The sequence below is a fragment of the Sneathiella sp. genome, assembly GCF_047631475.1.
In the GTDB taxonomy this organism is placed as follows: Bacteria; Pseudomonadota; Alphaproteobacteria; order Sneathiellales; family Sneathiellaceae; genus Sneathiella.
Genome location: NZ_JBLHZT010000002.1, coordinates 57672 through 114914 on the forward strand (window position 1 = coordinate 57672; position 57243 = coordinate 114914).

Consider the following 57243-nt stretch of genomic DNA (forward strand, 5'->3'; position numbering starts at 1 on the left):
CAACCCGCCCAGATCAAAAAGCGGCGAATTAAATCCCGCATAGTCCCAATCGATAAGCCATAAACGGGCACCATCATCCAGAAAATTGAACGCAAGAAGATCATTGTGCCCAAATACAATAAACCCGGGTTGCGAGGCGGCCTCAAGGCTTTCGGTGATATCAAGCAGCTCCTTTAACAAGGGGCGATACGCACTCTGACCCTCCTCAAGGGTCGCTGCATAATCTTTGATCACATGGAAAACCCAAAACATCAGGACAGGCCCTCTTAGATATTTGGGAACATCCAGATGGCAGCGTTTCAACAATGTCAGCAGACGCGCCAAAATATCCGGATCTTGAACATCCTGGACCGTCAAAGTTTGGCTTTCGATATAATCAAGCACCAGAATGCCGGGTTCCGTAAACACAACTTTCGGTGATAGACCGGCTTGATAGGCGGCCTTGCTTGCCGCAAGCTCATTAAAGCGCAGAACATGATGAACGGGGATATCCTCGCCCACTCTGATGACATATTTGCCCTTTTGGTCTTCCGCCAGATAGTTGAGATTGGTAAGACCGCCCTGCATTTTTTGTAACGAAACATCTCCAGACCAAATTGGCAGTGATTTTAATTTGGAAATATCGTGCGTCATGCGTCCCTTGTCCCCCGCCCCGTGACCATCCCAGATGTCTTTTTCTTATCAATGAAACCGTCACATCCACAGATTTTACCTTCTTGCTGAACACTTGACGGGCTCATTTAAACAAAGGGATCTGGCTCACTTTAAATAAGATAGTAAGCGTTCCATTATCTATTTTGCAAGTAACCTGTTGGACAGACCAAGTGGACCGACTTTTTCCAGACGGGCTGAGGATTTTATTCCTGTGTTGGCGAGTGGCCAAACGCACTGAGCATTGGGTAAGCCCCGGTTCCCTTGATGCTGGCAACGAGATTAATTTTGCAGAGAGGAATCTGACCCTCAAAATCTTCATCCTTTCGGACGTTATGGCCCCCAAGCACCGTCTCATTGAGGATCCTCTGATCGGCGTTGACGGACTGGTTTCCCGTTCCCAGTCTGTGTAGGCGATACGAAGGCCAATATCTTTGAGTATTTTATTCACCGTTTTATACGAGATAGCATTAGCACACGCCCCCTCGAACCCATTAACGACCGTTACAGTTGTCGCTTTATGATTAAAAGAGGCGTTCTATTAACACCTTAAAAAAAATAACGACAAAATCCAGACGATACTCTCAAAGATTGTTCCAGTTTACGAAATACAAAACCGCACGATAATTTATTTGCAAAATCATATTTATTTGCATATAAAAAGTAGATAATTCAGATAAAACTGGAATATTGCAATTGCATTGCCGAGCTTTAAAACCGGAAGGGCGAGAATGGCGGAACGCAGCTTTAGTGTAGAAATAGACAATCTTCGCTTGGGGGAAGGCAAAGAATTTCGCGGTGAGGGAATTCTGGCGGTTGCCAAGGCACTGCTCCAGTCCGGCGTGTCATATGTTGGCGGTTATCAAGGCGCGCCGGTCTCCCATTTAATGGACGTGTTTGCCGATGCTGAAGATGTTCTTGAAGAACTCGGTGTGCATTTCGAGAATTGCGCAAGTGAAGCAGGGGCCGCAGCAATGCTTGGCGCATCCATAAACTATCCATTGCGCGGCGCTGTCACATGGAAATCCACTGTTGGAACAAATGTTGCCTCTGACGCCCTATCCAATCTTGCTTCTGCGGGGGTCAAGGGTGGCGCACTCATTATTCTTGGCGAAGATTATGGGGAAGGGGCAAGTATTATTCAGGAACGCAGCCATTCGTTCGCCACTAAATCTCAGATGTGGTTATTGGATCCGCGCCCTAATCTGCCATCGATAGTTGAAATGGTGGAAAAAGGGTTTGAATTATCCGAAGCCAGCTCGACGCCCGTAATGCTGGAAATGAGAATTAGAGCCTGTCACGTATATGGCCGTTTTAAAACGAAAGAGAATAAAGCAGGAGAGATTTCACGGCTTGCCCCTCTAGAAGAAGCTGAGTTCGATTATGGGCGTATTTGCTTACCTCCGTCGACCTATGTGCAAGAGCAGGACAAGGTCAACCGCCGGATGCCCGCCGCTCTGGAGTATATCGCCAAAAATAAACTTAATGAACACATGGGTGAAGCCGGTGACGTCGGAATTATTATGCAAGGTGGTTTGTTTAATGGTGTTAATCGAGCCCTGCAGCAGTTAGGGCTCAGTGATGCTCACGGCAATTCAAAGCTACCCCTTTTTGTGCTGAACGTTACCTATCCGCTGGTGCCAGAAGAAATTTCTGAATTCTGCAAAGACAAAAAATCTGTTCTCGTTATTGAAGAAGGACAGCCTGATTATCTGGCCCAGAATATAAAGGCCATATTGCGAGACGCCGGTGAAGAAACGTTGATCCACGGTAAAAACTACCTGCCATTGGCTGGAGAATATACTGGACAGGTCCTGTTTGACGGACTTGCTAAATTTCTGCTTGACGCGCCCTCGGCACGCCTGGATTTCAGTACACTCAAAAGCCTGCACTCGAACACCAAAGATCAAATCGCCAAAGCAATTGGTGCGTTTCAGGATCCTTTACCCATTCGCCCGCCTGGTTTCTGCATAGGATGCCCTGAACGACCGGTCTTCACAGCGATGAAGCTTGTGGAAAGGCAAGTCGGGAAATTCCATGTATCTGCTGATATTGGGTGCCATACTTTTGCAACTCTACCGCCGTTCAATATAGGCAACACGGTAATGGGGTATGGTCTCGGCCTTTCAGGATCGTCCGGGATTGCCCCGCTTATCAAAAAACGGACAGCCAGCATAATGGGCGATGGCGGCTTTTGGCATAATGGTCTTACATCAGGGGTCGCAAATGCTGTCTTTAATAAAGATGACAGTGTCCTCGTAATCTTGAAAAACGGCTATACGGCAGCAACAGGCCATCAAGATATTCCAACATCGAAATCAGATAGGATCGATCGCGAAGCCAATCTCGATATGACACTTGCTCTTAAAGCAATGGGTGTCAAATGGATCAAAACAATCAACTCCTACAGTGTGGCTGAAATGGCCCATACCTTCAGAGATGCAATGACTACTGACAAGGATGGGTTAAAAGTGATCATTGCTGATGGTGAATGTATGCTGGCTGTCCAGCGACGCAAAAAGCCGGAGATTGCGAAAAAGTTAAAATCAGGAGATCGCGTGGTAAAAAGCGTATTTGCGGTTGACGATACACTGTGTACCGGGGACCATTCCTGTATTCGACTGTCTGCATGCCCAACTTTAACGATCAAGGAAAATCCAGATCCTCTGCGCAAAGATCCGGTCGCCCATGTTGAACAAGGGTGCGTAGGGTGCGGCAATTGCGGCGAGACGGCACATGCAGCGTCCCTTTGTCCTTCCTTTTACGAAATTCGTACGATCAGTAACCCTAGTCAATGGGAACGGTTAATGGACACTATCCGTCGAACTTTCATCAGACCGCGGCGCGGCAAAACCTACGAGGCTGCGGTCAATGGATAACGATTTTCGCCCCATCAATCTTTTAATTGCGGCTCTGGGCGGCGAAGGCGGCAGTGTCCTGGCCAACTGGATTGTCGCCGCGGCTGAGCGAGTTGGGTATATTGCTCAATATACTTCAATTCCCGGAGTGGCACAGCGAACAGGTGCAACAACCTACTATGTTGAGCTGTTTCCTGCTGATATGACACCGGAACCAGTTATGGCCTTAACGCCCGCGCCAGGTGATGTGGATATCGTCATTGCCTCTGAATTACTCGAAGTCGGGCGCGCTATCGAAAAGGGGTATGTGACACCCCAAAAAACCCTTCTGATCGGTTCAACCCATAGAATGTTTGCTGTTTCTGAAAAATCGGCAATGACTGACAATCGGTATAATTCTGAAAATATCCAAACGGTAGCAACAGAATTTGCGGCGGAACTAATCCTTTGTGACTTCAAGAAACTTTCCGACAATACGGGTAGCATGATCAATGCCTGTTTGTTGGGTGCCCTTGCGGCCACTGGAAAACTGCCCATCGGACGGGAAATATTTGAACAGATAATCCGCGATGGCGGCAAAGCCGTCGAAAGTAACCTGCAAGGATTGTCTGCAGGCATTGATCTAGTAAAGACGCCGAATTCTGAAGCAACAGAAGACAAGACGGACGTAACACCCGTCAAGCAAACCGTCCCGCCTATTCTGGCAAACGTTCCTGAACAATTACATGACACGCTCCGGCATGGGTTAATGCGAACGGCTGATTACCAGTCCCAAAAATATGCCCGCCTATATAGGGAACGCCTGCAAGCCATTTTAGACGTCGATAAGGCCACTTCAGGAAACGACCGTGATTTCATCCTGACACAAGAGGTTGCGAGATACCTGGCGCTGCGGATGACATATGAAGATGTGATCCGGGTTGCAGATCTAAAAACCCGAGAAGATCGATTTTTGGAAATTATGGAAAAAGCCGGGGGTCAGGGGAAGGTCATCGAAGTTCTGGATTATTTTAAGCCTGGAATTGCCGAAATTCGTGACGTTTTACCACCTTTTTTGTCCAAACTTCTCGCCCCGCTTGAAGCAAAGTCCTTTCACCGGGCCTTTTCTGGTGGTCTCAAAATCCGTACCACAACCGTTGCTGGATTTTATACCATGAGATTGCTGGCCTGCCTGAAGGTCTGGCGGCCCTTGAGCGACCGTTATAAGAAAGAACAGAGAAACGTTGAGGATTGGTTAGAAACCGTCATTTCATTGGCCCGCGAAAACTATGACTTGGCGCTGGAATATACAGAATGTGCAAATTTGCTAAAGGGCTATGGGGATACCTATCATAGAGGCTTAGCGAACTTTGAACGTATATCCGTTCAACTACCAGTATTGCGGACCCGCAAGAAAGCCGCCACGGATCTTAAACTCCTTCGTGAAGCCGCACTGAATGATCCAGATGGTGACTCGCTGGACTTCACTTTCACCGCAATTTTCGGCAGTGCATCATGAAAAAATCCACATCCCACGCATCCCAGTTTTCCGATTTAGTTGGCGAGATAGCGCCAGTCGAACAGGACTTTGTTCTTGAGCGATTTCCCCCGTACCTCATGAACCGCATCATGAAAAGGATGAACAGTAACCTCAAAGCGACCTTAAAAGCGCAGGAAATTGGCGTTGCTGAATGGCGGGTGATTGCAGTCCTGAAGGTACGGAACGCACTTAGAATGTCAGAGCTGTCTGTCTATACAATGGCAGAGCAATCGACGCTAAGTCGGACGGTGGATCGGATGGAAGCTAAACTTCTACTTCGGCGGTATGAAGATGAAACCGATGCCCGTGTACAGCGAATTGAACTGTCTGACCTTGGTCAAGAAAAATTCGACAAGATCTGGCCGATTGCACGGTACCAATCAGCTCGGGCTTTCAGAAAAATTGATCCCGAAGAGATTGTCGCATTTACCCAAACGTTAAAGAAGATTCTCGAGAATGTCAGGGAGAACGACATAATCTGAACTAAAGAAGGCGTGTCAAACAAACAAGGAGGAAAGACGATGAAGTCCAGGGAACAACTAAAAAAATCGTTAAAAATCAGTGCGATAGGATTTGCCATATTTGGAGGCCTGATGAATGTCACCAGTGCGGAGGAAGTGACATTGAAAGCTGTCAGTGCCTTTGCAAATGGAACGACCTTCACCAAGAACTTTCAGCGTTTTGTCGATAAAGTAAACGAGATCGGGCCGGGCGTTCTTAAAATCAATTATTTAGGGGGGGGAAAGGCTGTCCTCAACCCGTTTGAACTTGGGAATGCAATCAAAACGGGCGTTGTTGATATCGGTAACTTGCCCGGCGCATTTTACACCAACATCGTCCCAGAAGCAGACGCAATCAAACTTACCCAATTCACCATTCAGGAAGAACGTAAAAACGGTGCATGGGCCTATATGAATGACCTGCACGTCAAGAAGATGAATGCCTATCATCTCGCACGGCAGAAAGATTGTGTCCCGTTTCACCTGTATCTTACAAAAAAGATCGAGACCCCAGATCTATCAGGCATGAATATCCGCACCACACCCATCTATAGTGCCTTTTTCTCCTCTCTCGGAGGATCCATGATCCGCACACCACCAGGGGACGTCTATACAGCTCTCGAACGTGGCGCTGTTGACGGTTATGGTTGGCCTACTCAAGGTGTATTGGATCTTGGCTGGCACGAAGTCACCAAATATCGCGTCGATCCTGGCTTCTACAGAGCATCTGTTGAAGTCCTGATCAATAACAACAAGTGGGATAAACTTGGTAAGCAGCAAAAGGCTATTCTTAAACAGGCAAGTATGTGGATGGAAGGTCTTTGCACAGAAGACAAAGAAATCAATGCGACAGAGATCAAGCGTCAAGCCGAAGCCGGCATAGAAGTGATCAGCTTCGATGGCGACTATGTTCAAAAAGCCTATGATGCAGGTTGGGATGCCTTTCTAAAAGCCAACCCTGAGCACGGGCCAAAGCTCAAAGAATTGCTAACCAAATAAAAAGTAAAGCCAGGGCCCTTCGATGAATTGGGGCCCTGGCACTCAAGCGCGAGGAATAAACGAGTGAGATTGAGCAAGTTCTATGACGGCCTGTTAGTCGGATGCGGTGTCGCTTCGGCGGTGGCCATCTTCACCATTGTGGTTCTCGTTTCAATCAATGTGATGTTACGTAAATTTTTCCACTTTAGCATTCCGTGGACCATTGAGGTCAGCGAGTATGCCCTTTATTTCTCAACCTTTATCGCCGCCCCGTGGGCGTTGGCTAAAAATGCGCATATCCGGGTTGATCTGCTGGCCAATGCCCTGACAGGGCGGGCAAGCCTTCTACTGGAAAGCGCAACCAATGTTGTTGGCTTTCTGGTTTCAATTGTTTTTTTAGTCTATGGCATCGTCTCTTCATATGACTCTTGGTCAAACAACGCCATGATTTTCAAAGAACTCATTATCGCAGAATGGCTTCTTCTCGCCATTATTCCAATTTCAGCATTTCTACTTTCTGTAGAATTTATCCGGCGCCTTTTAAGAGCGGTCTCCGAAAATGGAGGGAAGATTTGATGGAATGGTCACTTGCTCTATTATTGTTACTCGGATTAATGCTGGTCCTTATGCTGTCAAGCGTTCCCGTGGCTTTTGCCTTTCTTGGTGTCAATATCGTCGGTGCCTGGATATTCCTGGGCGGGGAAGTCGGGCTTGTACAGCTTGTCCGGAATTCCATGACCTCGATTACAACATTTACACTCGCCCCAATTCCGTTATTTCTGTTGATGGGCGAAATTCTGTTTCATAGCGGCATCGCATATAAAAGTGTTGATGCTATCGATCGTTTGATATCCCGTGTTCCTGGCCGATTATCTGTTGTTGCCGTCGCAGGGGGAACTGTATTCTCATCCCTGTCAGGCTCCACCATTGCTAATACAGCCGTCCTCGGCTCGACTTTACTTCCCGACATGTTAAAACGCGGCTACTCACCCTCTATTGCCATGGGGCCCATTATGGCGACAGGCAGTATCGCAATGCTTATCCCGCCATCCGCCCTTGCTGTATTGCTGGGCAGTCTGTCAGGAATTTCAATTGCACAGTTACTGCTCGCCGGGATTATCCCGGGAATAATGATGAGTATTCTGTTCATCACTTACATTATTGGGCGCTGTTATTTGCAGCCCCATCTCGCCCCTGCAGATGAGGAACAGGAAAAACTCAGCTGGAAAGATCGGATTGTTCCAATCTTTATCTATGTGGTGCCTTTGTTTGCCATTTTTCTCGTGGTCGTTGGCAGTATCTTTAGTGGATGGGCGACGCCGACAGAATCTGCGGCACTCGGTTCCATGGCCTCCTTATTGGCAGCCCTTGGGTATCGCAGCCTCACGTTGAAAATTCTCATCACCTCTTTGATGGAAACCGCCAAGGTCTCTGCAATGATCCTTTTCATTATTGTAGCGTCAATGTCCTTCTCTCAAATTTTGACCTTTTCAGGCGGTACCACTGGCCTGCTCTCTGTTTTTGGTCAATTTGAGATGACCCCCGTAATATTGGTCATTGGCATGATCTGTATCTTACTGGTTTTGGGTGCCTTTATGGATCAAGTGAGTATGATGCTTGTATCTCTTCCATTTTTTATGCCATTAGCGTTGGCAAATGATATCAATACGCTTTGGCTGGGCGTCTTAATGCTCATCGTTATGGAAATGAGCTTCACGACACCGCCTTTCGGCTTACTGCTTTATGTGATGCGAGGCGTCGCCCCTCCTCATATCTCAATGCGACAAATATATTCTGCCGCGCTCCCCTTTATTGGCTTGTCCACAATTGTTCTTGTGGTGCTGATGGTCTTTCCCGAAATAATTACCTGGCTACCGGCCGCCCTTAGAAACTGATCAAGACCGTTACCGTTGAACGGAGTTGTTCCTGAGCGTTCGCTGCCCATTAATAAAGGCATTCGGTAAATTAGCTGACTGCAAGTGCAAAACATGGCCATGCCCTGTAAATAGGGCGCGTTGCAATTCGTGAGCATTTACCGTCACAACAGTGCGGCCCTCATACCCGTCCGATCACTATAATCTGTGAAGGCTGGACGCTTTTTCTTTGAGGATGGTTTGTCGGCTCCCTGCAACATAAAAATAAAGCAAGGGGTCCTAGATCAAGTCAGCCTGTTTACCGGTTGTAATTGGTAAAATCTTCTGGACGCTCGAATTTTGAACGCTAGTTTGACCGCTTGGAGGAATGGTGGTGACAATGCCGTTACCGAGAGTTTATTTCAAGTGCTGAAGCGAAAGCGGATCAGTCGAATTCGAAAGACAGCAAAAACTGAAACTGCAAGGTGTCTAGCAAAATAGGGGCATCTCAACTTGAATAGCCCCAAGTTTCCTAGACACTTTCTTGTTTTACGTTTCGTTGTTTTACGAATTCTACGGGTGACAACATTCCGTTTCTAGCGTGTTTACGTTTTGGAATATAGAACATTTCAATGTAGCCGATGACCTTCTCAGGTTTTCTATACGCTCCGCCGAATACGCTCTCGTTTTAGCAGGTTGAAAAAACTCTCAGCAACAGCATTGTCATGGCAGTTTTCTCGGCGGTTCATGCTGTGTTCCAGATTGTGTTGTTTTAGAAAAAATTGCCCTTCAATGCTGGTGAATTGTGAACCCTGATCAGAGTGAATCAAAACCTTATCCGTCGGCTTGCGTCGCCAGACACCTGATCGCAAGGTCAATGCGACGATCGCGCATGACATCAATTTTTTGCTCTCCGGTTAGAATGGCAACATCGATGCCAGGATTTGCTTCATAAAACTTACCCAGGTTTGGCACTAGCCACATGGAGGCAAAAGAAGATGTTGTACTAATCGTCAGCAAATCTTTTGAGCCGACGATATCATTGACGGTGTCGCAGAGCCGCCGGATGACATTGAATGTGGTACAGGACATTAATCCCCCATCTCTGGTTAGCTTAACGGCGCGGGTCTGGCGTTCAAACAAACGCACTCCAAGCGCTTCCTCCAATACCTTGATGTGGTGAGAGACTGCCGTCGGCGTCCCATGTAACTCACCCGCTGCCTTTTTTGAAGCGTTTCAGCCTGGCGGCAGCGTCAAAAGCCCTAAAAACATTGAGGGATGGTAACTTCGCGTACGTTCCGCACCTCAGTATAGATAAGATATTCTCATCTATAGATACAAATTCATCATTCGTCAAACACCCTTATAAATGCAATATTTCTTTCTAAGGACAACAGAACCGACGAAAGGATAGCAAATGAAAACGCTGCTACATATAGACGCAAGCGCTCGAAAAACAAACAACTTGAACCCAGAATACAACTCAATCTCAAAATCAATCGCTGCCACTTTTATAGAGAAATGGCGAGCATTAAATGATGAAGATAAAATCATCTATAGGGATGTAGGAGGCAACCCACCAGACTTTATTAGCCAAGACTGGATTGCCGCTGTTTTTACGCCAGATGATGCAAAAACAGGCGAGCAAGAGGCCTTGCTTTCCCTATCGGATACCTTGATCAGTGAGTTGGAGCAGGCTGACATCATTGTTATGTCATCATCCATGTACAACTACGGCATGCCTGCCGCTTTGAAGGCCTGGTTTGATCAAGTGATCCGCATCCACAAAACATTCTCCTTTGACCTGGCTCGGGGGGACTTTCCGCTAGAGCCCATTATGTCGGGCAAAATACTGGTGTTGATAACGTCCAGCGGTGAGTTTGGCTTCGAAATCGGGGGCATCCGCGAGAAAATGAACCATCTGGGCCCTCATATTCAGACATTGAGCCATTATTTGGGCGTTGAAACATTCCACGAGATCAACGCAGAGTATCAAGAATTCAACGATGTCCGGCACAGAGAGTCTGTCGCAAGCGCCCACAAGGCAGCAGAAGAGCTAGCCCTGAATCTCGCCAATTTCTAGGAGCGTACCGATGAAGGAAATTATCATATATACCGATTTTGTGTGCCCTTACTGCTTGCTACTTGAGCGAAGGCTTCACAAAATTTTCTCCAACGAAGAGGTAAAGGTTACATGGCGGGCTCATGAGTTGCGGCCTTTTCCGGTGCCCACCTTAAAAATAGACGATGAATATCTTCCGCTCGTGTGGTCTAACTCTGTGTATCATTTGGCAGAACAGATTGGTATAGATATTAGGTTGCCTCGTATTTCGCCGCAACCGCGCACAGACAAGGCCTTCGAAGCACACCTCTTTGCGACAGACAACGGTGTAGGTGAGATATTTCCAATTGCTGTGATGGTTGCGTTTTTTCAACAAGAGCGGAACATCGGTGACATTGATGTCTTGGTCGATATTGGCGGGGAAGTCGGCTTAGACCGTGAGGCCTTGCGCCGAGCATTGGAGCAGGGAGCATATGGTCAAAAGCATCAACAGGCATTACAGCATGCCAAGGAAGTTGAGCAGATCAGAGTGGTTCCAACAATAATAATTGGAGACAATCGGTATGAGGGCCTCCCTAGCGAGCATTGGCTGACCCAGTCATTCGAAAATCAGTTGGTAGATGCATCATGACTATCGTAAACCAAGAAAAAAAAGGCATAGCCATGTGGCAGGATGACAGCAACACTCATTTGATGAAAGAAACAGTCCAACTGTCGCTTGACCATGTAAAAAAAGGTGGAATTCCATTCTCATCGCTGATTGTTAACAAGGAAGGACGTGTCCTCGGGAAAGGTGTCAATGAAGTTAGCGCATGTTGCGACCCGACAGCACATGCAGAAGTCATGGCTATTCGCCAAGCGTGTGAAACAGTTGCGTCAACGGATTTGTCTGGTACGATCTTGTACGCATCAGGCGAGCCATGTGCCTTATGTTATATGGCAGCGCGGTTTGCAGGCATCACTGATATTGTGATTGCCGTGGATAGACATGAGACGGCAGCCTCAGGATTCGACTTTCGTTGGACCTACAATTTCTTTGAAAATGGCCAACCTGGAGCTGGCATCAAAATCCACAAACTGGCAACAACCGGTGCCATGAAACCTTTCGAAACATACAGCTTAATGCAAGGAGCCAAACAATAGTAAAGGAAAGTGGAGGTTCTGGTGTCTCAAAACCAGTTGCGACAGGCTTATGAGATCTTCGGTAGTCATGACAGATCAAGGAGAGCATCAGTTAAAAGGTGTCGACGGTACGTGGTGCGTCTATTCCGCAGGATTATGATTAGCGCCTCAGAGCGATAGACAACTTCTGCTGTGGGTCAACAACGGCTGATTTCAACCGCCTGAAAACACTTCCGCATACACACCTACAGAAGACATTGAAAACGGATTTCCAGATTTCTCTGAAATAACTACAACTTTTCGCCCAGTTCAGCCGTTGGCCGGTATTTGCATAGTCCGCCCCGCTGCTATCAATTTATCAAGTTGATGGTTTTGCGCGAACGACCATTTTCGGGAATATACTTGCTGATCGATATTGGTCGGTGAAGGTCGGCTAAGGGCCGAGAGCTGCAATTAAGAGCAGCCAAACAAGAGCAAACGAAGCCGATATCACCGCTCATCCGCTGGTAACCTAAACACTCGATCCGTATAAATATTCTTCGGCTCAAGCACCAAGATGGGCACGTCCCCGCCAGACACCACCCCATCCGCTAAAAATGCAATTTCCGCATCCAGCTTTTCCAAAGAGACGTCAATGTACCAAGACTTCACCTCGCCCTCACTGCCATGAGCCAATCGCACCCGAGCCCAAGGGGTGCCGTACCTCACTGACGGCCCTTTTGCAAACACTCGAACCCGCGTGAAAACGCGCTCGCCTGTATTTAAAAGCCGCCCATGCCGAGACCACCCAACAGGCCTACTACGAAGGCTGGAACATGCTATTCACCGCCGTCGCGCTAGCCAAACGCGCAGGAAATAATCTTAGGCCGTTAAACATTTTGGCAAGGTTTCACGATACTCAGCTATGCTATCGAGCAGCAGTGTTTCCAAAAGTTTTACAGCGGGACCACGCGCGTCGATCTCTGGGTAGGTCAAGTATAATGTCGTTTTCCGCCTGCTTTTATGCTCGAGCTGAAGCGGTACAATCTGGCCCGCTTCAAGTTCGGCGTGCATAAGGCAGGTTGGCGACCAAGAAAAGCCGTGACCGTTCAGTAGAGCCGTTTTTGCAGTGCTAAGATTGCTGAAGGTCCAGCGTTGTTCGGCTTTTTGCCAGCCGCCGAGCCCTGTTCTATGCTCACCGCTATCACGCACAATGATTTGGCGGTGCTGGGCAAGTTGCGAAAATACAATTGGTTCATTTTGCTGCGCCAGCGGATGACTTGGCGCTGCAACCAATGTAAATTCAATATCCATAAGTGGTATGCCGGATCCGCCTTTGGGCAGGTTTGCAGTGATAGCCAAATCAACCGCATGCTTTTCAATTAATTCAATTGTGCCAGACATCACACTTTCAATTATTTCAACGCGAGTGTGCGGTGCGCTTTTACCGAGCTTCTCAAGAGCTTGCATAAGTATGTGTATAGGAAAGAGGGTTTCAGCTGCAATGGAGATAACGGGCTCCCATCCTTGATACAGCGCCTGTGCCGCAGCTTCTAGGCATTCAGCTTCGCTTAAGAGAGTTTTGGAGCGTCTGAGGAGTAACTCTCCAGCTTCTGTAAGCTCTGCTTTTCTGCCATTTATCGTGAGTATTTCCATACCAAGCTGCTCTTGCATTTTGGCGATAGCATAGCTGATTGCACTTTGGCTTTTGTTGAGTTTCTTTGCCGCCTGATTGAAGCCCCCTTCAGCGATAATACAGTGCAGTATCCGCCATTGTTCCAGACTGACTTTCGGAGATGCCATCGTAAACCTATCTAAAAAGTTGATGCATTTAATCAAATAATAGCGTTATTAAATCGAATTGTCAGATATTAAATAACTGGTCAGAGACGCAAAAACTTTGGCGAGGTAAAAAACATGACAAACATTCTACATATTACATCCAGCATTCTTGGCGATAACAGTCAATCAAATGCCATCAGCTCAAAAGTGGTGAATCAGCTTTTGGTCACTCACGGCGATAGCACGCTCGTCCACAGAGATTTAACTGAAGATTCCATTCCACATTTGACAGGGGATGCCATCGCCAGTTTTAATCTTTTAGAAGACGATCTGAGCCCGTCGCAACGTAAAACCCTGGCGCTTTCCAACAGTTTGATTGCAGAGTTACAGGCGGCGGACGTGGTTGTTCTTGCTGTTCCCATGTATAATTTTTCAGTTCCATCTACTTTGAAAAGCTGGATTGATTATGTTGCACGCGCTGGCATTACCTTTCGCTATACCGAAACGGGATCTGAGGGATTGCTGAAAGGCAAAAAGGTGTATGCTGTAGTTACCAGCGGTGGGTATTATAAGGAAACTGATAAGGATTCTGTGACGCCCTTCCTGAAAACGATTTTTAACTTTTTAGGCCTTGATGATGTTGAGTTTATCCATGCAGAAGGATTAAATATTAGCGACGAAACGCGCGCGAAAACTGCTCAACAGGTTGAAGAAAAACTACGGTTTTTGGCTGCTGCATAAACGGCAATGTGAAAAAGGGGGTGGTTTCATGTAAATCGCCCCCAATTTATTTTAGAAATCCCTGATTTATTGATAAAAAGTCAAACCCTTTAACCCACAGGCTAAATGCTATCGGCGCGAAAAATTCTGGCAAGGGTTAAATTTGGGTGGTTTTGACGAGTCCCCTAATCCTATTTAACGGATTTTTACCCCCAGAACCGGCAGGTTTCCAGACCCTTCCGAAGATGCATTTTGTAAACTCTGGACGGGAAAAACCATCTGATTTTTAAAAGTGCATTGATTTTATGGTGCCGCTGAGAGGATTTGAACCTCCGACCTACGCATTACGAATGCGGTGCTCTACCAACTGAGCTACAGCGGCACTGGAAGAATTGCACAATAATCCCAAGCCATTTTCAGGGCAAGAAAATCATCGCGGTTTTCTAACAATCAGGTCGGTTTCGGGGCTTCGATCTCCTGGACAATTTCTGCTTCCAGCAAATCACCAGAGGTCACCCCTTGGTCGGGCTTGCGCCATATCAAGCTATCAAATGTGCCGCAGGATGGGCAATCCGCCGTCCAGGATTTTTCCTGCCGTCCGCAACTTTCGCATATCCAAAGAGGATCCTGAGGTGCTTCAACGCTTTCAAGGATCCATTTTCGCGCAGCAATGGCGTCGGCATTTGCCCGCTCTTCCAGCTCGGCCATCAACCGATAGACGGACCCACGCGGGTCAATGTCGGCTGTTTTGTTCAGATAGCCCCTTGCCTGACCCCATTCCTGAGCGTCCAACGCTGCGCGTGCCATGACCATCATGGTTTCAGGATGCTCCGGCTTTAACGGCGCAATCAGCCGCTTGGCCCGCAAAAGCCAGTCCGCCGGGCTTTCAACCGGAATAAGGTTTTTTACCGCTTTGGCAATATCCGGATGTGGCGCGTGCCGCCACGCATCGTTGATCAGTTTATCCAATTTCCGCCCCGGCTGAGACAGACTGATTGCCATTACGGACGCAGGGACAAAAGCGGGGTCAAGATCATGGGCATCAAGCGCTAGTGTCAGCGCTTTTTCTTTTTCCCCATTTTCAGCCAGCGGCAAGGCCCGCTGATAGGCAATGACCGCCCGCAAATGTTTCACCCGATCGCTTTTTGCGGATTTTCCCCGGGCCATACGGGTAAGGGTTTTGTCCGCATCTTCATACCGATGCAATTTCAGAAACAATCCCAGCAGGTCTTTGAGAACCCATTCTGTTCCGGGCTTCAATTTATCCGCTTTTTCTACATATAAAAGCGCAAGGTCCAGATCATTTTCTGCCTTGGCCCGTTGAATGAGGCCGCGTAATCCTAAAAACTCGGTTTCGGGATTTTCGGTCATTTTGCTGTAATAAATTCGGGCCGCCCGATCATCCTGATTAAGTTCCGCAGCCTGTGCCGCCAGCAACAATGTCAGTGGCTCTCCCTGCAAATGCTTTTCGGCAGCGACAGCGGCTTTTCTGGCGCCATCAGAATCGCCCGCAGCAATCGCAACCATACCATGACTGAGCGCGTCCATTCCTTTGCTGCGCCGGCGTGCAGAAAATATCCCACCCAAACGGCCGGGACCTGATTTCAACCAGAAAAACAACTGATATAAAACCATCAGTATAAGCGCGATAAGAAGGGTCGCAATAACCAGAACCACCACACTTGTTTCGATAACGTAATTATCCCAGCGCAGCGCAACCTGTCCCGGATTATCCGCAACCCAAACCCCGGCGAGGGCCAGCAAAGACAACAGGATAAAGAGATAAAGAGACCGTATCATTTTTATCCCCTTACCCTTTAGTTTCTACGACTGTCGCCGTTGCTTTGCCCAGCAACATATCAACAGTTCGATCCACCAGATGTCTTTCCTCCGCCCGGCTCAACCACCCGGCGGCCACGTCTGATGGGGCGCCGGACAATTTGTTCAAGGCATCGATCGCCTGACCCAGATTATTGTCGTTCAACGCGTTCTCGGCTTTTGCAACAATGGCATCGACACTTTCCCCTTCCAGATCATCCACACGTCGGAATTTAACCAGAGTGGCGAGATTATGAAGGGTTTTTCCGTACCATGTATCACTGGCCGGCAAACGTTCTGCCTGTACAATTTCATTGGCCAAATTTCTGAACTCGTCCTTTAGAACGGACAATGGCGTTGCGCCTCTGGCCGCGACAGGCAGCAGCGCCGTCAAGTCGTCATGCATACTTTCATGGGCAACGTTCAAGGTCTGTCGGACTGCCCCGTCAAACGGTGCATCACCCCGGCTTTGTGTTTGAAGCTGCCCTAAACCCAACAACATCAGTGCTTCATCCGCATTACCGTTTTGCGCAGCCTGTGCATCCAGCTGGGCCTGCAGTGCGGACGAAAGAGCAGCCAATTGGGCTTTGGAGGCTTCGGTTTCTGCATCGGCGCTTTTCACGTCCCGTTCCAACGCGGCAAGATTGGATTTCACATCGTCAACCGCCTTTTGCAAGACCGTCATTCCAGCAAGGATTTCTGGTGCTGGCTGTGCAATTACCGTTTCAACTGGTGCCGATGGCCGCATATCCGCTGCCAGAATTTTGCCTTCAATGGCAAGAAGCTGCTCTTTTATAGCCTCAACGGATGTTTCAACGTCGGTCAGGCGCGTATTGGCCCCCTGAATCTGAGCCAGAATTTCCGGATCAATCGCCGATACCGTCTGTCCGGTTTCTCCGATTTTTGCAGACAGAGCGGCAAGATCCGCCTTAACGGCGTTAAGGGCATTCATAGCGACACTCTCTGTCTGAGCAGAGGCATCCGGTTGACTATTCAGGCGCTCCTCCAGTGCAGATAACCGGTTCTGCAAGGCTTCATTTGCAGCACTTTCACCGAAATACCCGGTCACGATGTCCTGTGCAATTTGGGGCAGATAAGGTTTCGCTTTTGGATACAGAATGGGCCACGCTGCAACACCAAGCAAGAACGCAAACAGGATAAGCAGCAGGATCATACCCAATGAAGATTTTTTCGCTTCTTTAGTAGGCATGTCTCCTGGGGTTTTCAGAGAATTGGGCAACGGTTTTTTTAGACCGCTATCGTCCACGGTTTCATCAGCATTGATTTCAACCTGTTCAGATTCTGATGCCATTCCGCTCTTTTCCTCATCCTGTTTATCTGTCATTTCAGATATGCCCCTCTCGCTCATCCCGTAGGACGTTCTTTTTTCTCGCTCGATTGCCTCGATAAGTGCCGTTTCGGTCGGTTGCACGGCAATCTGGCAACCCTTAAACGGTAACGTGGTCAATTGATCGGCAACATTTTTACTTAAGCACCACGCCGTTACAGTTTTTAGATGCGCTGTCAAACCCGCTTGTTCAATATTTTTAGCAAATATAATTGCTGTCTGTGGTGAAAATAAGAGTACACCATCAAGGCTGCCTTCTTCCAGCGCGGAAACAGCCTCAGGTGAAATTGTCTTAATTTCGTCTGCCTGATATAAGATTTCCCGCCGGTACCGGAAACCGACCTCAGTCAGCATTCCTTTCAAATCGCCTGCCAGACGCACGCCGCCAACATGCAATAACGGTCCCTTGGCCGGATCCACTTTCTCTTTGATCAACGACGCCAGTCCGTCGACATCCCCATTTGCCGAAAAAACAAGCGGGAAACCTGCCTTTTTAGCCTCGGTCGCCGTTCGCTCACCCACAGCATAAACGGGCAGGTCCCGATTTTTAGAAAAGAGAGTAAACCCCTTTACGCCATTGATACTGGTCACCAGTAACGCCTGAACGCCGTCCAGAGCCAATTTCTTGGGCTTCAGGAAATTGATGGTAAGCAAGGGTGAACGAACTGCCTCAAAACCAAGGGCCTTAAGTTTGTCTTCGAGTTGATCCCCGGCCTCTCTGGGCCGGGTTATAAGCAGTTTCATATCACGCCATTCCAGTTCAGGATATTTGAAAGGCGGGAAAATCATCCCCCGCTTTTTCACGCAGTTCACGGCCCAACCGGGTTCCAAGGGCAACGGCGTCTTCAAGGGACGCTTCTCCGCGGGCATCAAAACGCTGCACCCCATCCGGGCTGAACAACGTCGCTTCCAACGCGATCGTCTGATTTTCTTTTAAAACCGCGTGTCCCGCAATGGGTGTCCGACACGAACCATCCAGTTCGGCCAGCATAGCCCGTTCACACTGAACACGAATACAACTTTCTGGATGATTAATGGCCGCAAGCAGTCGTCCCATTTCTTCATCATCTGCGCGGTGTTCGATACCGATCGCGCCTTGAGCAACGGCCGGCAGCATTTCTGAGCTTTCCAGCGGATGGGTTATCACGTCCGCATTATCCAGCCGGTTCAGGCCAGCGCACGCCAAAAGGGTTGCATCTGCCTGACCTTCTTCCAGTTTGCGAAGCCTGGTTTGAACACTACCGCGGAACAGACAGACTTTTAAATCGGGCCGAACATTGAGAATCTGTGCTTGTCTTCGTAAACTCGACGTTCCGATTACCGAACCCGGAGGCATATCCGCAAGGGCGGTGCCATCTTTTGAAATAAAAGCATCCCGTGGGTCTTCTCGTGGCAGAATACAATCAATGACCAGGCCATTGGGTAAACTGGTCTCCATATCTTTCATTGAATGAACAGCCAGATCAATATCACCCCGGATCAGTGCTTCTTCGATTTCCTTTACAAACAGCCCTTTTCCGCCTGCTTCACTCAAAGCCCGATCCTGGATCTGATCGCCTGTCGTCTTGATAACCACAATCTGAAGATCATCTTCACCTAGAAGATCCGGATGGGCGGTCAGTAACCTTTCCCGTGTTTCATGGGCTTGTGCGAGAGCGAGGGGACTGCCCCGTGTGCCAATTTTGTACTTTTTCTGGGTCGTCATATTGCGAGATTACCTATTCAATGATACAGCCTTACCCAATTTGCACCGCTTTTGAACAGAAAACAAATGATTGTCCTCGGTCTGGAAAGTAGCTGCGATGAAACTGCCGCTGCCGTCGTTACGGCAGAAGGGGAGATTTTGTCAAATGTTGTATTGTCGCAGGTAGAAGAACATGCCCCTTTTGGCGGCGTTGTTCCTGAAATTGCGGCCCGCGCACACGTGACTCAAATGGATCGTCTGGTGGCACAGGCCATGAAACAGGCAGGTCTTGAATTTTCCGATCTGGATGGAGTCGCGGCCACCGCAGGCCCTGGTCTGATTGGCGGCGTTTTAGTTGGTTTAATGACAGCAAAATCAATTTCCGCTGTGACAGGTGCCCCGCTAATCGGGGTTAATCACCTTGAAGGACATGCCCTTACCGTTCGCATGACCGATAAAATTGCTTTTCCCTATGTATTACTGCTGGTATCCGGCGGGCATTCTCAAATTCTGGTTGTTGAAGGCGTTGGTAAATTCAGAAGGCTGGGGACAACAATTGATGATGCGGTTGGCGAAGCGTTTGATAAAACGGCTAAACTGATGGGGCTCGGTTTCCCGGGCGGTCCTGCCGTCGAGAAATATGCCGCCAAAGGGGATGAAAACCGATTCTCCCTGCCGCGCCCCATGAAGGGCAAGCCCGGATGTGATTTTTCATTTTCTGGCCTGAAAACAGCGGTTCGGCAATGTCTCGAATCACTGGGAGATCACGTCACGGAACAGGATAAATGTGATTTGGCGGCCAGTTTTCAAAAAGCTGCCATAGAATCTCTGCTAAGCCGAACCGGGCAAGCCCTTAAAATTGTACGATCCGATCACCCAGACTGTCAGAATGTTGTCATTGCGGGAGGAGTTGCCGCAAATATGGCTCTCCGCAAAAATCTTGATGCACTGGTTCAGGAACATGGCTTTAAACTGGTCGTACCGCCGCCCGCTCTTTGCACGGATAATGGGGCGATGATTGCCTGGGCGGGAATAGAACGCTTGCAACTTGGATTAACCGATACGCTTGATATGTCGGCAAAAGCCCGATGGCCGCTTGATCCGGATGCCGAACCAGCGCCTTTTGCCGGCTACAAGGCCTGAAGAAAACACAGACCATATAGGAATTGACGATGACCGAAGACGAACAAAAAGCCGCCGCTGCCGCTGCCGCTGTTGAGTATATCAAAGACGGCATGGTCGTGGGCCTGGGGACAGGGTCCACAGCCTCTAAAATGGTTGATCTGGTCGGTGAACGGGTAAAAGAAGGGCTTGATATCATTGCTGTTCCAACCTCGGAGGCAACCAAACAGCAAGCAGAGGCCCTTGGGATTAACGTGGTTGGGTTCGACGACGTTCAGGTCATCGATTTAACGATCGACGGAACTGATGAAGTTGATCCACAAATGCGCCTGATCAAAGGCGGGGGCGGTGCCCACTTGCGGGAAAAGATTGTTGCGTCCCTGAGTGACCAGATGATCGTCATTGCTGAAAGTAAAAAGATGGTCGAGCATTTAGGCGCATTTAAACTCCCCGTTGAGGTTATTCCTTTTTCTGCACATGCGTTGTTGCCAAAGCTTGAAGCATTAGGCTGCACCCCCACAATACGCGAAAAAGACGGACAACCCTTTTATACAGATGAAAATAATCTGGTCATTGATTGCGCTTTTGAAAAAATTGACGACCCGGAAGAACTCGCCCAGACGCTGAGCCTGATGCCCGGTGTCGTTGAGCATGGTCTTTTTATCGATAATGCCGATATTGTTCTAATCGGAACCGATGACGGTATAAAAAAATTCGAACGTTAATATCGCTTAATCCGTTGATATAAAACACTTATTTTAATTGGAAAGTATACTGGTGTGAAAAATCTTTGATTTGCTATTAATAATGATTTGCAATATCAAAAAGGATCGCTATTGTGGGTCTCGAGAATAAGCTTGCTTATCCTCTCTAGCTCAGACTTCGCCCTCTGCTGTCCCGGCAGGGGGCGTTTTTTTGCCGTCACTCCCGACCAATAATTATCCCCCGTAACAACGCGGTCATGATATCGTCCAGTTGACGTTTTAAACTGTCCAGTGAAGCCTCTCCGGCACTATCAAGATTACGAAACAGAAAGGTCGCATTATGCAGTATTTCTGCCGTGCGATCGGGATCTCGCCCGGCAATTTCCCCTTTTTGCATCCGACTCCTCAGGTATTGACCCATATTTTCTGCAAAAATTTGTGTGCATTCGCGGGCGATCAACGGTTTTCTCTTTTTAACCAGCGCCCTTAAATCCGACATGCCCGGATGCTCTTCTCGCGCCTGATAATTCAGGGAAAGCTCTTCCATAAAATACAGTGGCAGGATCTGTGCCGCCCGCTTGGAAGGATCCAGAAACAGCGAGAGTTCTCTGGCTTGCCTGCGGCTTTCCTCCACGACGATTGCGACGGCAATATCAAGCTTGGCCGGAAAGAAGTTATACAGATGCGCCGGTGATAATCCGACATCCTCTCCCAGCTCGACCATTGTTGTTTTCCCATAGCCATAGGTCAAAAAACGCGCCTGAGCCGCTTGGATTATCTGACCCTGTATATCGAACGGTTTTCTTTTCATCTTATTGTTTTAATATTTAAATTTCAAATTTTATGACTATTGAATATTTTGCTCATTATTCAATTTATATTATTTTGCTGAAATTTGACAGTGTATTGAGGGTCTCTTCGCAGAATATCTCCTTCTGCTTTGATACGGGTCATGGTAATCAGGGGCTCTGAAAACAAATGGGCATAAAATGGATCAGATTAATGTCATCGGTGCCGGAGCCTGGGGAACGGCACTCGCCATTTCCATGGCTGGCTCCAACAGACAGATCAAACTGGGATGTCGTCACCCCGAACAGGCGACGTCCATCAACACCAATCGGGAAAACAAACTCTATCTTTCTGACGTATCAATTCCCCAGAACGTCACGGCGGTGACTGATATCGCGGAACTCTGTCGCACCGATATATTACTGAATGTAACCCCTGCCCAATATGTTCGAGACAGCCTAAAAACCCTCGCGCCCCATCTAAAGCCGGAAACGGCCCTTGTGATCTGTGCCAAGGGCATTGAAAAATCGACGGGCCAAATGATGAGCGAGGTGGTGACTGAAATCGTCCCGGGCCAACCTTTCGCAATTTTATCGGGGCCAAACTTCGCACGGGAAGTCGCAAATAACCTTCCCGCGGCAACCACCCTTGCGACCTCATATAAGGATTGGGGCCCACGCCTGACAAAGGCCATCGGCCAACCAACCTTTCGGCCCTATTACACCGATGACGTTGTCGGGGCGCAAATGGGCGGTGCCATAAAGAATGTCCTGGCCATTGCCTGTGGCATCGTCGCTGGCGCCCAACTCGGTGAAAATGCAAGAGCCGCCCTCATTACCCGCGGGATGGCAGAAGTCTTAAGATTAGGCGAAAAACTGGGCGGGCGCGCCGAAACCTTGATGGGCCTCTCTGGACTGGGCGATCTGGTCTTAACCTGTTCTTCCAGTGCGTCACGGAACTTCTCGCTGGGTGAAGCATTGGGTCAGGGTCACTCTCTCGAAAGCATCCTTGGCACCCGAAAATCCGTTACCGAAGGCGTTCACACCGCCGCGGCGCTTTGCAAAATGGCCGATAAACATAAAATTGAGATGCCAATCTGTGCCGCAGTGAATAGTATCCTCAATGAAGGGGCCGCCGTTAAAGATATAACACAAGAACTGCTGGCCAGACCTTTTCGGGACGAAAAGCTGGCCGGATTTTAAAATTTGATGACGAAAGGATTTATAATGCTCTTTATTGCCCACTGTGTGGATAAAGAAGGCCATCTGAACGTTCGTATGGACACCCGCCCGGACCACCTCGCCTTTCTCAATGGCAAAGGGGATGCCTTAAAAGTAGCGGGCCCCACACTTGCCGAAGATGGCGAAACTCCCAATGGAAGCCTGATCATTTTTGAAGAGGCATCCCTGGAAGCCGCCAAAGCCTGGATTGCGCAAGACCCTTACGCAGCGGCCGGACTGTTTTCCCGGGTTGAAGTACAACCATGGAAGCATGCTTTGGGCGGAGGGATCTAAAGAATGGCTTACTGGCTGATCAAAACAGAGCCCGGCAGCTGGTCCTGGAGTGATCAGCTGGAAGCCGGTGATGCTGGCACCTATTGGGATGGGGTGCGCAATTATCAGGCGTCAAATAATATGAAAGCCATGAAACTGGGCGATCAGTGCTTTTTCTATCATTCTGTGAAGGAAAAAAGCATTGTCGGTATTGTCGAAGTCATTAAGGAATATTACCCGGATCATACCGATGCATCCGGCCGGTTTGGAATGGTCGATGTTAAGGCTGTACAGTCTTTTCCAGCGCCTGTCAGTCTGACGGAAATAAAAGCAAACGAAGCCCTTCAGGACCTTGCCTTAATCCGTCAAAGCAGACTGTCTGTTGTCCCCATTGATCCGGTGTCGTGGACACTGATCTGTTCAATGGGTGGCCTCTAAACTGGCGTCATATTGAGGGCCTTGAACGCATAAATAACAAAGCAGGACTGCCAATTTTCCGCGCCTTTGCTGATATATTGGCTGGCATGTCACTCGACCAGCGGATATGCTTCGCGTCAACCACACCCCAGCGCAAGGATTTCTTCGCGCAACCTTATGAATGAGTTTAGTGTCGATGGACGGTTCTCCCACCTCATACAGCGCGCCAAACAGTAACAAGCGAGCTTACTTTTTGCTGACGATTACAACCCTGTGCTGGGGCTGCAACGCCATTTTCAGTCGACTTGCTGTCGGGGAAGTCTCGCCGCTCACGCTGGTTGCCTTGCGCTGGGCCGCTGTCATGATTTTCTTGTTTGTTCTTGCCCGCCAGGACGTCAAGCGCGACTGGCCTGTCCTGAAAACCAGATTGCCGTTCCTGATGTTGATCGGTGCCATCGGATTTACCGGCTTCAACGCGCTTTTTTATCTGGCGGCCCATACCACAACAGCCGTCAATATTGGCATTTTACAAGGCGCCATACCGGTCTTTGTTCTGGTTTCCGCTTTTGTTCTGCACCGCACACCCGTCGGCTTGTTTCAAGCGATCGGCGTGACGACAACCATAATCGGTGTTGTCATAGTTGCGTCCGGAGGTGATCTGGACCGACTGCTTTCGCTGGCGTTCAATCACGGAGATCTGTTGATGCTGATCGCCTGTTTTCTCTATGCCAGTTATACCCTTGCGCTGCGGAACAAGCCCAATGTGTCGGCAATGGGGCTTTTTGCGGTCCTGGCCTTTTCAGCTTTTTTGACATCATTGCCACTGGTTGCCGGGGAAATAGCGCTGGGACAGTTTCGGGCCCCAACAATGGTTGGATGGATCCTGATTGCCAGCATTGCTGTTCTGCCATCGTTTCTGGCCCAGATCTGTTTTATCAATGGGGTTGCCATCATTGGGCCGGGCCGGGCCGGGGTTTTCGTCAATCTGGTGCCAATTTTCGCGTCTATTTTTGCCGTCGTTTTCCTGGGCGAGCCCTTCAAGCTCTATCACGCGTTCGCGCTCGCCCTTGTTCTGGGCGGCATCTGGCTATCAGAACGCGGTAAATAACGCTAAAAGTCGCTGACAATCCCTTTGCGTTCCCAATCACCGTATCGGGTTGGCTCCAATCCGGAAGGACCGCCGATCTCGCCGTCCGCCTGTTCAAGTTTATGGGCCGCCTTTTTCTTTTCTTCGGTCTTTTCTTCAACCGATTCGGCTGCCTGATCCTGAGCGTCTGTATTTTTCGGGTCCATTTCTATCCCTTTACATCTTGATTAAACCGTCTTTATCATAATCCGGGCCTGCCGCCTATAGACCTGCACGGATAATTCCCGTACATACCGGACTATGAGTGATGAAACCCCAAACCCACGCGCCCGTGCTGTCAGGATGCTGGTTCAGGTGCTTGGTAAAAACCGGCAACTGGAAGATGTCCTGCCAGAAGGTCTAAATAATCTTGCGCCAAAAGACAGAGCCCTTGCCCGCGCCCTTACTTCTACGACGTTGCGGCATTTAGGGATCATTGATTATCTTACAGGCAAGATGCTGGACCGGCCCCTTCCCCAAAAAGCGGACAATATTCGCCAGATTATTCGCATTGGGCTCGCCCAGATTTTATATCTGAATATCCCGCCCCATGCCGCCGTCCATGACACGGTCGAACTTGTTCCCGCAAACAGTAAATTTCGCGGACTGGTGAACGCCTTGTTGCGAAGGGCAGACCGTCAAGGGGCCAAGCTTCTGGCTAAAATGGACTTGCCACGCAGCAATATGCCGCCTTGGATCTGGAACAGTTGGAAAGAATTTTACGGGGAAGAAAAAGCGCGGGATATTATTCTTTCGCAGCTGATCGAAGCCCCCCTTGATATAACAGTAAAATCAGAACCAGACCAATGGGCCCAAAAGCTGGAGGCAACCCTCCTGCCAACAGGCTCACTCCGCCGTAAAGCGGGCGGCTCTGTCCCGGATCTGGCAGGTTTTGAGGAGGGACAATGGTGGGTACAGGACGCTGCGGCGGCCATTCCTGCGCAGCTCTTTCCTGCTCTCGCCGGGAAACGCATTCTTGACCTGTGCGCCGCACCAGGGGGTAAGACGGCGCAGCTTGCCTCAATGGGCGCCGATGTTGTCGCGCTTGACCGATCCAAGGCCCGTTTAAAACGGCTCACCGAGAATATGGACCGATTGAATCTGTCTGTAACCGTTGAGGTGGCTGACGGCACTTCTTACGCGCCAGATGATCCGTTCGATGGAATTTTGCTGGACGCTCCCTGCTCCAGTACCGGTACAATCCGGCGCCATCCGGATGTGGCCTGGCTGAAAAAGGAAGAAGACGTTAAAAAACTCGCGGATCTGCAACTCCGCCTTCTCGATGCCACAATCCCGCTGTTAAAGTCTGGTGGCACACTGATTTACAGTACTTGCTCGCTGCAACCAGAAGAGGGAGAATATCAAATTGCCTCTTTTCTGGAACGACACCCCGAGATGAAACGACAACCGGTGGAGGAAAGCGAAGTTGGTGGTCTGGCGGAACTATTAACGAAAGAAGGTGACATTCGGTGTCTTCCCTGTCATCTGGGCGGAACTGAACAGACCCTGCTAACCGGCATGGACGGATTTTACGCCTGCCGAATGAAAAAAGATTAAGGTCCCTTACTTGAGTGGGATTTACGAACAAGGTATATGTAGATTATGCAAAAACCCGTAAGAATTGCCCCATCCATTCTGGCTGCTGATTTCGCTACGCTCGGCGCGGAAGTTGCTGCAATTGATGCCGCTGGCGCCGATTATATCCATATCGATATTATGGACGGTCATTTTGTTCCGAATATCAGTTTTGGGCCTGCCATAACAAAGGCTGTGCGTGGCTATTCCGATAAGCCTTTCGATTGTCATCTGATGATTTCACCGGTCGACCCTTATATCCCGGAATTTGTTGAAGCCGGCGCCGATATTATTACGCTTCATCAGGAAGCAGGGGCCCATCTGCATCGCAGCATCCAGCTTGTCAAAGCAGCGGGTATAAAGGTTGGAGTTTCTTTAAACCCTGCAACACCCGCCGCCACACTGGAACATGTTCTTGAAGAAATTGATCTTGTGCTGGTGATGAGTGTTAATCCCGGATTCGGCGGTCAAAAATTTATCCCCTCCCAGTTAGATAAAATTCGCACATTGCGCGCGATGATTGATGAAAGTGGTCGCGATATCGATCTGGAAGTTGATGGTGGTATCAATGCTGAAACGGCCCCGTTAGTGATCGAAGCCGGTGCAGATCTATTGGTCGCAGGAAGTGCCGCGTTCAAAGGCTCTCCAGAACAATATGCTGCAAATATTCAAGCCATCCGCGGAAAATCATGAATAATATGGCGGCAGGTTTTAACGCAAAGACCCTCCCCCTGCCGTCACGGCGCTCCCTCTCGGATCGCTTATTTTCATCCTCCCTGTATCAAGCCAGTTTACGAAGCCGCACGCCTCGGAAGTTGCGCTCGACCCATGTTGACGTCCTGCCCGGGCGCGGCGAAAAAGCCGACAGTCTTTTTCAGGGGCATTTCGAATTTGCCGGATTTGGCACGCATGTCAGCAATGCAGAACCTTGGTTTGCCCCCAATATGCCCCTGCATTGGCATCAGGAGCTGCACCGCTTTTCATGGATCCGGGATTTTGCCGCCAACGATACGGATGCTGCAAAACGACATGCCCGCACGTTACTGATTTCATGGGTAAAGAATTTTGGCCAGTATACGCCTTACGTCTGGGATAAAGACGTGTTGCCCAGGCGTCTGATTAACTGGATCCGCCAGGCGACCTTCCTGATGACATCCAATGATGGAGATTTTAACTACCAGTTCCTGAAAACCCTGCGTGAACAGTTCAAACATTTGACGCGTTTGCGTCGGGTAGCGCGCGACAAGACGGATATGGTGGAAATAGACCTCGCCCTTTATTTATGCGCTTGTGCCTTTCCAGATACCAAAGATCAACAGAAATCATCCCTTCGCCATCTGTTGGAAGATATTGACCTGGTGATCCTTGCTGATGGCTGTCATCTCTCTCGTAATCCCAGAAAACATCTTGATCTGCTGGCTGATCTGGTGGCCCTTAAACATGATTTCATGAACCTGCAGCAAGAGGTTCCACAAGGCTTGATGGGCGGAATTGACCGATTGGCACCGGTTGTCCGATTTTTCCAGCATGGTGATGGATCCCTTGCCTTGTTTAATGGCGCAACCTTACCCGAAAAAGGGGATTGTGATCATTTATTGGCCATTTCCGATGCTGCCGGACGCCCCCCCCACAGATGTCCGCTGGGCGGCTTTGAACGGCTTAAAGCTGGCCGCTCTCTATTAATATTGGAAACGGGCGAAGGCGGACGACCTAAAAATATTCCTTACCATGCGGGCATCGGTAGTTTTGAGTTCAGTTTCGGACAGGAAAAACTCATCGTCAATTGCGGCTCTCACCCGGATTCAAAGTCAGCATGGGGAAAGGCCCTAATGTCGACAGCCGCCCATTCCACCCTGAGTATTCGAGATCTGAACGCCCAATTCCCCGCGCCAGATGACGCGGAACAGCTGGCCGAGCTGAACATATCAACCCATGAAGAAGGGGGCAGTCTTTGGCTTGATTTTGACAATCCCGGTTTCCTTCAGGCCGCAAAAATACGTCATTCCCGGAAACTCTTTTTAGAATCCAGTGGGATCAGCCTTCGCGGTGAAGATACTGTTTCCTTTGAAGGACCGGCTGATAAAATTACCGAGTTTGAGATACGTTTTCATTTACATCCCGATTTAAGCGTTTCCAAAAACATGAACGGAAACAAACTGTTGATCAGAACCCAAAATGGGTCGGGCTGGCAGTTTCTATCCAGTCTTTCCGAAATGTCCTTGGAAGAAAGCGTTTACTGCGGTCAGGCAGGAGAGCTGCGTAAAAGCCAGCAAATCGTGCTCAACGGGAAAATTCATGGCCAGGAAACGCTGGCGCTTAAATGGGCGTTTGCCCTTCTGGGCGAAAGCGAGGCCGAAACCGACACAGCCCCCGCCAGCGAAGCAGAATTGACAAAGGCGGCGACCGATTAAAGCTGCCAGCGGACCGTTTGCTCTGAAAACTCGCGGTCCCGCCACATTCCCTTGATATCCGCGACCAGTCCACCGGGATTGATCAGTCCTTCGATTGCCACAGGTGACAGGTCCTGATAGACGGAATGGGCAACGGCACCGACAACAGCATCATAGCCTTGCAGGCTATTCAGGTTTTCAATCAGATCGATATTGAAAAACTGCTGTGCGTCGGCCTTGTCGGCAAGCGGATCATGAACATCAACCCTGTGGCCACTTTCTTGCAGCCCTGTCACGATGTCCGTGATTTTGGTATTTCGCAAATCCGGCACATTTTCCTTAAACGTAAGTCCCAGAATTAATATCTTACTATTTTTTGCCAGCAGTTTATCCACACTTCCGGCAATAAAACGCCCCATGGATTCGTTTATCCGTCTACCCGTTAAAATCAGATCCGGGTCCGCGCCGACCTCCGCCGCCCGATGGGCAAAGTAAAAAGGATCAATGCCAATACAGTGCCCGCCAACCAGACCCGGTGTAAAATTCAGAAAATTCCATTTTGTACCGGCAGTTTCCAACACGTCATAGGCCGAAATACCAAGCTTTTGAAAGATCATGGTCGCTTCATTGACGAAGGCAATATTGATATCCCGCTGGGCATTTTCAATCACCTTAGCCGCCTCTGCCGTTTTAATGTTCCGGGCCCGAAACGTACCGCCCGTGGTTGCCGCCCCATATATCTGTTCCAGAATGTCTGAAACGGTATCATTCTGGCCTGCAATAACCTTGATAATCTTATCTACTGTATGAACTTTGTCACCAGGGTTGATGCGTTCTGGTGAATAACCCAGGAAAAAATCCTGCCCACAGGTTAGACCCGATTGTTCGGCCAGAATTGGCCCGCATACTTCTTCTGTAACGCCCGGATAGACAGTGCTTTCGACAACGACGATCGCCCCTTTTTTGAGGATGGGCCCCACTGCACGGCACGCCTGTCTTAAAGGTTCCAGATCCGGTTTGTCATCACTATCCACAGGGGTCGGCACTGTTATGATATGAATATCCGCGTCCTGTGTCTCGTTAATGTCGGTCGTGAAAGACATGCTGCTGGCCCGAAGCACAGGGGTTTCAATTTCAAACGTCCGGTCATAGCCGCCGCGCAATTCTTCAATGCGATCTTCACTGATGTCAAAACCCAAGACCTTGAACTGTTTGGCCAACGCGACCGCAAGCGGCAGGCCGACATATCCCAACCCTACAACAGAAATAACAGTATGACTGCCGACAATCGATCCGTCAGAAAGGGCGGTAGGGCGAATTACAGACATGAGCTATTCCTGAAAACTGAAGTTGGAATTAGGTAGACGCAATCGGGTCGGTTTGTCAATCATTGGACCGGTTCTCTGTTGATCTGGACTCAATCAAAAAAATATACACCCTGTCATTCCTCTCTTTTTGGCGCCGAACGTTGTTTAAGGAGACCGTTTACGCTTTTTTTTCATTGTAAGGTTCCGAAAAGCCTCATCTCATGCTATAGCGCCCGCATCGGACCTGTGTCCGAGCTTCCGTCCTCTCTGGTAAACAGGAAAACATGTCGATGTCTGCTTCCGACTATCAGCGCGTCAGCCGCGCTCTTATATCCGTTTCTGATAAAACAGGCCTTGTTGAATTTGGTCAGGCCCTTGCTGAACTCAATATCGAAATCCTCTCAACCGGCGGCAGCGCGAAAATGCTGGCGGATGCCGGGATCCCGGTAAAAGAAGTGGCAGAACACACAAAATTTCCGGAAATGATGGACGGGCGGGTGAAAACGCTGCATCCAATGATCCATGGCGGTATTCTGGCTCTGCGGGATAACGATGACCATGTAAAAGCGATGAACACCCACGACATCGGCCCCATTGATCTGGTGGTTGTTAATCTTTATCCGTTTGAAGAAACTGTCGCCAAAGGCTCCGATTTTCATACCTGTATCGAAAATATCGATATTGGTGGCCCCGCCATGATCCGGTCGGCCGCCAAAAATTATGGCTTTGTGAACGTCATTGTTGAAGCCAGCGACTATGATCATGTTGTTGCCGAGCTAAAAGCCAATGACGGAAAAACAAGCATTGAGACGCGCAAAAAACTTGCGGCGAAAGCCTATGCCCGCACCGGTGCCTATGATGCAGCGATCTCCAACTGGTACGCCGAACAACTGGGTGAAGAATTCCCGGACCGTCTGGTGTTAGCGGGCACCCGACAACAAAGCCTGCGCTATGGTGAAAACCCGCATCAGTCCGCCGCCTTTTATGCGAATTCAGAAAACCGGATCGGTATTGCAACGGCAATGCAGGTTCAGGGAAAAGAACTGTCCTACAATAACTATAATGATACCGATGCCGCCTTTGAACTGGTCGCTGAATTTGATCCGGCGGTTTCTGGGCCAGCCTGTGCCATCATCAAGCATGCCAATCCTTGTGGTGTGGCGACCGGCTCTACATTGTCTGACGCCTACAAAACAGCATTTGCCTGTGACACAACATCCGCGTTCGGCGGTATTATCGCTGTCAATCAGCTGTTGGATGAGGAAACCGCACAGGAAATCGTCAAGATCTTTACCGAAGTCATTATCGCCCCGGAAGCAACGGACGAAGCCAAAGCCATCATCGCAGCCAAGAAAAACCTGCGCCTTCTGCTTACAGGTGGTCTTCCGGATCCACAAATCGGTGGTCGTCTGGTCAAATCATTGGCTGGTGGATATCTCATTCAGGGCCGGGACAACGCCCTCACAGCAACCCCTGAGCTCAAAGTTGTCACAAAACGGGCCCCTACCGAGCAGGAACTTGCTGATCTGAAATTCGCCTTTACTGTTGCTAAGCATGTCAAATCGAACGCGATTGTCTATGTCCGCGATGGCGCAACCGTTGGCATTGGTGCGGGCCAGATGAGCCGTGTGGACAGTTCCAAAATTGCGGCGTCAAAGTCTTTGGAAGCTGCACAAAATGTTGGTGAGACCGAAGCCTGGGCCAAAGGGTCGGTTGTTGCTTCAGACGCGTTTTTCCCGTTTGCAGATGGCCTGCTCGCTGCTGCAGAAGCAGGAGCAACAGCGGTCATTCAACCGGGCGGGTCTATGCGCGATGATGAGGTGATCGCTGCCGCAGACGAAGCCGGCCTTGCCATGGTGTTCACGGGTATGCGACATTTCCGTCACTAATTTTTTGGGAGATCAGAATGATTACGACAACCACCGGATCCGTTGACGGAAAATCAATTGCGGCCTATCACGGGATCGTTGCAGGCGAAGCTGTAATGGGGGCGAATTTCATCCGTGATTTCTTCGCCCGGGTTACAGACGTCATTGGTGGGCGCTCCGGCGCATACCAGAAAGAACTGAAAAAAGCCCGCGCATTGGCGATGGAAGCCTTAGTGGAAGAGGCTGAAGAGCTGGGCGCAAATGCTGTTGTCGGCATCAGTCTGGATACAGAAGTGATGGGGGACAGTATGCTAATGGTTGTTGCAACCGGAACCGCCGTTACACTCGCCTAAGCACTTTGGGAAACATCTGCCAGGCCTCAGAAACCCTGAGGCCTGGCCTCTTGATCTATCGGTCTGGTTCGCGAACAAAGCTCATCAGGGCTGCACCGACCATTAACAAAACAAAGATCACAATCATTGCAGGCCGCTGCTGGCCGGAAAGATCGGTTACAACACCGATCATTAGAGGGGCGACAAAGGCGGTTGCCTTTCCTGACAATGCGAACAATCCAAAAAATTCGCCAATTTTCTCGGGCGGTGACAACCGGGCAACTAGGGTACGGCTGGCGGCTTGTGCCGGGCCAAAAAAGAACCCCATAATGAACCCAAATCCCATGAAGACCATTTCGGCAGGGCTTTCAAAAAGACCACTGTCTTCCGTTGGCATCGCCGCAGGCAAGCCGAACAGAACCTCTCCGTCACTGATGGAAAGAACACCGACCGATGCAAATGCGAGGCCCAGAACAGAAATTACAATGGTTGGCTTGGAACCCAGTTTGTCATCCAGCCAGCCCCCGGCAAAAGAGCCTGCAATGGCGAAAACATTAATCAGGATCCCGAACACACCCAGTGAGGTGGTGCCCCAACCAAATAGCCCTGCTGCGTAAATTCCAGAAAAACTGATTAACGCCAAGATGCCATCATTGTAGAACATTCTTGCGATCAAGAAAAAGATGATGTTCCGGTAATCACGGAGCGACTTCAGAGTATCCAAAAGATTTGAAAAACCCACGGCAATGGCCTCTGTTTTTCTTATCCCCCGGGATTTTACGTCCGGTGTAAACAGCATCATCGGCAAAATGAAAACAACAAACCATATGGCAGAGAGCGGACCTGTCATCCGGTCATGTTCATGGGCAACTTTATCCAGTCCAAATGCAGGGGTTTCCGGCAGGGAAAAGCCCAGCAGAACAATAAAAAGGGCAATCAAACCACCCAGATAGCCAAGGCCCCAACCAAACCCACTGAGCGTCCCCATTTTCTTGCGGCTGGTCAGCGTTGGCAACATCGCATTGTTAAAAACAAGACTAAATTCGATCCCGATCGATCCCATGACGATCGCCACCAATATCCAGATCAATCCACTCTGCATATTCGGGGTTGCCCACCACAATGAAAAACTGCCAATGGCGCACAGGGCGACAAACACTGTAATCCAGGGTTTTCGGGGGCCGCCCGCGTCCGCAATAGAGCCAAAGACAGGACTTAAAAGAGCAATCGTAATACCGGCCACTGCTTGTGTATAGGCCCAGTAGGCCTGACCCTGCACTGGATCACCGACAACGAAAGAGGTGAAATAGGGAGCAAAAATAAACGTTGTAACAACGGTAAAATAGGGCTGGTTAGCCCAGTCGAACAAAGCCCAGGAAAATTTCCCCAGCCGCGACGCCTCTGTAACTCCTGACATATATCCCCTCCCCCGGTTTTTCGTAGTCTAGCGTAAAAAACCCGAAGAAGAACTACTTTATCCACCCACGATCCAGTGCAAGTGACCTCTCAACCTCAGGCCTTCTGAAAAACCATCCAGGTCCAGGTGACACCAGCCGCGCGATTGCCTGATTGAATAGACCCGGCATTGGTTTCAAACAGTTTTTTAAACCCAAAATATGTAGCGGAGGCAACCAGTTCGGATGGGGACACCTTAAATGCGGGCCTGCTCGCTGATCCGGGACCATGCCGTAGGGAAAAGATTATAAAACCGTTTTTTTCCAACAACCGTGCAAGCGTGCCGATCGCAGCTTGCCGAGATTGTTTTTCCAGATGATGCCAGACACCAATTAAAAGAATAAAGTCAAAACATTCGTCACGTGCCAGAACACCAGAAAGCTTAGGCAAGCTATCGGCAAGCCAGTTGATAGACGGAGAGGAATGACGGGCCCGTCCTGCCGCCCTGAATTCACTGACCGGTTCAACCGCCAGCACTCGGTGCCCTTGACCGGTGAACCACGCGGCATCGCGCCCCGTTCCAGCGCCGATATCCAGCATATTTACCCGATCAGTAGGTAAATAGGATCGGACCGGTGCATAGAGTGTTTCGCAAGAAATTGCTTCGAAAGCCTCAGTAAGAGAAGAGGCCTCCCGTGCATATCCTGCAAGGACACGATGATGAGCAACGCTGTCTTTTTCGGGTTCGATCATCTCTCCAAAAAAAGCACGATACAGGGTCTGTACCGCGCCTTAATCCTTGTAAAAGAACCGCTTTAACTGATCATGGATCGGAATAAGCGATTGGCGAAGGCAAGCTTTGCAATATCAACGCCGCCACTCCCTTTAAATTCTTCAATCAGGTCCTGAGAACGATGGATGGGATTGTGGTTATTTTTCTGCCAATGGGCCATTGCTTCTCGGCCTTTATGACCATTTGCCTGCTCAAATACGGCATTGGCCAAAGCCCGCTGCTGACCGTAGAGATCGTCGATAATTGCCGTTACGGCCAACCGCTCCCAATGGCTTTCAGTTTCAATGGTTTCTGCCGCAAAACGCAACCAGTCCAGATTAAGCTCGGCCCCCACGGCGAAATAAACCTCACCGACTTCTTCAATGGGCCTTGCCGCCATTTTACCAACCTGAACCACATCCAAAGCAGAGCGAAGTGGCGCCAGACCGGCAACCCGCTCCGCCAGATTTTTAGGGACATTCATTTCCGTCAGATATTGTACCCGGTCGTCATAGGCTTTTTTGCCAGCTACACTTAACAGACCCTCAAGATTGCCTTTCAAGTCCACCATATCCGGGGCTAACTCCTCAACATTCGACGTAATATCGATCGGATTACGCAAATGTCTCAGGCTCCAAAGTGTTGCGCGCCTTAGAAGTTGCTGAGTGGCGTCAATCATGCGACCCTGAATATCACTATCAACTTTATTATCCAACGCTTCGATATCGTCCCACAAAGCCGGCAAATCGAAAACCTCGATAATCAAGGCATAGGCCCGTGCCACATCGTCGACACCAACGCCCAGTTCCTCAACCATTTGCATAACGAATGTAATGCCAGCGCGATTGATAAGACTATTGACGATGATTGTCGTCACGATCTCGCGTTTCAGGCGATGGGACCCGATGAAAGTCTTATATTTTTTCTGCATTTTTGGTGGGAAGTAATCCACCAGCCAGCTTTCAAAAAATGGATCATCGGGCAGGCTGGTTTTCAAAATATCCGTATAAAGCGTCATTTTGGCATAGGCCAGCAACACACACATTTCCGGTCGCGCCAGCCCTTGACCGGCAGACTGACGGTTCTCTAACGCTTCATCATCCGGTAGATTTTCAACAGCCCGGTTCAGACGTCCCTGCTTTTCAAGCTCCCTCATAAATCGGGTCTGTTCTGCAAAATTGGCGATGCTTTGACGTTCCGCGGTTGTCAGCGCCTGGGTCTGCAAATAGTTATCCCGCAGGACGTGCGCCGCCACATCATCGGTCATCTCAACCAGCAGACGATCGCGCTGTTTTTCGGTCATTTCGCCATCATCCATAATGGCGCGAAGCAGGATTTTAATATTCACTTCGTGATCAGAGCAATCCACACCCGCTGAATTATCGATGGCATCGGTGTTTAATTTTCCGCCATTTAGAGAATATTCAATCCGGCCATTTTGCGTAACGCCCAGATTGCCACCTTCTCCGATAACCTTGGCGCGGACCTGATTTCCATCAATCCGGATCGCATCATTCGCGCGATCTCCAGCGGCCGAATGGCTTTCGTCCGATGACTTGATATAGGTCCCAATGCCACCAAACCACAACAAATCAACCTGCGCCTTCAAAATTGCAGAGATCAATTCATTCGGTGTCAGGGTTTTGTCTTTCAAACCTAGAAGGTCTTTGATTTCCGGCGTCAAAGAGACGGATTTTGCCTTGCGATCAAAAATCCCGCCGCCTTTTGAAATCAACTTGCTATCATAGTCTTCCCAGGAGGAACGCGGCAGCTTGAAAATCCGCTCCCGCTCCTTGAAACTTTTTTCAGCGTTTGGCGCAGGATCAATGAATATATTACGGTGATCAAAGGCGGCCACCAACTTGATATGGCGGGACAATAACATGCCATTTCCAAACACATCTCCGGACATGTCTCCAATACCGGCGACCGTAAACTCTTCTTCCTGAATATTTTTGCCCAATTCACGGAAATGACGTTTAACGGATTCCCAGGCTCCCCGGGCCGTAATCGCCATTTTCTTATGGTCATAACCTGCGGCCCCGCCAGACGCGAACGCATCGCCAAGCCAGAAACCATAGGAAATTGCCACCTCATTCGCAATATCAGAAAAAGTAGCCGTCCCTTTGTCCGCCGCGACAACCAGATATGGATCATCACTATCATGGCGGACAACTCTTTTCGGCGGAACAACATCGCCGCCTTCCAGATTATCAGTCAGGTCCAGAAGGCCGGAAATAAACATCCGATAGCAAGCAATGCCCTCGGCCTGAATGTCTTCCCGGCTTCCGCCTACAGGCAGGCGCTTGGGATAGAAGCCCCCTTTTGACCCGACCGGCACAATAACCGTGTTCTTCACCATCTGGGCTTTCATCAGACCCAGAACCTCTGTCCTGAAATCTTCGCGCCGATCTGACCAGCGCAACCCACCACGGGCGACGGTGCCGCCGCGCAGATGAACGCCTTCAACGCGTGGGCTGTAAACATAGATTTCAACATGGGGGCGCGGAAGAGGAAGATCCTCCACTTTCTGGCTATCCAATTTGAAGGAGAAATAGGATTTATCCGCCTCTCCAACTCCCTCCTGGAAAACATTTGTCCGAAGCGTGCATTGGATCAGATTGATAAACCGCCGAATGATCCGGTCATCGTCCAGGCTGGAGACACCGTCCAGAGCTGTGAAAATCTCTTTGCTGATTTTCTTGGCTTCCACGTCGCGATCCTGATCAAAATCCGGATCAAACCGTACATTGAACAATTCAATCAGTTTTCTGGAAATCTCCGGATTTTCAGCCAGTGTATTTGCCATATAACTCTGGGAGAACATCACGCCCGCTTGCCGCAGATATTTCGCATAGGACCTGAGAACCGCTACGTTCGACCAGCTGAGGCCCGCCTTCATAACCAACCGGTTATAGCCATCACTTTCTGATGTACCCTGCCAAACGCGCAGGAAGGTCTCTTCAAACTTTTTCTTCAGCCGCTGAAGATCAAGCGCCGTTCCGCCCCGCTCTACTAATTCAAAGTCGTGGATCCATACGGGGCTTTCCATATCTTCGCCACTGACCAGATAAGGATTTTCTGCCAATACCTTAAGACCCATATTTTCTATCATCGGTAAACAGTCGGAAAGAGGAAGAGGATCGCCGGGGCTGTATATTTTAAACCTGACCTTTTCGTCCGGATCCTCGACCCAGCGATACAGATTAAGCCCAACTTCTTCCGTGCCGCAGATGTCTTCCAGTTTTTCAATATCATGTAACGCCAGATTGGCATTAAACCGGGCTTTATAACCAACAGGAAAAGCGCCCCCATACCGGGCTTTCAAGCGCAGTGCTTTTTCTTCTCCCCAACGTTCCAACAGGGCGTCCTGAAGATCATCGGACCATTCGCGGGCTGCCTGCACCAGACGTTTTTGCAGATCTTTTTCGTCCACTTCAGGCTTGCTTGAACCCTGCATTTCGATCAGGAAATGAATACGCGCAAGCGCATCGTCTCCCACCTGCGAATAATGAGCTGTTATTTCGCCATGATGCATTTCGGCAAGAATACGCCCGAATTTACGTCGCAGATCCGTGTTAAACTTCTCTTTTGGGACATAGACAAGGGCCGACACAAACCGCTGAAAGCGGTCCCGTCTCAAAAATGCACCAATCCGGGGCCGCTCCTGCAATGACAGAATTTTCGACGAAATCTCAAAAAGATCATCATTGGAAATCTGAAACAGCTCATCCCGGGGATAGGTTTCCAGAATATGGGCCAGTGCTTTTTCGTCATGACTGCTTTTCGCAAGGCCCGCCCGTTCCAATGTACGGCTTACTTTGCGCCGCAGATACGGAATATCCCGGGGCACTCTGTTATATGCCGCCGATGTGAATAATCCTGTGAAGCGATATTCGCCAACCACATCCCCTTTGGAGTCAAATTTCTTGACGCCAACATAATCCAGATGAACCGCGCGGTGGACCGTCGACCGCGCATTTGCTTTTGTAACGATAATTAATTCAGGACGATGCAGAAATTCGCGAACCTCTGGCGACATCTCTGCTTTGCCGGTCATGATACGGCGATCCGGACTTCTTAGAATGCCCAGTCCGGAGCCATCAACAACCTGCCAGTTTTCTGTTTTTGACTTGCCTTTGATTTTGAAGTCGTATTCTCGAAATCCCAGAAAAGTGAAATGATTATTTGCCATCCACTCCAGAAGAGCCCTGCCTTCATCGACTTCTGCTTCTTCAAGTTTTGGAGGGGATTTCTTGAGTTTTTCGACGATATTGTCGACTTGTTTGAGGATTGGTTTCCAATCTTCTACCGCCGCCCGGACATCTTCGAGAACCAACGTCAATTCATCTTCAATTTCCCTCAGGATTGCCGCATCACTTTGTTCATCCACTTCCAGATGCATAAAGGACTCGGCCACGCCTTTTTTAGGATCGGCATGGAAACAGACCTGTTGTCCCTCTTCATCTCTCTCTACATATAATACCGGGTGGATCACCAGATGAACGTTGATCCCCCGCTGGTTCAAACAAGCTGTAACACTGTCCACAAGAAACGGCATATCATCATTAATAATCTCGATAACCGTGTGGGAGGTTTTCCAACCATGCTCTTCCAATGTCGGGCTGAAGGCCCTGATCTTAGAAGTCTTTGCCTTGCGCTGGGCCGCGAATTTATAAACCGACAATGCCGATCCATAAAGATTTTCAGGCAGAATTCCCAAAACATCTTCCGGGGATAATCGCTCATAAAGCTTTTCAACAAAAAGTTTGATATCGCCTGCTTGCTTGGCCTCCAGGCGTTTATCAATCATAGCCAGGATATCAGAGATCTTTTCTGTTTTCTCTTCCTGTGCTGTCATTGCCATGGTCTCGGTCCCCATCTGTGAAGTGATAAAGCAATTACAATGTAATTTATTTAAATATTATGTAATACGAGTGTTAACGTATTCTTGTCAGAGTTCATTTTGTCTTAGTCTTGTGTAGAAATGATCCTTAATCATCCAATATTCAGGTCACTTTTTGGTGAAATGAGACGAATTAAACTCTTTGAAACGGATGTCGATAAAGATGTATCGACGACAAACTGCATTTAAAACTAGCCTTATAGCCTGTTTATTCCCGCTACAACTTTATCGCAAGGCAAAATTTCAACATAAAAACAATAAGTTACAAAACAAACGTTTGGTGCTTTTCAACTGATCCACGGCGGACAGGGCCACCCACGCCTCTCGCCACCAAATCCACAACCTTACGGTAACCCAATTTTAAGAAGGTCTGGCTAATATTATAGATGGAGAAATATGTCGCGACCCTGATATATGCCGCTTTGGTGGAGCTTTAATAATGTCTGTCCTGCACCCCCTGCCACATTTCTGGCGGATCATTTTCTACACCATGTTACTTGGTGCATTGGGTGTTGCTGGCAATTACTTTAATGTTGACCTCTTTTTCTCTGTTAGCATCATTTTTGGCAGCGTCTTTGCGTTTGTGGCCCTTGCAACACTTGGATTGGGACCCGCCCTTGCCGTTGCCGCCGCTGCGGGGAGTTATACCTGGATCATCTGGGGTCACCCTTATGCCGCTATCATTTTTACAATGGAAATCCTGTTTGTTGGATTACTCAGGCACAAAATCAAAGTCTATGTATATTCGGATTTTCTGTACTGGGTCCTGCTAGGCGTCCCTTTGGTTATCCTGTTTTATTCAACCATCATGGGCTTAGGGGATTCTTCGGTCTTCCTGATTGCCCTGAAACAGATGATCAATGGCGTTTTCAATGCTTTGATCGGACCTCTTCTTGTCGATCTGTTTTTGGCCTGGAGGCAAAGGGAAGGCAAGACACAGCGAAAAATTTCTGCAAAACAGCTTGTAGCAAGCATCTTGATGCTCACCACAATACTCGCAGGCGGCGTCCCCATCATCTTTAACAATTATCGGGTTCAGGATCTGCAGGAAGAAAATCTCATAAAAACAATGAAAACCTATGCAAACGCTGTTGTTGAAGAGATTGCGATTGTTCGATCCTATATCGATAAAAGCGAAGTTGAAGCCATTTACAAAGCGGAAGAATATGCGCGAAACCGTTTTCAACTGGATGGATTGGGTATCTCCATCACCTACGAAGAGCCCTCACGACGGGTCCAGATTGGCTGGGTCAAGCAATATGGCGGCATCGGTGATTTCGAGCAGGTGAACGGACCATTGATGGTATGGAAGCCTTCCGGCAAAATGCCTTCCCTTCAGCGCTGGGAAAATGCAGAATATTTTATGAATATTCCTGTCAAAAGCGATCTGGGAATATCAGAAGTCCTGGTTACACATACTGCAAAACCGATCATCCAAACCCTTGATACTCTTCGCACGCAAACCCTGATTGCACTAGCGCTTCTGTTACTTGCAGCCCTGTGCGTTTGTTATTTCCTCAGTGAGTTGCTTATTAACCCAATACAGCGATTGGCAACGGCAAGCCGGGATGTGGGTAAAACCATGGGTGTCACCAGCGAAAATCGTAAATTTCCAAGAAGCCCGATCCGTGAATATGACGAGCTTGCAACAGCGCTACAAACAAGCAGTGATGATGTAAAAAAGACTGTTCATCAACTGACTGAAATGAAAGAAACCCTCGAAGTAAGGGTGGAAAAAAGAACGGCCGAGCTGTCTCGGCTTTCAACGGTTGCCAGCCAGTCCCTGCACGGTGTTATTATTTTGAATACCGAAGGCTTGACCGAATGGGTCAATGACGCCCTCACAACCTTGACCGGCTTTAGCCGCGAAGAATTTTTAAATCGCCGCCCTCGTGACATTTTATATCACAAAGGGGTTAATCAGGACGCATCAAAGCGCATCAGCGAGGCCCTAGCGAACCGACAATCCTTTAAAGAAGAGCTTCTGTATTACAAGAAGTCTGGTGAAGAAATGTGGGGCGAGGTTGCCGGCAACCAAATGACCGATATGCATGGTGAATTTTCCGGCTTTATCTGCGTTATCAATGATGTCACTGACCGCCGCATGGACCGGCTCAATCTTGTGAAAGCCCGGATTGATGCAGAACGGTCCAATGAAGCGAAGTCTTTGTTCCTGTCCACCATGAGCCATGAAATCAGAACCCCGCTCAACGGCATTATGGGAATGGCAGAATTGCTGGCATCAACCGACCTGGATCAAACACAGAAAAGCCACTTAAAAGCGGTTACTAATTCCTGTAATATCCTCCTTGCCATTTTGAACGATGTTCTGGATATGAGCAAAATTGAAGCGGGCGCGGTCGAACTCGAAGAAACACCGTTTAACCTTCAGGAACTTCTGACGACAACCCTCACACCCTTTAAGGAATTGGCCCGATCAAAGAGCCTCTACCTTAATGTTGGAATACTGCCTGAACTGGAAGGTGATATTCTGGGCGATCCGGTACGGCTGCGTCAAATTCTTGCAAACCTTGTCAGTAATGCCATTAAATTCACACAGACAGGCCATGTTGATATTGACGTTGAAACGAATGAAAGCAAAGAAGGTAGCCAGATTATCCTAAGGGTAACCGACACAGGAAATGGAATTGCCGCTGATCGACTTGATGATATTTTCGATCCCTTCACTCAGGAAGATAACACCATCACCCGTAAATTTGGGGGTACTGGTCTTGGGCTTTCAATCGTGAATAAACTGATTGAATTGATGCAGGGTAAGATCTCTGTAAAAAGCGAGCAAGATGTAGGGACAGAATTTACCGTTACCCTACCCCTCATCTTTGCAGAAAATGCGGGCGCAGCCTCTCAAGACCCCGAAGTTTATATTGCCCATCGCACCGGCATATCTGTTCTTTTGGCAGAAGATAACTTGATCAATGTGACGATCGCCAAATCCTTCCTTGAAAAACTCGGCTGCTCGGTCACGGTTGCTGAAAATGGCCGTGTTGCGGTCGAAAAAGCCTTTGAAATTTCGCCTGATTTAATCTTTATGGACATCCACATGCCCGAACTGGATGGCGTTGCTGCCACCCGGGAAATAAAATCAGATCCACGGGGCAAATCAATCCCGATCATTGGTCTGACAGCCGATGCATTTACAGAAAACAAGGAACGCTTTGCCAACGCGGGAATGGTTGACGTCCTGACCAAGCCGTTCACCGAAGAACAGATGCAACGTATGCTGGGTCAATATTTCCCGGATACCGAGACACCGGTAGAACCGATCCCGGTACAACAGCCTGAAACTATTGAGGTGCTCTCAAACGGCGATGGCGCTGTTACGCCTTTTGTTGGAGGGACAATGCCGATCGGTGACGACGCACAGTTTGATGAACTGAAATCTATTTTGGGTGAAGAGGCCATCCGGCCCATGCTGGACGTTGCCCCTGACTCGTTTCGTGAAAATTTCGAACGCCTTCGGCAGGCCACGGATGCGGCCCAGAACCAGATCGTACTAGAAGCATCTCATGCGATTAAGGGATCTGCGGGCGCCTTATATGCCTTACGCCTTGCAGAACAGGCCGCCTATATTCAGGACAATTCGCACGACTTGGCGTCTGTTCAATCCTTAATGCCTGAATTTGAGGAAACACTCGAAAATTCCATACAATGGTTGGGCAAGAAATAAAAAAGCGGCCCCATTTCTGAGGCCGCTTTTCCTACATTTGTATGAGGCCGTTTATTCCCAGCCTTTGACACCGGTCATATCGGGGAGTTCATGGGCGATGCCTTTATGACAATCGATACAAGTTTTTTCTCCGGTGAACAGAAACGTCTGATGCGCCTCTGCCGCGCGTTTGTTTTGCGCCGTGATGTCCATTCCTTCAGGGCTATGGCAGTTTCGGCATTCCAGCGAATTGTTTGCTTTTAGCCGCTCCCATTCATGGCCCGCAAGCCGTCGCCTGTTCTCAAGGAATTTTTCGCGCGTACTGATCGTACCAAACATCTTGCCCCAAACCTCCTTAGAGGCCTGCATCTTACGGGCAATTTTATCTGTCCAGTTATGCGGAACATGACAATCAGGACAGGTCGCCCGCACGCCTGAGCGGTTGGTGTAATGGATGGTCGTTTTCAACTCGGCAAAAACATTGTTTTCCATTTCATGGCAACTGACACAGAATGTCTCGGTGTTGGTCAATTCCAGCGCTGTGTTAAACCCACCCCAGAAAAGAACGCCTGCAATAAATCCACCAAGGGCAAGAAAGCCGATGGACAAGTGCTTCGCTGGCCGACTGGCACTGATCCAGACGTCCCGGATCAGTTTCCACCCTTTCTTTATCAAACCGGTCATTGTTTATCCTTTCCGGTTTTCAAAACATCTTCAACATCCGTAAATGTGTTCTCGATCAAAGGCTTAACATCTTCCTGCACCACATGGCATTGGTTGCAGAAATAACGGCGTGGGGAAACAGTGGCCAGAACCTGATTATCCCGATCCATGAAGTGTGTCACACTAACCATTGGTGCCTGTGACTCACCCGTCCGAGTGCGCGCGTGACAGGAAAGACACTTGTTAGCGTTCTTTGTCACTTCATAATCCCGCACATGGTGAGGAATGGTCGGAGGCTGTTCCGGGTAGTTCCGAACCCGTTTTACATCCTTGTTTTCCACCTTTGGCATGACGGGGGCCCCCGCTTCTTTTTCAATCGCGACCCCTTTACGCAGGGTCACCATATCCTCCGCCAGAACCGGAACAGATAGGATTGCCAGACCTGCAAGGACCAACCCGAATTTCATTAAGCGTTTCATGATTATGCCCTCCCCGTTGGAACGACTTTAACAGCACATTTTTTATAATCCGTTTGTTTTGAAATCGGATCAGTGGCGTCCAGCGTTACTTTGTTAATCAACTGACTTGCATCAAACCAAGGCACATAAATCAGCCCTTCCGGCGGCTTGTTCCGACCGCGGGTTTCGACCCGACTGATGATCTCACCCCTGCGGGAAACAACCTTGATTTCCTGTCCACGCCGCAATTTGCGTTTTTCCGCATCTTTTGGATGCATGAAAACAACGGCGTCCGGAAAGGCTTTATACAGTTCAGGAACCCGCTGGGTCATGGAGCCAGAATGCCAGTGCTCCAGAACACGGCCGGTTGACAGCCACAGATCAAATTCTTCGTCCGGGCTTTCTGCAGGGGGCTCATACGGCAGGGCAAAAATGATCGCCCGGCCATCCGGTTTGCCATAAAACTCAAACCCGGCGCCCTTTTTGACGTATGGGTCAGACCCTTCACGATAGCGCCATTTGGTTTCCTTACCATCCACCACAGGCCATCTCAGGCCGCGTGCCTCGTGATAGACATCAAATGGTGCAAGGTCATGTCCGTGACCCCGACCAAATTCCGCATATTCTTCGAACAGGCCTTTTTGAATGTAAAATCCAAAATGATTGGATTCGTCATTGTCATACTCTGGATGGGTTTCAGACAGCGGATATTTTTCAACATTGCCGTTCCGAAACAGAACATCATACAGACTTTTTCCTTTATAGCCTGGATTCGCATCCAGAACTTCTTTCGGCCAAACTTCGTCTGTCGTGAACCGTTTGGAAAATTCAACAAGTTGCCACAGATCGGATTTGGCGCCTTCCGGTGCAGAAACCAGTTGATGCCAGAACTGAGTACGCCGCTCCGCATTCCCGTAAGCGCCCTCTTTCTCAACCCACATTGCTGTTGGCAGAATCAGATCAGCCGCGCCCGCCGTTACTGTCGGATACGGATCTGACACGACGATGAAGGCTTTTGGATTGCGATAGCCGGGGAACGTTTCCTCGTTCAGGTTGGCTGCCGCCTGCATGTTATTATTACATTGCACCCAATAGGCATTGATTTTGCCATCCTTCAATTTACGGTTTTGAAGGGCGGCATGGAACCCGGGTTTGGGCGGAATAATGCCGGCTGGGATTTTCCAGATTTTTTCAGCAATCGCCCGATGTTTCGGATTTTTAACCACCAGGTCAGCCGGCAGGCGATGCGCGAATGTTCCCACTTCACGGGCTGTTCCGCAGGCAGAAGGCTGTCCGGTCAATGAGAAAGGTGAATTACCGGGTGTTGAAATCTTACCCACCAAAAGATGAATATTGTAGATCAGGTTATTGGCCCATACACCGCGGGTATGCTGGTTGAAGCCCATGGTCCAGAAAGAAACAACCTTTCGATCGGGGTCTGCATATAATTCTGCAAGCTCAATCAGTTTTTCTTTTGAAACACCAGACAGTTTGGAAACTTTCTCAACATCATAGTCGGCCACAAATACTTTGAATTCTTCAAAATTCATTTCTGTGGAACCGCCCGCCTTATTCGCATTCTTCGCTTTTTTCTCAAGCGGATGCTCTGGACGCAGGCCGTAACCGATGTCATCATTTCCTTTGCGGAAATTGACATGCTTGTTCACAAAATCCCAATTCACCTTATCGTTTTGAATAATGTAATTGGCAATGAAATTGAGAATGGCCAGATCAGTCTGTGGCTCAAACACCATCGGAATATCGGCCAGGTCAAAGCAGCGATGCTCAAATGTTGATAAAACAGCAACCTTGGTTTTCGGCGCGCTCAAACGACGATCCGTAACCCGTGTCCACAGGATCGGATGCATCTCCGCCATGTTAGAGCCCCAAAGGACAAAGGCATCTGTTGCTTCGATATCGTCATAGCAGCCCATTGGCTCATCAATACCAAAGGTCCGCATAAAGCCACCCACAGCAGAAGCCATGCAATGGCGCGCATTTGGTTCAATGTTATTTGACCCAAATCCCGCTTTCATGAGTTTGGAGGCTGCGTAACCTTCCCAAACAGTCCATTGGCCAGAGCCAAACATACCAATTGAGGTTGGACCATTTTCTTTAATGGCTGCCTTAAATTTTTCGGCCATGATATCCAGCGCGGTATCCCAGGAAACCGGCGCAAACTCGCCGTTCTTATCGTATTTCCCATCCGTCATGCGCAAAAGCGGTGTATTCAGCCGGTCCTTGCCATACATGATTTTGGACAGGAAATAGCCTTTTACACAGTTCAGACCTCGGTTCACCTCGGCCTTCACATCACCATGTGTTGCAACGACTTTACCTTCTTTCGTGCCAACCATAACACTACAGCCGGTCCCACAAAAACGACAGGCGGCCTTTGACCATTTCAGATCTGTTTTTTCCCGGTCCGTAACCAGGTTGGCGGCAGCGCCTTCAGTAGAAATTCCAGCAACACCTGCGGCAACAGCAACAGCATTTGCTTTAATATAATCACGTCTGGATAATTTCATATCCGTCCCTCCACGACCGGTATTTGAATATTGGTCTCTAAATTTTCTTCACTTTTTTCAGATTGCGCTGACTTTTCGTCATGCTGGTACACAGGAAATACCGAATACACATCGGGCAGATCCTGAATTTGATCTGTAATGGCGACCAGATCCCTTAACGAAGGCGCATCCAGCAAGATGACCAGTTTCCCGCTCTCTTCGAATAAAGGGACTTCCGCATAAGGCATGGCCTCAATCGCCGTTCGTATTTCAGAAAGTTTTTCGGCGTTCACTTGGGCCACGAGGCTTGAGACAAAAATTTCTTCTTCCATGTTATGTCCTTAAATCGACCGGATCCTGAACAGGCTCCTCGATGGAAATACAATTGGCCGGACACACCGAGACGCAAGCGCCGCATCCTGTGCAATCGGCAATCTGAATAACGGGTTCGGCGATCGCATTGCGCTGATATTGAAAGCGGATCGCCCGTGGATCGCAATAGTCCTGGCAACTTTGGCATTGAATGTCATTTTTGGCGAGGCAGGCATCGCTGATCTCAGCCTTGAGGGTCCAGACGAGGGGCTGCTCCCCGATCCCCTCTGCGTCAGTATAAAAAACCGGCTGCGGGCACGCTTCCTTACAGCTTTCACAAAACGTACATTCGCCCTTTTCAAAATTTACGGTTGGATAGCCTTGCGCATTTTTTTGAATTATCCCTTCGGGGCACGCGGGCAGACACATCTCGCATTGATCACAGGCAGCCAATATTCTCTCTGGCGTACTCCAGGGTAAATACGCCCTGGCGTCGCGCTGCTTCGCACGCTGCGATGCACTCGTACCCCCCGTTAAAAAGGCCCGCCGACTGACAGAGGCTATGGGTTGCCGATTTTCCATGATTTATCCCGCAGGAGGCCCTGTATACAGGATCTGAAAAATCCAGATAGCAAAACCATAGGCACCGACAATTCCGATTGTCAGCGCCGGTATCAAGATAAAAGTTAGGAAGAGAAACAACAGGAACTCAAACCGTTTTGGCCGGTCATTTTCTTGGACTTCTGTTAATTGCATATCCTATACCTCACTAGCATTTGGGACAGAATGATCGAACCCATTACGTTCAGCATTGATTCAAATCATAATCAACATGAAAGCAAAGCGTACATATATTTTGCCTAATGTACGAACAAAAATTCACTAGATATCAAACTCGTTTTCCGGTTAACTGTTTTAATAAAAACAGTTGAAACACAATCCGGTTTCAATCCTCAAAAAAATCAGTTGGAGTCCAAATCACTATGCCCGTTTATAATCGTATCGCTGACCTTCAGGACGACATGCAAACCTGGCGCCGAGACATTCATAAACATCCTGAATTGGGTTTTGAAGAAATTCGCACAGCACAGATTGTTGCTGAAAAACTGCGCGACTGGGGAATGGAGGTACATGAAGGGATTGGCCAGACCGGTGTCGTCGGTGTTTTGAAAGGTCAGGGAAACAGCACAAAAACGATAGGAATTCGTGCTGATATGGACGCCTTGCCCATGCAGGAACTAACGGGTGTGCCACATCAGTCAGTTCATGAGGGTAAAATGCATGCCTGCGGGCATGATGGGCATACGGCAATTTTGCTGGGCGCCGCAAAATACCTTTCAGAAACCAGAAATTTTGACGGGACGGTGAATTTTATCTTTCAGCCCGCCGAAGAAGGGCTGGGAGGCGGTGACGCCATGGTAAAAGATGGATTGTTTGAACGCTTCCCCTGCGATGCTGTTTACGGGCTGCATAATATGCCTGACGGACCTTTTGGAACATTTCATATTAAAAAAGGATCATTGATGGCATCAGCAGATGTGGCCCGGATTCATATCAAAGCGAAAGGCGGCCACGCCGCTCATCCGCAGCGCTCAATCGATCCCATAAAAGTCGGCGTTCAACTGTATAACGCCGTTCAAACCATTGTCTCCCGCAATGTAAGCCCAATCGACAATGTGGTTATCAGCATCACTGAATTTCATGCCGGTACGGCCCAGAATGTAATTCCGCATGATGCAGAACTGACGGCCTCCATTCGAACAACCACGCCTGAAATGCGAGATTACGTGGAAAAACGAATGGCCGAAATCTGTGACGGGGTGGCCGCGACCTTCGGTGTTGAGATTGATTTGGACTATAAACGCATCTTCCCCTGCACCGTCAATCATGACACACAAACCGATATTATTACCCGCATTGCCAGTGAATTGGTCGGCCCGGAGAATGTAAACACCCAGGCCCCGGTGCGTATGGGAAGTGAAGATTTCTCCTTTATGCTGGAAGCCTGCCCCGGCGCATACATCTTTTTGGGTTCTCAGGATCAGGATCATCAGTTTGCCGTCCATCATCCACAATACGACTTTAATGACGGTATTCTGGGTCTGGGTGCCAGCCTTTGGGCCAAACTTGTCGAAACAGAATTGCCGCGCACCTAAAGGATATTCGGGAGATGGCCGCAGAACTTCGACTTTGTTACACCGATGAATTTGTAGCCCATATTGCGGGGGCTCTTGCTGAAGAAACCCCGCTTTCATCTGAAGAATTCATAAGCTTTGTTCATCAAACCGACTGGAACGATCTTACCTTAAAACAGCGGATGAACAGGCTGACGGACGCGCTTATTCACTTTCTTCCGGGTCCGCTTGAAACGGATGCAGCTCTTTTAAAAAAACTGCTCCCCAAAATAAGCCTGCCTGAATTTCAATATTCAGACATGCTCTGTATGTTTGTGCCCGACTATTTATGCCGTGTCGGGTTGTCCCGACCAGCCATTTCATTGGCGGCGTTAAAAGCACTTACCGCCTTGGGCACCTCTTCGGAATTTGCCATACGGCCGTTCATTATTGAAGACGCCCCTACTGTGATGACCTGGATGTTGTCCCTGACACAGGATGAGAATGCGAATATCAGACGGTTCGCAAGCGAAGGGTGTCGCCCTCGACTGCCTTGGGCGGTGGCCCTGCCTGCTTTTAAGAAAGACCCATCCCTGATTTTCCCGATTTTGGAAGCGTTGCTGCAAGATGACAGTTTATTTGTCCGTAAAAGTGTCGCGAACAACCTGAACGACATCGCAAAAGATAACCCCGATCAGGTTTTGGATTTTGCTGAAAAATGGATCGACCAGCATCCTCATACAAACTGGATTCTCAAACACGGGTTAAGAAACCTGCTCAAACAGGGAAACAGGCGAGCGCTTGCCCTTTTTGGAGCAGGACCGGTAAAGGTCAAAGCCATTTCATTGGTGCTGTCGTCGAATCATATCGAGCGGGGCCAGTCTTTAACTTTCAACGTTCACGCAACGCTGGACAGTCCGTTACCGGAAAACCTTCGCCTTGATTATGCAATTGATTTTATGAAAGCCACAGGAAAGCATAGCCGGAAGGTTTTTCGATTAAGCGAAGGCCGGCCTGAAACAAGGGACATAAAGATCACTAAATCATACCGGTTTGTTGATTACACAACACGCAAGCACCATCCCGGGCTTCACAGGATCGCCCTCCTTGCAAATGGGCAAATTCTGGACACAAAAGAATTCATGTTAGGGTCGTGATCCTTCTCACAGAAAGCCTCCAGCAATTTGCATCTCGTTTGATCTCAATCAATCTCTAAAGAGCCCCTACACGGTATGAACCAGTTATATTTGATAATTGGAGTTACCCATGAAGAAAATGACCGCTTTTTCACTCGCCGCCCTGCTCGCTCTGGCCTCTCTGGGGGGTGCCACACCGGTACTTGCCAAAGACGCGGGTGACATTCTGGTTCGCGTTAGAGGACTGGCTGTTGTTCCTGATGAGGGCGGCACAACAGATGCGATTGGCGGAAGCGCAAGCATTGATAATTCTGTTGTCCCGGAAATCGACTTTACCTACTTCTTTACCGAAAATATCGCGGCGGAACTCATTGTTGCGACAACCCCCCACGATGTCAGTGTGTCAAACACATCGCTTGGCCGAAATGTGGATCTTGGGGATGTCTGGCTGTTGCCACCGACCCTGACTGTGCAATATCACTTTATGCCAAAAAAAGCGTTTAGCCCTTATATTGGGGCGGGCTTGAATTACACCTTTTTCCTGAACGAAGATAAAGGAAACGATCCTGCGGTAACCAGCGTCGACTATGAAGATAACTTCGGGTACGCGCTACAAGCAGGTTTTGACTATAAAATCGATGATCGCTGGTCGTTCAACTTTGACGTCAAAAAACTCTTTTTGGAAACCAGTGTGACTGTAAATAACGGCAGCATCAACGCCCGTGATGTTGATATTGACCCGTGGATCGTTGGTATCGGGTTCGGTTACCGTTTCTAAAGCCATTGGGAGAGGGTTTCGCCCTCTCCCCATTCTTTGCTAACAGCCTGCGGCGTTCTAGCAACGCCCTGTCGCACATTCCTGTTTGCTCAAGACCGGTGTTTTTGCCGTAAATATCCCGGCAAACTTGCGAAAAACAGACAAAGACGCAGTCTTGGGCGCTTTTTTCGCCGCAGGTTTCTCCCCGTCTGCACGCCATCCAATTAGTTTACGTTCCGGAAAAAAAGACGCGGACGGCCGGGCTGGATATGAATTTCTGTCCATAACATTCTCCATTCTTGAGGTTATGAACAACATATAACTATTTACATAAACAACATTAATAGACAATTCTGGTCAACTCTATTGCATTTTTTGCAATAATAATCATTCACCAAAGTCATGCTTGAGGCACTGTGCCAGATAGTCAGAGAATGCCCGAACTTTCGGAGGAAGATATCGGTTCGATGGGTAAACCAGAAAAGTGTTATATTCCAATGAATTAAACTTCAGGCCTTCTGAATCAAAAAGACGGACAAGTCGCCCCGCTTTAATATGCTCGAAAACCTGCCAGAGGGGTAAAACCACAATACCCAGACCACATATCCCCGCCTCCAGCACCGTTTCCCCGCTATTCGTCTGAAATTTACTGGAAACCGGAATATCAACAGGCCCCACTGCGGTATCAAATTGCCAGCTTGAGGCCACCGATCGCCATAACTCGTTGGCTGTTTTAAAATTGATGGCAAGGCACTGATGGTTCTTCAGATCATCTGGTGTCTCTGGTGTTCCATGCTTTTCAAGATAACTCGGGCTGGCACAAATCACACGGGTCACCCGGTGCAGTTTTCGCGCATGAAAAGTAGAATCCGGCAACCGGACGGTCATTCTTACCGCTGCATCAAACCCATCCTGAACCAGATCCAGCACCTGATCACTCAATATCAATTCCAGCGAGATATCGGGATATTGCTCGAAAAATGTCTCTAGTCTGGGAACAATATAGCCCCGTCCAAATGTAAGCGGCGCCGTCACCTTCAATGATCCGCGCGGCTGAGCATCCAACTCGGAGATAGCCCGCCCCATATCATCAATTTCTGCAACCGCATTGACAGCACGGGTATAATAAAGCTGTCCTGCCTCCGTCAAACTGACCTGGCGGGTGGTCCTGTTCAGTAATCGGGCATTCAAGGCCTCCTCAAGCGCATTGATTTGCCGGGTCACAGACGAGGCCGCCATATTCATATGACGCGCGGCATCCGAGAAACTACCTCGTTTAACAATTTCTATAAAAATGCGAATCGCCGCCAGATTGTCTGTCAATATTGTGCCCTTTTTTAGGTATGGGACCAGTCTTCGGGGTCTTGATTGTTATTCGGAGACAAGCCCAGAATGTCCCCATCGGTCGAACAACCAAGCCCTAAGACAGTTCGGTTGGCATATGAAAAATAAGCCGTCACCTGATTGATTTCCAAAATTTCGCCGTCCGAATATCCCGCTTGTTTAAGCGTTTCAATATGCGCTTGCGTCAGCGATGACGGCTCATCTGTCAGGATCCGGGCATAGTGCATGGCCAGTTTCTCTTTTTCTGATAAAGGGGCTTTTTCAAGATCCCGCGCGTCAATGGCGGACCGGATCGCTTCCGATTTTTCCGGGTTGTTTAACAAACGCGACAATCCGGCATAATGATGTTCAACACAATAAGCACAATTATTCAATGAACTTACCCACACACCCAACGTTTCCAAAAACCATTTCGGAACCGTATTGTTTGTATGATGCAGGACGTATTTATACAACGCCATATGCCCCTCCATTGTGTGGGGGCGAAGGGAATGCGCCATCATGATATTGTCTACATTGTTGTCGGGACCCTTTACCCTGTCATACAGCTTTTTTAACCGTCCCTTGGCATTTTCATATGAAACAACATCAATCCAGACCATCCATTCCTCTCCCAGCAAATTGGTTTCTCATCATGCTATTGCCCCCGGTCAAGATCAATAAGTTTCAAAAGGATTAGGACTTCAGAGTTAGGTCTTTTTTGATTTGCATTGGAATCATATTCATGATTAATAATTTATTAACAATTCATTCGATCTCGTATGAATTGAGGGGCGTATCTGCAACTATAAGGGGGAGTAAATGAAAAAAGCGATTTTGAACGCTTTACTAGGCGTCACAGCCGCATTTTTAATGTCGGGGGCGGCAACTGCCGCAAATGTTAATCCGGATGTTATCTTCGGCTCAGGCAATGCCAACGGGGGTTTTACAGTTGGTACTAGCAATAATATCGAAGTAGGCCTGCGTGCAAAACAGCGTTTTCCAGTGCCTGCCAACATCTTTAACTATGACGGTGTTGATACCTACAATTTCAATGCCGGCGAATCTGCTCCGGGATCAGGTCGGCCATTATGGAGTTTTGAATGGTCAATAAACACTGATGTCGCGGGCACCAGCGGAGCAAAAGTTCAGGACTTCACTTATCAACTCCGTCTGGATCATGATCCATCTGCGGGTCAGTCCTTTACAAGCTTTGATCCCATTATGGGCCCAGCGGCTTTACTGGGAATGGACCATTCATTTGGCGACAACTCAACGCTGAACGGCCAAGGGGTCGAGGTTGCTGCTGGTGACGCACCAGGATATGCAAATCTGATTGCCAACAACAATGTGGTTCAGAATTCCTGGCAGTATCAGTGGTTCACGGTCATTGATCCGCTTATCGCTGGTCTGTATCGCATTGAAATGGATGTTCTGGGTGTAAACGGGGACGTCCTGTCAACCGCAGGCATCAATGTCGTTGTCTCCGCGGTACCACTTCCGGCCGCACTACCGCTTTATGGCGCTGGCATGGCAGTCCTTGGCTTCCTCGGATGGCGACGGAAACAAAAAGCGGCCTAAACAGACGCAAAACTCAAAAAAACAAAAGGCGGCCATGGGGTCGCCTTTTTTGTGGCTCATTGTAAATCTGGATTTGCAATCAGGTGCAACTTCTCTACCATTGGTTTTTCATTGAAAAAGGACAGGCTCCATGAACAAATTCTCCCGTATTTTGATACTGGCCGGCTCTGTAATGTGTTTTCCTGGCCTTGCAACCGCACAAACACAAGACAGCGCATTTAACGCTAAAGCTGCTATTCCGGTGCCGGATGAAGGAAAAACCTATCCGTCTTACTTCTTGACCATGGATCAATTGAAAAATTGTATTTCTGTCGAAGAGAATATGGCAATGCTGTCCGGCTATATCGGCAAACGAAATGCCATTTTCGAAACCTACCGCGAAGAACTCGCCGCGTTGGATATGGAGATAAAGCGCATCGAAACCTATTTCCGGGAAAACCCCAACACGAAAATTGACGACAAAGAAAATTTTGAAACACGCAACGAAATGGTGCGAAAAAACAATGACTATGTTGCGCAATATAATAAGAAGCTGGAGGATTATACCACGTTGCAAAACGCCTATGATAATGATGTTTCCGAATTTAACAGTTTATCAGCGGACTTCCAGAATTCATGCAATGGCAAACGCTATTATCTGGATGATTTGCAGGCAATCCGAGGCAACTAAGCGACTGGGAAGCGCAAAATAAGTCCGTCCAATATTTACCCAAAATTCCCAGAAAATTATCGAATATTTTTAGTAATAACGTCAGTAATTACGTATTTATATTATTGAAAATAAAGTAATTTTTAGAAGTTCAAGAAACCTGCCAGGGTTTTCGAAAGAGGCTGCTGAAACGTCGTAAACAGGGCAAACCCGTAGACGCCATAGAGAAAATAACGCTGTGTTTTTGCCGGCATAAAGGTCAATCGGACAAGCAGCTTCCACCCGATCAAACCGCCAAACAGCGTACCGGAAAACAGGGCAATGGCGTAAAAGAACACGATATTCCCATATAACAGATGAACCAAAACAGTAACAAGGACACACAGAAATTCACACACTCTTGCCTGAATGCTGGCCCGCGCAATGGAATCGCCGCCTGGATAAGCAAGACGGAATAACGCCAGGGTCAGTAACCCGAAACCCGCGCTGATACTGCTGCCGTAAATGCCAATTAAAAACGCTGCCGCTATCAAAAGGGTGCGGTTTTTTGGCAGATCAAAACGACTAACGGCGGGAATAATCAATTCAATAAAGAGGATCGCGCCAACAATAACAAAGGGAATGACGTCCCGTGTGATCTGATTGATCAGGAAAACCCCTGCAATACTTCCTGTTAGCAGGGCTGGGGCAACATGCTTGATTTGCTGCCAGTTCACCTGTTTGCGGGTCGCATATCCACTACTGATCCCCCAGCCGAGGGACCCAACCTTGAAAAGAGCCATCAACTGGGCATAGCCGACCAGTGGTAACAGAAATTCCAGTATCGGTACCGCTAGAAAAAATGCACCCGCGATATTCACCGCCCAGATCGCCAGAAAAAGACCTGATACCATTAACAAGAAGAAGGTCATTGATTTTCCAGTCGCGCGAACACAGGGAAGACTATCAGGTCGATTACGGCCCGGTCCAAATATCCAATGTCGATTAAGCGAATATTAGGATCAGTTTGTAAAAATGCTCAAAATTGCAGAGTAACGTATAAAGGTCAGCCAGCGTTTCAGTGTCATTCGCTGAAATCAGGTACCGCTGCTTCGAGGGTATAGTAAATGAATGTTGTCACGTCAATAAACGCCAGCGCCAGCGAAAAAATGCCTTCAATCGATGGCAAATTGTTCCTTTCAGAGGTTATCGGTGCCTTAAGTTACGCGCTTGATATGACAGAAGGTCAGCCCGCCGGACATAGTATTCGGTGTTGTTACATTGGCATGCATCTGGGGAAGAAACTGGGCCTCGACCAGCAGCAGCAATGGGATCTTTATTACACATTATTATTGAAGGACGCTGGGTGCAGCAGTAATGCGGCCCGCTTGTATGAACTATATGGCTGTGACGAGCGAGACTTCAAACATGAGTTTAAGCTTGTCGATAACACCGATTTCAGGGAAGTCAGCAAATTTATTATCAACCATGTGGGTGTGGGGGAAAGCTTTCTTTCCCGTTTAAAACGCCTGATTGATGTTGGTAAAAATGGAAGCGATTATGCGGTTGAGCTTATTGAAACCCGCTGCGAGCGTGGTGCAGACATCGCCATTCGTCTCGGATTTAACGAAACAATTGCCGACGGTATCCGTTACCTGGACGAACATTGGAACGGGGAGGGAAAACCCTATCGGAAATCCGGGCATGAGATCCCAGTGAATTCTCAGATTGCCCTTCTTGCCCAAGTTGCGGATGTCTTTTTTATCTCAAGTGGTCAGGATGCCAGCCTTGAGCAGGTTAGCAGACGAAGCGGCTCCTGGTTTGATCCGAACCTGGTTGCCCTGTTTGACGATATTGCGAACGATGATGAGTTCTGGCAACACCTGAACAGTGCTGACCTACAACAGCAGATCATGAAGCTGGAACCTGCATCAATGGCCATGCGGGTCAGCGAAGAGCGTCTGGATGATATCACAGCCGCCTTTGGTATGATTGTCGATACGAAAAGCTCGTTCACCTTTGACCATAGCAGCCGCGTTGCCCTGTATACCGAATCCATTGCAAAGCATTTCGGCTATGAAAAAAACCACCTGTCCTATCTGCGTCGGGCAGCGTTGTTGCACGACATTGGAAAACTCGGGGTCAGCAATGATATTCTGGACAAACCAGGAAAACTGGAAGATCACGAATGGGCAGAGATCAGGAAGCATTCCAAGTTTACAGAAGAGATTCTCTCTCATCTGTCTCCCTTCGCGACCATGGCAAAAATGGCAGGGGCCCATCATGAAAAACTGGACGGAACGGGCTATCCTTACGGTCTTTGCGCCGAAGAAATCCATATGGACACCCGGATCATAACGGCCGCGGATATTTTTGACGCCATTACTGCCGCCCGCCCCTATCGTGGTGCTGTCCCAGTCGAAAAAACACTGGAAATCATGCGCGGCGAATGCGGCACATCAATTGACCCGGTGGTTTTTGATGCCCTGCAAACGGTGGTTTCAGATCTTGCCCTGAAATAGACCACCGCTGTTCGCCGCTTTCAAGCCCCATCCGGAAATCAGTCCCTAACGAATCCCTGATGCCTGCTGGATCTCTCGAACATATCGGATGATCAGTGCAACTTCTGTTTGGTTAAGCCCCTCTATCGCCGGCATGTTGCCGAACGGCCAATGATGAGCCCGGACCCCTTGGGCAACCGCCCGAAAAAAAGCACCATCGCCATGATGACCCGGCTCATAAATCTTGTGAATGAGAGGCGGCGCAACACCATCCTGTCCCGCCGCATTTGTCCCATGACAGCTCACACAGTTTTTATCATACAGCGTTTTGCCCGCCATCGCGCCCGGGGTAAAGTGATCGGGAAGCGTGACTTCTACAATCGCGGGACCCCTCCCGCCGCTGGCGGCAGGCATATTTTCGTCCGAATAGAAATAATAGGCAGCCAAAGCGGCGACAATCACCCCTAGCACCCCAACAACAATAACCTTTTTCACAGGATCCTCCAAAATCAATGGAACAACGTTA

Annotated in this window: 52 protein-coding genes, 1 tRNA gene and 1 pseudogene (1 of these 54 cut by a window edge); 28 read left to right on the forward strand and 26 right to left on the reverse strand. The window is 48.8% G+C overall.

All coding sequences use genetic code 11. From position 1 onward, the window contains the following. A protein-coding gene (locus ACJAYR_RS01100) for a phosphotransferase (RefSeq protein ID WP_415234890.1) crosses the window boundary here: on the reverse strand, positions 1-633 show its 5' portion. Its footprint begins 243 nt before the window's first position; only the first 633 of its 876 coding nucleotides appear in the window; its start codon is at positions 631-633; its stop codon lies off the left edge, out of view. A 749-nt stretch (positions 634-1382) separates the two neighbouring features. On the opposite strand from ACJAYR_RS01100, the gene ACJAYR_RS01105 reads away from it, so the two are divergent. From ACJAYR_RS01105 to ACJAYR_RS01130, 6 genes are all read left to right on the forward strand, one after another. Then, positions 1383-3530, forward strand: coding sequence for a thiamine pyrophosphate-dependent enzyme (locus tag ACJAYR_RS01105; RefSeq protein WP_415234891.1), 2148 nt, complete (start codon positions 1383-1385; stop codon positions 3528-3530). Further along, the gene (locus ACJAYR_RS01110; protein ID WP_415234892.1) at positions 3523-5007 is read left to right on the forward strand and encodes an indolepyruvate oxidoreductase subunit beta family protein; all 1485 of its coding nucleotides are present in this window, start codon (positions 3523-3525) and stop codon (positions 5005-5007) included. Before ACJAYR_RS01105 ends, ACJAYR_RS01110 begins: the two co-directional genes overlap by 8 nt. Further along, a complete protein-coding gene (locus ACJAYR_RS01115; protein ID WP_415234893.1) occupies positions 5004-5510 on the forward strand; it encodes a MarR family winged helix-turn-helix transcriptional regulator in 507 nt (168 codons plus the stop codon). The genes ACJAYR_RS01110 and ACJAYR_RS01115 overlap by 4 nt, the downstream gene beginning before the upstream one ends. A 39-nt stretch (positions 5511-5549) precedes the next feature. Then, positions 5550-6527 (forward strand): TRAP transporter substrate-binding protein DctP, encoded by a 978-nt coding sequence (dctP, locus tag ACJAYR_RS01120; RefSeq protein ID WP_415234894.1) that lies wholly within the window; start codon positions 5550-5552, stop codon positions 6525-6527. Between the two features lie 63 nt (positions 6528-6590). Beyond that, positions 6591-7082, forward strand: a complete 492-nt coding sequence (locus ACJAYR_RS01125) for a TRAP transporter small permease (protein WP_415234895.1) — start codon at positions 6591-6593, stop codon at positions 7080-7082. Beyond that, a complete protein-coding gene (locus ACJAYR_RS01130; protein ID WP_415234896.1) occupies positions 7082-8401 on the forward strand; it encodes a TRAP transporter large permease in 1320 nt (439 codons plus the stop codon). The genes ACJAYR_RS01125 and ACJAYR_RS01130 overlap by 1 nt, the downstream gene beginning before the upstream one ends. 490 nt (positions 8402-8891) lie before the next feature. On the opposite strand, the pseudogene ACJAYR_RS01135 reads toward ACJAYR_RS01130, so the two are convergent. Next, positions 8892-9246: pseudogene (locus ACJAYR_RS01135) on the reverse strand (IS3 family transposase); the annotation flags it as partial. Beyond that, on the reverse strand, positions 9194-9526 hold the full coding sequence (locus ACJAYR_RS01140) for a LysR substrate-binding domain-containing protein (RefSeq protein ID WP_415234897.1): 333 nt from the start codon (positions 9524-9526) through the stop codon (positions 9194-9196). The gene ACJAYR_RS01140 and the pseudogene ACJAYR_RS01135, both read right to left, overlap by 53 nt. Before the next feature lie 250 nt (positions 9527-9776). Between ACJAYR_RS01140 and ACJAYR_RS01145 the strand changes: the two genes are divergently transcribed. Genes ACJAYR_RS01145 through ACJAYR_RS01155 form a run of 3 tightly spaced genes read left to right on the forward strand, consistent with a single transcriptional unit; the run spans position 9777 to position 11564 of the window. Continuing rightward, entirely contained in the window at positions 9777-10442 is a 666-nt protein-coding gene (locus tag ACJAYR_RS01145; protein ID WP_415234898.1) for an FMN-dependent NADH-azoreductase, read from the forward strand. A gap of 10 nt (positions 10443-10452) precedes the next feature. After that, a complete protein-coding gene (locus ACJAYR_RS01150) occupies positions 10453-11052 on the forward strand; it encodes a DsbA family oxidoreductase (RefSeq protein WP_415234899.1) in 600 nt (199 codons plus the stop codon). Continuing rightward, positions 11049-11564 (forward strand): nucleoside deaminase, encoded by a 516-nt coding sequence (locus ACJAYR_RS01155; protein ID WP_415234900.1) that lies wholly within the window; start codon positions 11049-11051, stop codon positions 11562-11564. Before ACJAYR_RS01150 ends, ACJAYR_RS01155 begins: the two co-directional genes overlap by 4 nt. Positions 11565-12032: 468 nt before the next feature. On the opposite strand, the gene ACJAYR_RS01160 is transcribed toward ACJAYR_RS01155, so the two are convergent. Both ACJAYR_RS01160 and ACJAYR_RS01165 read right to left on the reverse strand, forming a co-directional pair. Then, positions 12033-12251, reverse strand: a complete 219-nt coding sequence (locus ACJAYR_RS01160) for a hypothetical protein (RefSeq protein WP_415234901.1) — start codon at positions 12249-12251, stop codon at positions 12033-12035. 153 nt (positions 12252-12404) lie between these two features. After that, positions 12405-13325: a LysR family transcriptional regulator gene (locus ACJAYR_RS01165; RefSeq protein WP_415234902.1), complete on the reverse strand. Its 921-nt coding sequence runs from the start codon at positions 13323-13325 to the stop codon at positions 12405-12407. A 114-nt stretch (positions 13326-13439) separates the two neighbouring features. Between ACJAYR_RS01165 and ACJAYR_RS01170 the strand changes: the two genes are divergently transcribed. Next, positions 13440-14045, forward strand: coding sequence for an FMN-dependent NADH-azoreductase (locus tag ACJAYR_RS01170; RefSeq protein ID WP_415234903.1), 606 nt, complete (start codon positions 13440-13442; stop codon positions 14043-14045). A gap of 285 nt (positions 14046-14330) precedes the next feature. Here ACJAYR_RS01170 and ACJAYR_RS01175 read toward each other — a convergent pair. The 4 genes from ACJAYR_RS01175 to hemC all read right to left on the reverse strand — a co-directional run bounded on the left by ACJAYR_RS01175 (position 14331) and on the right by hemC (position 18895). Beyond that, positions 14331-14406 (reverse strand) — tRNA-Thr (locus ACJAYR_RS01175). A 68-nt stretch (positions 14407-14474) separates the two neighbouring features. Then, positions 14475-15824, reverse strand: a complete 1350-nt coding sequence (locus ACJAYR_RS01180) for a heme biosynthesis protein HemY (protein ID WP_415234904.1) — start codon at positions 15822-15824, stop codon at positions 14475-14477. Positions 15825-15834: 10 nt separating this feature from the next. Continuing rightward, positions 15835-17934 (reverse strand): uroporphyrinogen-III synthase, encoded by a 2100-nt coding sequence (locus ACJAYR_RS01185; RefSeq protein WP_415234905.1) that lies wholly within the window; start codon positions 17932-17934, stop codon positions 15835-15837. A gap of 16 nt (positions 17935-17950) precedes the next feature. Further along, on the reverse strand, positions 17951-18895 hold the full coding sequence (gene hemC, locus ACJAYR_RS01190; protein ID WP_415234906.1) for a hydroxymethylbilane synthase: 945 nt from the start codon (positions 18893-18895) through the stop codon (positions 17951-17953). A gap of 66 nt (positions 18896-18961) precedes the next feature. Here hemC and tsaD point away from each other — a divergent pair, with 66 nt between their 5' ends. Continuing rightward, entirely contained in the window at positions 18962-20017 is a 1056-nt protein-coding gene (gene tsaD, locus ACJAYR_RS01195) for a tRNA (adenosine(37)-N6)-threonylcarbamoyltransferase complex transferase subunit TsaD (RefSeq protein ID WP_415234907.1), read from the forward strand. Between the two features lie 29 nt (positions 20018-20046). Next, positions 20047-20721 carry a ribose-5-phosphate isomerase RpiA gene (rpiA, locus tag ACJAYR_RS01200; protein ID WP_415234908.1) on the forward strand — a complete coding sequence of 225 codons (675 nt, stop codon included), beginning with the start codon at positions 20047-20049 and terminating at the stop codon, positions 20719-20721. A gap of 196 nt (positions 20722-20917) precedes the next feature. Here the strand turns inward: rpiA and ACJAYR_RS01205 are convergent, their stop codons facing one another. Next, on the reverse strand, positions 20918-21511 hold the full coding sequence (locus ACJAYR_RS01205; RefSeq protein WP_415234909.1) for a TetR/AcrR family transcriptional regulator: 594 nt from the start codon (positions 21509-21511) through the stop codon (positions 20918-20920). Between the two features lie 178 nt (positions 21512-21689). Here ACJAYR_RS01205 and ACJAYR_RS01210 point away from each other — a divergent pair, with 178 nt between their 5' ends. The 4 genes from ACJAYR_RS01210 (at position 21690) to ACJAYR_RS01225 (ending at position 24507) form a co-directional block, all read left to right on the forward strand. Continuing rightward, the gene (locus ACJAYR_RS01210; protein WP_415234910.1) at positions 21690-22691 is read left to right on the forward strand and encodes an NAD(P)H-dependent glycerol-3-phosphate dehydrogenase; all 1002 of its coding nucleotides are present in this window, start codon (positions 21690-21692) and stop codon (positions 22689-22691) included. Between the two features lie 6 nt (positions 22692-22697). Continuing rightward, positions 22698-23003 (forward strand): YciI family protein, encoded by a 306-nt coding sequence (locus ACJAYR_RS01215; RefSeq protein ID WP_415234911.1) that lies wholly within the window; start codon positions 22698-22700, stop codon positions 23001-23003. A 3-nt stretch (positions 23004-23006) separates the two neighbouring features. After that, positions 23007-23420, forward strand: a complete 414-nt coding sequence (locus ACJAYR_RS01220) for an EVE domain-containing protein (protein ID WP_415234912.1) — start codon at positions 23007-23009, stop codon at positions 23418-23420. A gap of 175 nt (positions 23421-23595) precedes the next feature. Beyond that, entirely contained in the window at positions 23596-24507 is a 912-nt protein-coding gene (locus tag ACJAYR_RS01225; RefSeq protein ID WP_415234913.1) for a DMT family transporter, read from the forward strand. A gap of 2 nt (positions 24508-24509) precedes the next feature. On the opposite strand, the gene ACJAYR_RS01230 is transcribed toward ACJAYR_RS01225, so the two are convergent. Beyond that, on the reverse strand, positions 24510-24692 hold the full coding sequence (locus ACJAYR_RS01230; protein ID WP_415234914.1) for a succinate dehydrogenase assembly factor 4: 183 nt from the start codon (positions 24690-24692) through the stop codon (positions 24510-24512). 94 nt (positions 24693-24786) lie between these two features. Here ACJAYR_RS01230 and rsmB point away from each other — a divergent pair, with 94 nt between their 5' ends. From rsmB to ACJAYR_RS01245, 3 genes are read left to right on the forward strand one after another with little or no spacing between them, the layout of a single operon-like run. Next, on the forward strand, positions 24787-26082 hold the full coding sequence (gene rsmB / locus ACJAYR_RS01235; RefSeq protein WP_415234915.1) for a 16S rRNA (cytosine(967)-C(5))-methyltransferase RsmB: 1296 nt from the start codon (positions 24787-24789) through the stop codon (positions 26080-26082). A gap of 45 nt (positions 26083-26127) precedes the next feature. Continuing rightward, positions 26128-26793 (forward strand): ribulose-phosphate 3-epimerase, encoded by a 666-nt coding sequence (rpe, locus tag ACJAYR_RS01240; protein WP_415234916.1) that lies wholly within the window; start codon positions 26128-26130, stop codon positions 26791-26793. Beyond that, positions 26790-28511, forward strand: a complete 1722-nt coding sequence (locus tag ACJAYR_RS01245; RefSeq protein WP_415234917.1) for a heparinase II/III family protein — start codon at positions 26790-26792, stop codon at positions 28509-28511. Before rpe ends, ACJAYR_RS01245 begins: the two co-directional genes overlap by 4 nt. On the opposite strand, the gene ACJAYR_RS01250 is transcribed toward ACJAYR_RS01245, so the two are convergent. Further along, positions 28508-29818 carry a nucleotide sugar dehydrogenase gene (locus ACJAYR_RS01250; protein ID WP_415234918.1) on the reverse strand — a complete coding sequence of 437 codons (1311 nt, stop codon included), beginning with the start codon at positions 29816-29818 and terminating at the stop codon, positions 28508-28510. The genes ACJAYR_RS01245 and ACJAYR_RS01250 overlap by 4 nt on opposite strands. 269 nt (positions 29819-30087) lie before the next feature. Between ACJAYR_RS01250 and purH the strand changes: the two genes are divergently transcribed. Both purH and ACJAYR_RS01260 read left to right on the forward strand, forming a co-directional pair. Then, positions 30088-31686 (forward strand): bifunctional phosphoribosylaminoimidazolecarboxamide formyltransferase/IMP cyclohydrolase, encoded by a 1599-nt coding sequence (gene purH, locus ACJAYR_RS01255; protein WP_415234919.1) that lies wholly within the window; start codon positions 30088-30090, stop codon positions 31684-31686. A 17-nt stretch (positions 31687-31703) separates the two neighbouring features. After that, a complete protein-coding gene (locus tag ACJAYR_RS01260) occupies positions 31704-32018 on the forward strand; it encodes a heavy metal-binding domain-containing protein (RefSeq protein ID WP_169543907.1) in 315 nt (104 codons plus the stop codon). A gap of 55 nt (positions 32019-32073) precedes the next feature. On the opposite strand, the gene ACJAYR_RS01265 is transcribed toward ACJAYR_RS01260, so the two are convergent. The 3 genes from ACJAYR_RS01265 to ACJAYR_RS01275 form a co-directional block, all read right to left on the reverse strand. Further along, positions 32074-33414: an MFS transporter gene (locus tag ACJAYR_RS01265; protein ID WP_415234920.1), complete on the reverse strand. Its 1341-nt coding sequence runs from the start codon at positions 33412-33414 to the stop codon at positions 32074-32076. Between the two features lie 95 nt (positions 33415-33509). Beyond that, complete coding sequence (locus ACJAYR_RS01270; RefSeq protein ID WP_415234921.1) at positions 33510-34145, reverse strand: class I SAM-dependent methyltransferase; 636 nt, start codon at positions 34143-34145, stop codon at positions 33510-33512. Between the two features lie 62 nt (positions 34146-34207). Further along, complete coding sequence (locus tag ACJAYR_RS01275) at positions 34208-39031, reverse strand: NAD-glutamate dehydrogenase (RefSeq protein WP_415234922.1); 4824 nt, start codon at positions 39029-39031, stop codon at positions 34208-34210. A gap of 478 nt (positions 39032-39509) precedes the next feature. On the opposite strand from ACJAYR_RS01275, the gene ACJAYR_RS01280 reads away from it, so the two are divergent. After that, the gene (locus ACJAYR_RS01280; protein ID WP_415234923.1) at positions 39510-42758 is read left to right on the forward strand and encodes an ATP-binding protein; all 3249 of its coding nucleotides are present in this window, start codon (positions 39510-39512) and stop codon (positions 42756-42758) included. 51 nt (positions 42759-42809) lie between these two features. Here ACJAYR_RS01280 and ACJAYR_RS01285 read toward each other — a convergent pair whose 3' ends face one another. Genes ACJAYR_RS01285 through ACJAYR_RS01310 form a run of 6 tightly spaced genes read right to left on the reverse strand, consistent with a single transcriptional unit; the run spans position 42810 to position 47433 of the window. Continuing rightward, entirely contained in the window at positions 42810-43421 is a 612-nt protein-coding gene (locus ACJAYR_RS01285) for a NapC/NirT family cytochrome c (RefSeq protein WP_415234924.1), read from the reverse strand. Then, positions 43418-43879, reverse strand: coding sequence for a nitrate reductase cytochrome c-type subunit (locus ACJAYR_RS01290; RefSeq protein WP_415234925.1), 462 nt, complete (start codon positions 43877-43879; stop codon positions 43418-43420). The genes ACJAYR_RS01285 and ACJAYR_RS01290 overlap by 4 nt, the downstream gene beginning before the upstream one ends. A gap of 2 nt (positions 43880-43881) precedes the next feature. Continuing rightward, positions 43882-46386, reverse strand: a complete 2505-nt coding sequence (napA, locus tag ACJAYR_RS01295; RefSeq protein ID WP_415234926.1) for a nitrate reductase catalytic subunit NapA — start codon at positions 46384-46386, stop codon at positions 43882-43884. Beyond that, a complete protein-coding gene (locus ACJAYR_RS01300; protein WP_415234927.1) occupies positions 46383-46697 on the reverse strand; it encodes a chaperone NapD in 315 nt (104 codons plus the stop codon). Before ACJAYR_RS01300 ends, napA begins: the two co-directional genes overlap by 4 nt. Position 46698: 1 nt before the next feature. Next, positions 46699-47259: a ferredoxin-type protein NapF gene (gene napF, locus ACJAYR_RS01305; protein WP_415234928.1), complete on the reverse strand. Its 561-nt coding sequence runs from the start codon at positions 47257-47259 to the stop codon at positions 46699-46701. A 3-nt stretch (positions 47260-47262) separates the two neighbouring features. Then, positions 47263-47433, reverse strand: a complete 171-nt coding sequence (locus tag ACJAYR_RS01310) for a nitrate reductase (RefSeq protein WP_415234929.1) — start codon at positions 47431-47433, stop codon at positions 47263-47265. A 227-nt stretch (positions 47434-47660) separates the two neighbouring features. Here ACJAYR_RS01310 and ACJAYR_RS01315 point away from each other — a divergent pair, with 227 nt between their 5' ends. The 3 genes from ACJAYR_RS01315 to ACJAYR_RS01325 all read left to right on the forward strand — a co-directional run bounded on the left by ACJAYR_RS01315 (position 47661) and on the right by ACJAYR_RS01325 (position 50705). After that, positions 47661-48833: a M20 aminoacylase family protein gene (locus ACJAYR_RS01315; RefSeq protein WP_415234930.1), complete on the forward strand. Its 1173-nt coding sequence runs from the start codon at positions 47661-47663 to the stop codon at positions 48831-48833. Between the two features lie 14 nt (positions 48834-48847). Then, the gene (locus tag ACJAYR_RS01320) at positions 48848-49948 is read left to right on the forward strand and encodes a DNA alkylation repair protein (RefSeq protein ID WP_415234931.1); all 1101 of its coding nucleotides are present in this window, start codon (positions 48848-48850) and stop codon (positions 49946-49948) included. Positions 49949-50057: 109 nt separating this feature from the next. Then, entirely contained in the window at positions 50058-50705 is a 648-nt protein-coding gene (locus ACJAYR_RS01325) for an OmpW/AlkL family protein (RefSeq protein WP_415234932.1), read from the forward strand. A gap of 57 nt (positions 50706-50762) precedes the next feature. On the opposite strand, the gene ACJAYR_RS01330 is transcribed toward ACJAYR_RS01325, so the two are convergent. The 3 genes from ACJAYR_RS01330 to ACJAYR_RS01340 form a co-directional block, all read right to left on the reverse strand. Next, positions 50763-50969: a hypothetical protein gene (locus ACJAYR_RS01330; RefSeq protein ID WP_415234933.1), complete on the reverse strand. Its 207-nt coding sequence runs from the start codon at positions 50967-50969 to the stop codon at positions 50763-50765. Positions 50970-51071: 102 nt separating this feature from the next. Further along, positions 51072-52007 (reverse strand): LysR family transcriptional regulator, encoded by a 936-nt coding sequence (locus tag ACJAYR_RS01335; protein WP_415234934.1) that lies wholly within the window; start codon positions 52005-52007, stop codon positions 51072-51074. Between the two features lie 14 nt (positions 52008-52021). Next, positions 52022-52630, reverse strand: coding sequence for a carboxymuconolactone decarboxylase family protein (locus tag ACJAYR_RS01340; protein WP_415234935.1), 609 nt, complete (start codon positions 52628-52630; stop codon positions 52022-52024). A gap of 199 nt (positions 52631-52829) precedes the next feature. Here ACJAYR_RS01340 and ACJAYR_RS01345 point away from each other — a divergent pair, with 199 nt between their 5' ends. After that, positions 52830-53588: a hypothetical protein gene (locus ACJAYR_RS01345; protein WP_415234936.1), complete on the forward strand. Its 759-nt coding sequence runs from the start codon at positions 52830-52832 to the stop codon at positions 53586-53588. A 130-nt stretch (positions 53589-53718) separates the two neighbouring features. Continuing rightward, positions 53719-54258 carry a hypothetical protein gene (locus tag ACJAYR_RS01350; RefSeq protein ID WP_415234937.1) on the forward strand — a complete coding sequence of 180 codons (540 nt, stop codon included), beginning with the start codon at positions 53719-53721 and terminating at the stop codon, positions 54256-54258. Between the two features lie 122 nt (positions 54259-54380). Here the strand turns inward: ACJAYR_RS01350 and ACJAYR_RS01355 are convergent, their stop codons facing one another. After that, positions 54381-55148, reverse strand: coding sequence for a TSUP family transporter (locus ACJAYR_RS01355; RefSeq protein WP_415234938.1), 768 nt, complete (start codon positions 55146-55148; stop codon positions 54381-54383). Between the two features lie 237 nt (positions 55149-55385). Between ACJAYR_RS01355 and ACJAYR_RS01360 the strand changes: the two genes are divergently transcribed. Continuing rightward, entirely contained in the window at positions 55386-56738 is a 1353-nt protein-coding gene (locus ACJAYR_RS01360; RefSeq protein WP_415234983.1) for an HD-GYP domain-containing protein, read from the forward strand. A gap of 45 nt (positions 56739-56783) precedes the next feature. On the opposite strand, the gene ACJAYR_RS01365 is transcribed toward ACJAYR_RS01360, so the two are convergent. Next, a complete protein-coding gene (locus ACJAYR_RS01365) occupies positions 56784-57212 on the reverse strand; it encodes a c-type cytochrome (protein WP_415234939.1) in 429 nt (142 codons plus the stop codon). Positions 57213-57243: the final 31 nt, after the last annotated feature.

Excerpts from the sequence above, each read along its gene's own strand:
- ACJAYR_RS01320 (WP_415234931.1), top strand. The coding sequence starts at position 48,848 with ATGGCCGCAGAACTTCGACTTTGTTACACCGATGAATTTGTAGCCCAT.
- ACJAYR_RS01225 (WP_415234913.1), top strand. The coding sequence starts at position 23,596 with ATGGACGGTTCTCCCACCTCATACAGCGCGCCAAACAGTAACAAGCGA.
- ACJAYR_RS01170 (WP_415234903.1), top strand. The coding sequence starts at position 13,440 with ATGACAAACATTCTACATATTACATCCAGCATTCTTGGCGATAACAGT.
- hemC (WP_415234906.1), bottom strand. The coding sequence starts at position 18,895 with ATGACGACCCAGAAAAAGTACAAAATTGGCACACGGGGCAGTCCCCTC.
- ACJAYR_RS01130 (WP_415234896.1), top strand. The coding sequence starts at position 7,082 with ATGGAATGGTCACTTGCTCTATTATTGTTACTCGGATTAATGCTGGTC.
- rsmB (WP_415234915.1), top strand. The coding sequence starts at position 24,787 with ATGAGTGATGAAACCCCAAACCCACGCGCCCGTGCTGTCAGGATGCTG.
- ACJAYR_RS01300 (WP_415234927.1), bottom strand. The coding sequence starts at position 46,697 with ATGGAAGAAGAAATTTTTGTCTCAAGCCTCGTGGCCCAAGTGAACGCC.
- ACJAYR_RS01165 (WP_415234902.1), bottom strand. The coding sequence starts at position 13,325 with ATGGCATCTCCGAAAGTCAGTCTGGAACAATGGCGGATACTGCACTGT.
- ACJAYR_RS01220 (WP_415234912.1), top strand. The coding sequence starts at position 23,007 with ATGGCTTACTGGCTGATCAAAACAGAGCCCGGCAGCTGGTCCTGGAGT.
- ACJAYR_RS01310 (WP_415234929.1), bottom strand. The coding sequence starts at position 47,433 with ATGCAATTAACAGAAGTCCAAGAAAATGACCGGCCAAAACGGTTTGAG.
- ACJAYR_RS01105 (WP_415234891.1), top strand. The coding sequence starts at position 1,383 with ATGGCGGAACGCAGCTTTAGTGTAGAAATAGACAATCTTCGCTTGGGG.
- dctP (WP_415234894.1), top strand. The coding sequence starts at position 5,550 with ATGAAGTCCAGGGAACAACTAAAAAAATCGTTAAAAATCAGTGCGATA.
- ACJAYR_RS01205 (WP_415234909.1), bottom strand. The coding sequence starts at position 21,511 with ATGAAAAGAAAACCGTTCGATATACAGGGTCAGATAATCCAAGCGGCT.
- ACJAYR_RS01345 (WP_415234936.1), top strand. The coding sequence starts at position 52,830 with ATGAAAAAAGCGATTTTGAACGCTTTACTAGGCGTCACAGCCGCATTT.
- purH (WP_415234919.1), top strand. The coding sequence starts at position 30,088 with ATGTCTGCTTCCGACTATCAGCGCGTCAGCCGCGCTCTTATATCCGTT.
- rpe (WP_415234916.1), top strand. The coding sequence starts at position 26,128 with ATGCAAAAACCCGTAAGAATTGCCCCATCCATTCTGGCTGCTGATTTC.
- ACJAYR_RS01185 (WP_415234905.1), bottom strand. The coding sequence starts at position 17,934 with ATGAAACTGCTTATAACCCGGCCCAGAGAGGCCGGGGATCAACTCGAA.
- ACJAYR_RS01280 (WP_415234923.1), top strand. The coding sequence starts at position 39,510 with ATGTCTGTCCTGCACCCCCTGCCACATTTCTGGCGGATCATTTTCTAC.
- ACJAYR_RS01350 (WP_415234937.1), top strand. The coding sequence starts at position 53,719 with ATGAACAAATTCTCCCGTATTTTGATACTGGCCGGCTCTGTAATGTGT.
- ACJAYR_RS01210 (WP_415234910.1), top strand. The coding sequence starts at position 21,690 with ATGGATCAGATTAATGTCATCGGTGCCGGAGCCTGGGGAACGGCACTC.
- ACJAYR_RS01270 (WP_415234921.1), bottom strand. The coding sequence starts at position 34,145 with ATGATCGAACCCGAAAAAGACAGCGTTGCTCATCATCGTGTCCTTGCA.
- ACJAYR_RS01230 (WP_415234914.1), bottom strand. The coding sequence starts at position 24,692 with ATGGACCCGAAAAATACAGACGCTCAGGATCAGGCAGCCGAATCGGTT.
- napF (WP_415234928.1), bottom strand. The coding sequence starts at position 47,259 with ATGGAAAATCGGCAACCCATAGCCTCTGTCAGTCGGCGGGCCTTTTTA.
- ACJAYR_RS01265 (WP_415234920.1), bottom strand. The coding sequence starts at position 33,414 with ATGTCAGGAGTTACAGAGGCGTCGCGGCTGGGGAAATTTTCCTGGGCT.
- ACJAYR_RS01110 (WP_415234892.1), top strand. The coding sequence starts at position 3,523 with ATGGATAACGATTTTCGCCCCATCAATCTTTTAATTGCGGCTCTGGGC.
- ACJAYR_RS01250 (WP_415234918.1), bottom strand. The coding sequence starts at position 29,818 with ATGTCTGTAATTCGCCCTACCGCCCTTTCTGACGGATCGATTGTCGGC.
- ACJAYR_RS01325 (WP_415234932.1), top strand. The coding sequence starts at position 50,058 with ATGAAGAAAATGACCGCTTTTTCACTCGCCGCCCTGCTCGCTCTGGCC.
- ACJAYR_RS01330 (WP_415234933.1), bottom strand. The coding sequence starts at position 50,969 with ATGGACAGAAATTCATATCCAGCCCGGCCGTCCGCGTCTTTTTTTCCG.
- ACJAYR_RS01275 (WP_415234922.1), bottom strand. The coding sequence starts at position 39,031 with ATGGCAATGACAGCACAGGAAGAGAAAACAGAAAAGATCTCTGATATC.
- ACJAYR_RS01245 (WP_415234917.1), top strand. The coding sequence starts at position 26,790 with ATGAATAATATGGCGGCAGGTTTTAACGCAAAGACCCTCCCCCTGCCG.
- napA (WP_415234926.1), bottom strand. The coding sequence starts at position 46,386 with ATGAAATTATCCAGACGTGATTATATTAAAGCAAATGCTGTTGCTGTT.
- ACJAYR_RS01355 (WP_415234938.1), bottom strand. The coding sequence starts at position 55,148 with ATGACCTTCTTCTTGTTAATGGTATCAGGTCTTTTTCTGGCGATCTGG.
- ACJAYR_RS01315 (WP_415234930.1), top strand. The coding sequence starts at position 47,661 with ATGCCCGTTTATAATCGTATCGCTGACCTTCAGGACGACATGCAAACC.
- ACJAYR_RS01145 (WP_415234898.1), top strand. The coding sequence starts at position 9,777 with ATGAAAACGCTGCTACATATAGACGCAAGCGCTCGAAAAACAAACAAC.
- ACJAYR_RS01340 (WP_415234935.1), bottom strand. The coding sequence starts at position 52,630 with ATGGTCTGGATTGATGTTGTTTCATATGAAAATGCCAAGGGACGGTTA.
- ACJAYR_RS01115 (WP_415234893.1), top strand. The coding sequence starts at position 5,004 with ATGAAAAAATCCACATCCCACGCATCCCAGTTTTCCGATTTAGTTGGC.
- tsaD (WP_415234907.1), top strand. The coding sequence starts at position 18,962 with ATGATTGTCCTCGGTCTGGAAAGTAGCTGCGATGAAACTGCCGCTGCC.
- ACJAYR_RS01215 (WP_415234911.1), top strand. The coding sequence starts at position 22,698 with ATGACGAAAGGATTTATAATGCTCTTTATTGCCCACTGTGTGGATAAA.
- ACJAYR_RS01150 (WP_415234899.1), top strand. The coding sequence starts at position 10,453 with ATGAAGGAAATTATCATATATACCGATTTTGTGTGCCCTTACTGCTTG.
- ACJAYR_RS01155 (WP_415234900.1), top strand. The coding sequence starts at position 11,049 with ATGACTATCGTAAACCAAGAAAAAAAAGGCATAGCCATGTGGCAGGAT.
- ACJAYR_RS01290 (WP_415234925.1), bottom strand. The coding sequence starts at position 43,879 with ATGAAACGCTTAATGAAATTCGGGTTGGTCCTTGCAGGTCTGGCAATC.
- ACJAYR_RS01285 (WP_415234924.1), bottom strand. The coding sequence starts at position 43,421 with ATGACCGGTTTGATAAAGAAAGGGTGGAAACTGATCCGGGACGTCTGG.
- ACJAYR_RS01360 (WP_415234983.1), top strand. The coding sequence starts at position 55,386 with ATGCCTTCAATCGATGGCAAATTGTTCCTTTCAGAGGTTATCGGTGCC.
- ACJAYR_RS01260 (WP_169543907.1), top strand. The coding sequence starts at position 31,704 with ATGATTACGACAACCACCGGATCCGTTGACGGAAAATCAATTGCGGCC.
- rpiA (WP_415234908.1), top strand. The coding sequence starts at position 20,047 with ATGACCGAAGACGAACAAAAAGCCGCCGCTGCCGCTGCCGCTGTTGAG.
- ACJAYR_RS01180 (WP_415234904.1), bottom strand. The coding sequence starts at position 15,824 with ATGATACGGTCTCTTTATCTCTTTATCCTGTTGTCTTTGCTGGCCCTC.